We start from the raw sequence: 57,671 nt of genomic DNA, 5'->3' as shown, positions 1-57,671 counted from the left end.
TGCAGCTAATGCTATAGCTGGAGCTGTATTTCTACCTTTTGGTTCAAGAATTAATGCTTGGGGATCGGCTTGTCTTGATTGCTCTTTGGCAATAAAACGATGCTGCTCATTACACACTAAAATTGGCTTATTAAAAATAGTAGAACTAACCCTACCTAGTGTGCTTTGCAATAGTGAGTGCTTATTATCAAGCAAAGGTAGAAATTGCTTAGGCATTGCTTGGCGCGAAAGTGGCCATAACCGCGTACCAATGCCGCCAGCTAAAATAACAGGAGTAATTAAGGGATTCATAAAGCCACCAACAAAAATATCAGCCGCTATTTTAGCAGTAAAATTGCTAGGTGCTAACTTAAGCTAAAATTATCTGCATCTAAGTAAATTGGAAACCCCGTTTTAAATTTTTCTAATAACGTTTTTTCTAAAGTAAAGGTTACTATTTCTTCTTTATTATCAGCCGCTTCAGCTAGTGTTTCACCATTAAAGTCATAAATGGCACTGCCGCCGTTATGTGCGACTTTATTACCATCATGACCGACTCTATTAACACCCACCACATAACATTGGTTTTCTATCGCACGTGCTTGTAATAATGTATCCCAAATATGACGGCGGGCGGCAGGCCAATTAGCTACATTTAGCATAATATCGTAATCATTTTGGTTACGTTGAAACACCGGAAAACGTAGGTCGTAACATACCTGTGGAATTAAATTAAAACCATTTAAGGTAAATATTTTACGCGCTTGTCCTGCGACCACATGATCCCCCTCACAACCCAAACGAAATAAGTGGCGTTTATCATAAAACATCACTTCCCCATTGGGTTTCACCCAGTAAAAGCGATTGGCTTTTTTATTTCCTTGTGCAACCAACACAGAGCCAGCGATAACAGCACAGTGCTTGCTCGCTTGTGCTTTCATCCATTTAAGCACACCGCCCTGTTCGGGTTCCGCACAATCACAATTAATAGCGAACCCCGTGGCAAAAGTTTCTGGTAAGACAATTAAATCAGTGTGACAATTCATCGCCTCTAATTGGCGTTCAAACATGGTTAAGTTCGCTGTTTTATCAAGCCAATGCAGCGAGCTCTGTACTAAGCTAATGGTTAGACTTGCCATAAATAATAGCCCTTATAAAAAATGAATTTTAATCACGTGTGCTAATTACGCATATTACTGATAATTTTCGTACATTTTATCTAATGGCTCCGACAACCCATTTTCTTGCACTATACGTACATGCTTACGACTTAATTCACGTGCACTATTTACACCACAAGAATGAGCGATTAACCCAGCACCATAATGAATATACTTATTATAATTGGCGACCCGCTGTGCTTTATTGGCCACATTCAACCCTTTTTGTAGTCGTTCACTATGGGTTGTAATGCCCGTTGGGCAAGTATCTTTATTACATTGCAGAGCTTGTATGCACCCTAAAGAAAACATATGACCACGAGCAGAGACTACAAAATCAGCCCCTAATGCTAATGCCCAAGCAACCTTAGAGGGAACAATAAGTTTACCTGAAGCAATAATTTTAACCCTATCTCTTAAACCATGCTTTTCTAGTAAATTAACAACCAATGGCAGGCTTTCTCGTAAAGGTAAGCCAACAGAATCAAGTAAAGGTTGCGGCGCAGCCCCTGTGCCCCCATCGGCACTATCAACAGTAATAAAGTCAGGAGCAGACTCTATTCCTCGATGATTTATTTCACTAAATAATGTTTCTAGCCATTCGTATGCACCAATAACAGCTTTAAAACCGGTGGGCTTTCCTGTCGCATTACGTACAGTGGCTATCATATCTAAAATATCAGTTGGCTTTTTAATTTCAGGATGGCCATTTGGACTAATCGAGTCTTTGCCTTCGGGAATACCTCTAATTTTTGCAATTTCGGCATTTACTTTACGCCCAGGTAGCATGCCCCCTTTACCTGGTTTAGCCCCTTGACTCATTTTTAATTCAAACATTTTTACTTGTTCATGTGCAGCAATCTGTTTTAGCTTTTCGGTACTTAACTGCCCTTGTTCATCGCGAACACCATATTTAGCCGTACCTATTTGAAATACTAAATCAGCCCCACCCTCTAAGTGATAAGGACTCAAACCACCTTCACCTGTGTTCATCCAACACCCAGCCAACTTAGCACCTTTTGATAAAGCACGAACAGCTGGTTTTGACAGGGCGCCAAAGCTCATGCCCGACACATTAAATAGTGAATTAGTGATGTAAGGTTTACTACAATATGGACCTAAAGTAACTTGGCTTGGCTCAAGTGCATCTTCATCTAAAGTTGGGAACGCACAGTTCATAAACATAACGGTGCCTGTCGCTTCTAAACTTTGAGTAGAACCAAATGCAGCAGTACGATCAACATCTTTTGCTGCGCGATAAACCCAACTGCGTTCAGCTCGATTAAATGGCATTTCTTCACGGTCTAATGCAAAAAAGTATTGGCGGAAAAATTCACCTTGGCGTTCAAAAAAATAACGAAAACGACCAATAACAGGGTAATTTCGCCTTATTGCATGCTTTGTTTGTGTTATATCTCTAAAGTAAAAGATGACCGTAGCTAAAACAATAATACCCAGTACAACAATAAATAAACTGGCAAATACATCAATACTAAAAATAATAAAGTCACTCATTCAAAACCTCACGCCCCTCTATATTCGTTTATTTATAGCTCAAAGGTGGTGTGAAAAAGTACACAACACCTTTGTTGTATAAATGATAAACAATTAAATTTATTTATTAGCTAATTCATGTTGAATATATAAATCAATTTGCGCTTCAAGTACCGATAAAGGTACAGAGCCATGGCGTAATATTTGATGATGAAATTCACGAATATCAAAGTCTGTCGCTAACGCCTTTTCCGCTTTTTTACGCAACCTTTTAATTGTTAACTCACCAATTTTATAAGAAAGCGCTTGCCCTGGCCACGATATGTATCGGTCAGTTTCGGTTTTAACATTATGTAACGATAAAGCCGTATTTTCGCTCATAAAATTCATTGCACGTTCTCGGCTCCAGCCATACATATGCATACCGGTATCGACGACTAAACGAGCTGCTCGCCACATTTCATAGGTCAAACGCCCAAAGCGACTATAAGGGTCTTGATAAAATCCAGCTTCAATGCCTAAAAACTCTGAGTATAAACCCCACCCCTCACCAAATGCTGATAAATAGGCATCTCGACGATAACTCGGTAAATTATCTAACTCTGCATTTAAAGAAATTTGTAAATGATGCCCTGGCACAGCCTCATGCAGTGTTAATGCTTCTAAAACATATAAAGGACGCTTATCTAGTGCATAGGTATTAACCCAATAATAACCGGCGGTATCATCCCGGTTAGAGCCAACATAACGCCCTGTTGTGTACTTAGGCGCAATGTTTTTAGGTACTGGCGCAACACCATAAGGCATGCGCGGTAAGGTATGAAAAAGCTTAGGTAATTGTGCATCCATTTTTTTGGCAATAAACGCAGCTTCTTTTAACAACTGTTCTGGCGTTGTGGCATAAAACTGCGGGTCTGTACGTAAAAAATGAATAAAGTCAGCGAAAGAGCCATCAAAATTTAACTCTTTTATTATTTCCTCCATTTCGCTACGAATACGCGCGACTTCTTGTAAACCTAATTCGTGGATTTGCTTAGCACTCATAGATGTTGTGGTGTAATACTGCGCTCTATTTTCGTAAAAAGCGCGACCATTCGGTGTTTGCGAAATACCGATAGTTTCACGTGCGCCTTGCTGATATTGCGTGGTAAAAAACGTAAAATAGTCCTGGTATGCAGGAATTACATTATTTTTAATCACCAATTTAGCCTTCGCTTGTAAGGCATTAAACTTTGCTATTGGTAAACCGGCCGTATTTATTAAAAAAGGCTTATAAAACTCAGATTGAGTTACATCATCAACAATATACGCTGCAATACTTGCTTCATAGCCATCTAAAACAACTTTGGGTTGCGTTAAACCTGACTTTAACCCTTCTTTCATCCATTGGATATTTTGCGAAAAAAACCGAGGGACTTGTGATAAACGCGCTAAATAGGTGTCGAAATCGTGCTCATTTTTTAAAGCCCCACGATTTAGCATGTAACCTAAGCTAGAGTGAAACCCATACTCAGAAGTTAAAGGCATATAATGAGCATGAAATTGATATTCATCAACGCTATTTTGTACTTGAGCACGAATAATATTTAAGTTTATACGGTTTTCATCGCTGAGCTTATCAATATCAATGGCATCTAATTGACTAAGAAAAGTGATCTTTTGCTGATTTTGTTGTGCCAAAAATTCCGCACTTAAATTGGGCAACAAATAACCACCAACACCTTTATCATCGTGCAAAGGGTTGGTACGTGCTCTGTAATCTACAATATTTTTCGCAATCGATGTAAATTGCGCATCGCTGTTAACAGAGCTTAATTGGCAGGCACTCAAGGTGCAGGTTAAAGTTACGGTTAATAAAGCCCGCTTAAAAGGCGCTAAGGATAAATAAATCATTACTGTCTTCATCACTAAATGTTCGATATTCATAAGCTAACCTAGGTATAATAAATAGCAAGTAATTGCGACTAAGCTGTTTCATCGCAAATAAAGTATCCTCTTTATTTCTAATGCTTTTGAATTAAATTACGAATGAAAAACACGATTAAATCACATAAAGGCACTTTTTAGTTTCTTATCTCTGGCTTTTACTATTAAATAGACGCAGAAAAATGAATATATTTAATAAAATAATAAAAGCTAGACTAAAAATATTCAGGGAGGATGTTTTATTAGCAGTTATATACTGAATTGGTATTGATAAATGATGTTCCATGACCCCATGGCTATTGCACAAGAAAAAATGACCAACGTATGCCTCTTTTTAGAGCGTCATACCTTGCCGCCAACGCCGCTTAATTATCAAGTGGCTTATACATATATTAGTAAAATAAACCCTAATTTAAACAGCTCCATTGATAGAGCGCTTGCCACCAACAATAAAATAGATTGTGTTTTCATAGAACAACTGTATTTTGAGTTTATTAACATTGGCCATAACACTGAAGTTAACTTAATAAAAAATGTTGATCATGTTATAACCTCTCTGTCTAAAAATGCCCAAGTAACTTCGCATAAAATTACTGAATTTGCCGGTCATGTTAGAGAATGCGTTCATACTCTTGATGAAAATAATATCAAACAAAGCAAGCAAGCATTGTTGGAATTAAATAAGCAAACAGCAGTATTACTGGCACAACATAAGCAATTTAAACAACAATTACAGCGTGCTGTGCAATTACATAGTAAAAGCAAAGAGCAGCTGAGTAAGCTTCGCAAGTTACATACTATTGATCTGCAAACAGGGTTATATAAACGCCATTATTTAACACAGCAAACCCAACTGTGGACCCACCAAGAAAAGAGCGTTTGCGCTATTGCGATTCATATAGATAACCTTGATGATTATAATCATAATTTTGGCGACTCTGTCACCGAAGTGATTTTAAATAAGGTAGCAAAGCAAGTACATAAATACGTACTCCAAAGCGGCCTTCCAGGGCGCACAGCACAAGACCAATTTACGGTAATTTTAGCTGACATAGACTCTGAAACAGCAAATATTATTGCCGAGAAAGTGAAAACAGGGGTTGAAAAACTCTCATTTAAAAGCGCAAAAAACGGCCAGTCTTTACCTCCGATTAGCCTTTCGCTGGGTATTGCTCAACAATCTGAGAGCGAAGCGTTTAATCAATTAGCGCGCAGAGCATCGCTGGCAGCATACAAAGCGAAATCATTAGGAGAAAGTAGCTTTACAGCAGGACATTAAAACACATAATCAAATTGCACCCACAGGGTACATTACAGTACACTATTGAACAGCTTTTAGTGCCTAATTAGAGAAAAGAGATGAAAGAAACACCTGAAAAAACGACGCATTTTGGCTATAAAACGGTGGATGCTAACGATAAGGCCTCAATGGTAGCGGATGTATTTCACTCTGTAGCAGCAAAATACGATGTGATGAACGATTTAATGTCATTTGGTGTACACCGATTATGGAAACGCCAAACCATTGCCAGCTCAGGTGTGCGAAAAGGTCATTATGTTCTTGATTTAGCCGGAGGAACCGGTGATTTAACCGCTAAGTTTAGTCAACTTGTTGGTGATACCGGGCAAGTCGTTTTAGGTGATATAAATTCTTCAATGTTAAAGGTAGGTCGTGAAAAGCTTCATAACCTCGGTCTTGTTGGTAATATTGACTACGTACAAATGAATGCTGAGGCACTGCCTTTTCCTGATAACAGCTTTGATGTGATCACAATTGCCTTTGGTTTACGTAATGTAACCGATAAAAATAAAGCATTGCGCTCTATGTATCGGATTTTAAAACCAGGCGGTCGTTTATTAGTGTTAGAGTTTTCAAAACCAAAGCATGAAGTACTTAGTAAAGCGTATGATTTTTACTCGTTCAATTTACTGCCAACCATGGGTAAGCTCGTTGCAAATGATAGCGAATCATACCAATACTTAGCTGAATCGATCCGTATGCACCCTGATCAAGATACTTTAAAAGGCATGATGGAAGAAGCAGGCTTTGAACAAACGACCTATCAAAACTTAACAGGTGGTATTGTTGCTCTTCATCGTGGTTTTAAATACTAAACTAAAGTAGGCTGTTATGGCATCTGAACACTCAGAAATAGAAAGTACAACTTGTAACGATGCATCACAATTTTTGCTGCTACCTCAAATTGTACTTTCAATAATTGAAAAAGTGCTTAATCAGGTGCTCGTGCTTGATCCATTACTTAGTCAATCGTTAGAAACAATACAGCATAAACGTTTAATCGTAGAGATTAGAGACTGGCAACAGGCCTTACAAATAGTTTTTGATGGCAAACGCTTACACTTATTTACCGCAGCACGTGATTCAGATTATGATTGCCTGATCAGCGCCGATATTAATACCTTACTGACACTGAAAAACCCAGCAATGTTAACTCAGCTTATTCGCCAAGATAAATTGGATTTGCAAGGTGATTTAAACATTGCGCAAACTTATAGCGGTGCTTTTTCAAAATTAAACATTGATTGGCCAGAACAGTTTTCAAAGTATATGCCAGATGCAGCAGCACAACAGCTATACCTAAATTTAAAATCTATTCATCATAATGCCCTCAATGCATCTACAAAAATAAACGCGTTAGTTAGTAGCTTATTTCAAGATGAACTTGCTGTGACAATCCACCCTCTTGAACTTGCTCAGTTTAAACAACGTAATCGCGATGTTAAAAACCATGTTTCAGCGCTTGAACAACGTATTAATGTACTAATACGCACCTTAAATTAAGGATATTTTGTGTCAATTGCACGTTTATATTATATCACCAAAACCTTATTGAATTATGGTATTGATGAGCTCATACCTAAGCATAAAATCCCTTGGTTTGTTAAATTCTCACGTGGCAGTTTATTTTGGCTTAATAATAAACATCGTGATAAATCGGCTGGATTACGACTGCGACTTGCATTGCAGAACCTAGGCCCGGTTTGGATAAAATTTGGGCAAATGCTATCTACACGCCGAGATTTACTTCCCCAAGATATTGCTGTTGAGTTAGCGTTACTACAAGATCAAGTGGCTCCTTTTGAAGGCGCACTAGCACAGAAAATTATTGAGCAAGCATTAGAAATTGATGATATTGGTATTTTATTCAATGACTTTTCGCAAACCCCCCTTGCTTCAGCTTCTATTGCTCAAGTCCATACGGCAACAATAATAGATGACCAAGGGCTTACTCAGGATGTGGTAATAAAAGTAATACGCCCCGATATTAAAGAAAAAATTGATGCCGATTTAGCATTAATGGAGAAGTTAGCCAAAGTCATCAACAAAGCGCAAAAAGAAGCAAAGCGACTACGCCCTGTAGAGGTTGTTCAAGAGTACAAAAAAACCTTACTTGATGAGCTCGACCTGATGCGCGAAGGTGCGAATGGCATTCAGCTAAAGCGTAATTTTGAAGACTCAGATTCACTTTATATTCCTACTGTATATAGTGACTATAGCCGCAACAATGTACTTGTGATGGAACGCATTTATGGCATTGCAGTATCTGATACCGAAGCGCTGTTAGCACAAAATACCAATATGAAACTGTTAGCCGAACGAGGTGTAGAGGTATTTTTTACACAAGTATTTAGAGACAGCTTTTTTCATGCTGACATGCACCCAGGAAATATTTTTGTCTCCACTGAGCACCCTGAAAACCCTAAATATATTGGTATTGATTGTGGTATTGTTGGTACTTTAAATAAAGAAGATAAGCGTTATCTAGCCGAAAACTTTATTGCATTTTTTAATCGAGATTATCGCCAAGTAGCACAACTACATGTTGACTCTGGCTGGGTGCCTGCTGATACCAGTGTAGAAGAGTTTGAATTTGCGATACGAACGGTATGTGAGCCTATTTTTAATAAGCCTTTAGCTGAGATTTCGTTTGGTCATGTGTTGGTTAACTTATTTAATACTGCGCGACGCTTTAACATGCAAGTACAACCTCAATTAGTACTTTTACAAAAAACATTACTGTATGTTGAAGGTTTAGGTCGTCAACTTTACCCACAGCTTGATTTGTGGAAAACAGCCAAACCATTTTTAGAAGATTGGGTAAAAGAACAAGTGGGCCCGTTATCAGTAATGAAACAAATGTATGCTAACTTACCTTTTTGGGCAGAGAAAATGCCCGAATTACCTGATTTAATTTATCAAAACCTAAAAAGAATACCTCAGCAACAAACTCAGGTTCAGCATCAGTCACAAAAACCAATGTTGCTAGGTTTACTTGGTGCAAGTACATTGATCGTTGCTGCAATGTGCTATTTGGCAAATGATTTATTAGCTGCAAGTATTGTTGGTTTGATATCATTAATCAGTTTTTTTAGCGCTTGGCGGCGCATATAAACAAAGTGCTATTTTAGTAAGTGGGCGTATAATTAGTATGGTAATCATTCATTTTTCAATAGGAGAATAACATGGGGTTAGGTGGCATTGGTATTTGGCAGCTATTGGTTATATTAGCAATTATCGTACTTATCTTTGGTACTAAAAAATTGCGCGGCATGGGCGGTGACATTGGTGGTGCAGTAAAAGGCTTTAAAAAAGCAATGGCCGATGACAAACCTGCCGAAGTAGAGCCATCAGAACAAATTCAAAAATCAGAAACTTCGGCGCAAAATAGCGAAAAAGCAAAAGACGATAACAAGGTTTAATAAACATGGGCATGTGGGAACTGGTTGTAATTGGCATCGTCGGCTTAGTTGTATTAGGACCTGAGCGCCTGCCGGTAGCAATTCGCACTGTAAGCCGCTGGATAAAAACATTAAAGTCACTTGCCAATTCGGTTAAAGCTGAAGTGAGTGAAGAGCTGCGTGTGCAAGAACTACACGACAATTTAAAAAAAGCTGAACAACAAAATTTAACCGATCTGGCACCCGAGTTAAAAGAATCGCTGGATGAATTAAAAAAAGCGGCTGAATCTGTAACACACAGCTACAAACGCAACGATGAAGCTGATCTTGTTGAAGATAGTAAGATTGAAAATAAAAATGAAATTAAATAAGCACGCTGTGGTCAATATATATAATGGTATAAAAAATAATGGGTGATAAAGCGCAATCTGGTTTTGTGGGGCACTTAATTGAACTCAGAGGCAGACTAATAAGATCATTATTAAGTATTTTGGTTATATTTTTAGGGCTCATTTACTTTGCAAATGATATTTATAGCTTTGTTGCAGCGCCTTTAGTGGCACACCTGCCTAGCACTGCAACAATGATTGCAACCGATGTAACGGCACCTTTTTTTGCCCCATTTAAATTAACGTTATTTGTTGCCTTATTTGCTGCGTTTCCATGGATATTACATCAAATATGGGGGTTTATTGCTCCTGGTCTATATCAACATGAAAAGCGTATGCTAATACCAATATTGGCATCAAGTATATTGTTATTTTATAGCGGTATTGCTTTTTGCTACTTTGTGGTGCTCCCTATTATTTTAGGTTTTTTTACCAGTGTTGGCCCACAAATGATGACTTTAGCGCCTGATATAAGTAGCTATTTAGGTTTCGTTTTAAAGCTATTTTTTGCATTCGGTGTGGCTTTTGAAATACCCGTTGCCATTATGCTTTTATGTTTTAGTGGAGCAACGACGACGCAAAGCTTAAAAGAAAAGCGTCCTTATATTGTGGTTGGTGTGTTTGTTGTCGCGATGTTTTTAACGCCTCCAGATGTACTATCACAAACACTTCTGGCAGTACCTATGCTAGTTTTATTTGAATTAGGGTTAATTTTAGCAAATATCTACACTGCAAAACCCAAACAAAAACCAGAGGAATAACAATGAAAAAAATACTCTCACTTATCGTCTTATTTAGTACCCCTATTTTTAGCGCTCATGCACAAATAAATACCCAGGCACTAGAAGCATGTAGCTTAATCGAAAACGATTTTAACCGCTTATTATGCTATGACAATATTATCGCGGGCAAAGCAGCATCACAAAATACAAGTAGTGTCCCAAGCATCGCTGCAAAAGAAATGGTGCAAGCAAGCGCACCAATAGTGACAGATAATACAAAAAGCGATGTGAAAAAAGATGACTTTGGTTTAGAGCATAAAGAAATAACCAAAGGAAAAGCAACTGAAATAAAAGCAACCGTTACTTCAATTAAAAAGGCACCTTATGGTGAGCTAATTATCACCTTAGATAATGGGCAACAATGGCGCCAGATTGGCTCAGATAGTATGAAGTTAACAGCCGAAGATAAAATTATTATCAGCCGAGGCGTGTTTAATTCATTTTTATTGAAAAAAGCAAATCAAAACCGCTCAATTCGCGTAAAACGTACAAATTAGCTTAATAATGATAGATGCCGGCGTTAATTTAACTAACCAACAATTTGATAACCAGCACACTGATATAATTGCCCGCGCCCATGCTGCGGGAGTGTCGAATATGCTGGTTATTGGATGTGATATTAGTAGCTCTGAATCAGCGTTAACGCTTGCACAAAATCATAACCTATATGCCACCGTAGGTGTGCATCCCCACGATGCTAAAACAGCAGACAACACTTTAGAAGAACAATTAAGTTTATTTGCTAGTAATAAAAAAGTGATCGCCATTGGTGAATGTGGCTTAGATTATAACCGTGACTTTTCCCCTCGAGACATTCAACGCAACGTATTTCGAAGACAATTAGCATTAGCTGAACAACTTAATTTTCCCGTTTATTTGCATGAACGTGATGCCAGCGAAGATATGCTGAATATTTTAAAAGAGTTTAAAGTACAAGGTGTTTTACATTGCTTTACTGGTAACGCTGAGGCACTAAAAAATTATTTAGACTTAGGCCTTTATATTGGTATTACCGGGTGGGTTTGCGATGAACGCCGAGGAAAAGAATTACAGCAGCTAATTCCTAGTATTCCATTAGATAAGTTATTAATAGAAACTGATGCGCCTTTTTTAATTCCACGAACCATAAAACCGAAACCTAAGTCCCGTAAAAATGAGCCCGCATATTTATCCTATGTTTGCCACACTATAGCTCAACTTTATAAATTGCCTGATGACGTTGTTGCAACGCAAACAACTAAAAACTTTTATACTCTTTTTAATTTAGAGCACAATACATGAAGAGCCTAAAGTATATTTTAGCGATATATTTGTTTGCGCTTAGCTATGCTAGTTTTGCTAGCTCAATTACAGTTAATGAGCACTTTAAACATCAAGAAATCACCTCTTTAATGTATTCACTAAAGCCAGGTAGCGTTGAGCAAGCACTCATGCTGAGCGATAATCAATGGCAAACTCTAAACGACCATTCTCTAAATTTAGGTTTTTTACAACAGCCTGTGTGGATTAAATTTACGATTAACAATACGCAGCCTACTCACTTTAACACTTTACTATCTCTTGATAATCCATTAATAAAATTAGCCAAGGTATTTCAATTTCAAGGCGAAACTTTAATTAGTTCAACGACCCTTGGAGACTCATTACCGATCTCTGCTAGGCAAATTAAAAGCGAGTCATTTGTAATAAAGCTGGCATTAGCTGCACATAGTCAAAATACAATAATCGCTAAAATTGAAAATGAAGCCGGAGTTAGAGTTCCCCTGCACTTATGGCAACAAGATACCTATTTAGTACATAAAAGTAAGGTTAATTCAATTAATGGTCTGTTGATTGGCTTTGTTCTTTCAATGGCGCTGACTCATTTAGTTTTGTATGGGTTTTCTGGTAAATTATATTTTGCATACGCTGGTGTGCTTACTCTAACGTTATGGTGCTTATTATTTTATATTTCGGGCTATGGCTTTAGGTATTTCCATCCAAACTTACCTTCACTACAACAAGTTATCATTCCTATACTACTCATGTTTAACGCATTACTATTTGCACCGTTAGAAAAACGTATTTGCGGTATTAAAAACGCTTGGTGGGATAAACCGAAAAGACTCATTAATAGTGTATTTTTAGTCTGCGTATTATTTATTTGGCTATTTCCTATCGCAGTAATTTCAAAAACAGCGCTGATCATCACTCCCTTTTTAATTATCAGTTACTTAATCACCACAGCTTGCAGTATTAAACAGCACGCAACAGGCCCCGCAAAAGCCTTTCTTATTGCATTACTTTTTTATTTTATTGTCTTTATTTACTTAATATTCGTTGTTTTTGGTATTTATGCACTCCCACGTACATCGATCATATTTGTGTTTATGTGTTACTTATCAAGCGCATCTTGTATCAGTTACGCAGTAATGAAGTTATTTATTTTGCAACGAGATGAACAAGTCGCTAATCAACAAGCCGTCATCGCTGAAAGTGCTGCACAAGATACCTTATTGAAAGAGAGGCTTGAGTTACAAGAGCAAGCACGAGAAGAACTTGAGTCACAAGTTAATGAGCGTACATTTGAATTGCAGGTAACACTTGGTGAGCTTGAAGAAAAAAACCGAGAATTAGAGCAGCTCAACATGGAAGATGCGCTAACAGGTGTTAAAAACCGTCGATTTTTTGATAAAAAGTTAATCATGGAACTGCGTCGTTCAAGACGTGAGCAAACGGAGTTAAGCCTCATTATGCTCGACATTGACCACTTTAAACAGGTAAATGATAGCTACGGTCATTTAGCGGGTGATTTAGTCATTCAAAATGTAGCGAATATTCTGCAAACAATAATTAGGCGCCCGCTGGATGAAGCTGCACGCTACGGCGGTGAAGAATTTGTGCTTTTATTACCGAACACGGCAAAGTTTGGGGCGCTTGAGATTGCTGAGCGTGTTCGAAAAGCAGTAGAACAAAGCCAAATCACTGCCGATGATAATATAATTTCTGTCACTATCAGTGCGGGCGTCTACAGCTGTATCGCAACTGATATAAAGCAACCTGACATTTTTACTAACAATGCAGATAAAGCGCTTTACCATGCAAAGCAAAACGGTCGAAATAAAGTTGTTAGTTTTCCAATAGAAGAATAGGAGTATTTACATGGCTCAATCGGGTCTCGATCTTTTCCCATACACACGTATGCGCAGAATGCGCCGTGATGACTTTTCTCGGCGCTTAATGGCAGAAAACCAATTAACTGTGAGCGATCTTATTTACCCTGTATTTGTACTTGAAGGGCATAACCGCCGTGAAAAAATCGAGTCAATGCCAGGCATTGAACGACTGTCTATTGATTTACTGCTACAAGAAGCAGAAGAGTTGGTCGCCTTAGGGGTTCCGGCTATTGCTATTTTTCCCGTCACACCAAGCGATAAAAAATCTTTATATGCCGAAGAAGCTTACAGCAGTGATGGTTTAGCTCAACGTACCGTGAGGGAGCTTAAATCACATTTTCCTGAACTTGGCGTGATCACCGATGTGGCATTAGACCCTTTTACTACCCATGGACAAGACGGAATTATCGATGAAACTGGGTATGTAATGAATGACATTACAACTGAAATTTTAGTGAAACAAGCACTCTCTCACGCACAAGCGGGTGCTGATATTGTTGCTCCATCAGATATGATGGATGGACGAATCGGCGCAATTCGCGAGGCACTCGAAGCAGACGGGCATATCCATACACGAATTATGGCTTACTCTGCAAAATATGCATCAAGTTATTATGGGCCATTTAGAGATGCTGTCGGCTCTGCGGGCAACTTAAAAGGCGCAGATAAAAAAAATTACCAAATGGATCCAGCCAATTCGGACGAAGCAGTGCGCGAAATTGCATTAGACCTGCAAGAAGGCGCTGATATGGTAATGGTAAAACCCGGTATGCCATATTTAGATATTGTACGCAGAGTAAAAACAGAATTTGGAGTACCGACTTTTGCTTATCAAGTTAGCGGCGAATATGCCATGCACAAAGCAGCTATTGATAATGGTTGGCTTGCTGAAGAGGCTACAATTATGGAGTCATTACTAGCTTTTAAGCGCGCAGGTGCTGATGGTATTTTAACTTACTTTGCAAAACAAGTCGCAGTTTATTTGAGTAAAAAATAGGCATTATAATGCTCACCTTACTTATTAATTAACTTATTTTATTAATATATAGGTAAGTTGAGCATTTAATTAACCTAAAAAACAATTAAAAACACACTCCATTTACAATTATTTACAATTGAGTATTATTTTTGTCATGTTATTTCCATACACTGGTACTCCCCATGTGGGGAATAAAAACACGGGAATAATAAAAAAATGTTAAAAACAAAAATAACACCACTAGCGCTTGTACTTGCAAGCCTTAGTGCACCAGCCTCTGCTAACCTTATCATTTCGGAATATATTGAAGGTAGTGGTAACAATAAAGCAGTTGAACTATATAACACCAGTAGCGCAGCATTAGATCTAACTGGCTACAGTATATCTCTTTATTCTAACGGTAAAGATACAATTGACTCACCAACCAATACACTTGATTTAAGTGACGTTACTTTAGAAGCTAATGGTACTTATGTAATTGCCAATGCAAGTGCAGTAGATGATGTAACCAGCATTGCTGATGTAACATCATCAGTCACAAACTTTAATGGCGATGATGCTTTATTACTAATCAAAGATGGCGCTGTAGTAGACAGCTTTGGTCAATTTGGTGTTGATCCAGGGTCTTTTTGGTCAGATGATGACGCGCAAACTCAAAATAAAACACTGCGCCGTAAGTCATCTGTTATCAGTGGTCGTACTGCATATACCACTGAGTTTTCTCCTGGTGAAGAATGGGAAGAGTTTGATCAAGATACTTTCTCTGGACTGGGTTCTCACAATGCTTCAGGGTCAACTGAGCCAGAACCTGAGCCAGAGCCAGAACCGGTAATCGTTTTAACTTGTGAAGCTGAAAAAACATTAATTAGCGCAATTCAAGGTGCTGATGGAGCAAATCCACTAGAGGGCACTGAAGTTGAAGTAGAAGGTATTGTTACCGCAAGCTTCCAAGGTGATGATGGGCTTGATGGCTTCTTCATTACGTCATTAGAAGCAGACGTTGACGATAACGCAGCAACATCTGAAGGTATATTTGTTTATTATACCGATACCGTTGTCAGTGTGGGTGATTATGTTCGCGTAAAAGGTGAAGCAGCTGAATATTATGATGCAACTCAGTTAAGTAATGTCAGCGCAGTAACAGTATGTGGTACAGCTATGACTGTAACACCGACAGTCGTTTCATTACCTGTAGAAGATGTGGCAGATTTAGAAGCATACGAAGGTATGTTAGTTACTTTTGATCAAACTTTAATGGTTACAAATAACTATGGCCTAGGCCGTTACGGTGAGTTTGAACTAGGTACTGAGCGCCTATACCAAGGGACTCAAGTTGCTGTTGCTGGTGATGCGGCTCTTGCCGTAGAAGCTGAAAACTTAAAAAAAGTAATTTTAGTTGATGATGGCTCTACGACACAAAACCCTGAAGTAATCGCATACCCAAGCCCAGGATTAGATGCATACAATACATTACGTTTAGGTGATAGCGTTAGCTCAATCACAGGTGTTATGGGCTACAGTTTCTCATTATACCGCTTACACCCAACTCAAACACCAAGCATTATAGCGACAAACCCTCGTGAAGATGCACCTGAATTACATGAAGATGCAGACCTACGTGTTGCTAGCTTTAATGTCTTAAACTACTTCAATGGTGACGGTAATGGCGATGGCTTCCCAACAAGCCGTGGTGCGAGCACTGAAGCTGAATTTATTCGTCAAGAAGCAAAAATTGTAAGTGCAATTACAGCACTTGAAGCTGACGTTGTTGGCTTAATGGAAATTGAAAATGATGGTTTTGGCTCTTCAAGTGCAATTGCTAGCTTAGTTGATGCATTAAATGATGAAGACCGTGATAACGAGTATGCTTATGTTGATTTTAATGTCGACCAAATTGGTACTGATGACATCACGACTGCACTTATTTACCGTGCTAATAAAGTAGAAGAAATAGGAACCGCTGCGATAACAACCGAGTCACCTTTTGATTACAGTAACCGTGCACCTATCGCGCAAAGCTTTAAATCAATTGATAGTGCAGAAGTATTTACAGTGGCTGTTGCTCACCTAAAATCAAAAAGCTGTGGTAGCGCTGATGGTGATAACGCTGATTTAGGTAATGGTCAGAGTTGTTGGAATGAAATCAGAACGCAAGGTGCTAATGCATTCGCAGATTGGTTAGATACCTACCCTACTGGCGTAGAAGATGAAGATATCATTCTTGTTGGTGATATGAATGCTTACGCAATGGAAGAACCTATTCTAGCATTCGCTGATAAAGGTTATCACAATGTCGTTGCTGAAATTGATGGCGATACTTTAGGTTATTCTTACAGTTTCTCTGGTCGCCTGGGCAGTTTAGATCACGCAGTTGCAACACAAAGCATGCTTAGTAAAGTTGTTGCTGCAAGTGATTGGCATATAAATGCAGATGAACCTGCTATTTTAGATTATAACGTTGAGTACAAAACCGATGCTCAAGTTGCAAGCTTATACTCTGAAAGTGCATATCGTGCATCAGATCATGATCCAGTGGTTATTGACATTAAATCTACAGACAGAACACCGGTTGTAGATGCCGATCAAACTTTCTCTGTTGATGAAAATTCAGCAGTAGGTACTGTTATTGGTCAATTAGTATTTAGTGACCCTGATGCTGATACAACTCCTGTCACCAAGTTTATTGTTTCTGGTACCGATAGCATTAGTGTTAACGGCCAAGGCCAACTGCTAGTTGCTGGTGAAGTTGACTATGAATTTGAAAATCGCATTACCTTTACTGTTCAAGCACAAGACAGTGCAGGTAATTTATCGCAAGAACAAACCGTTGTTGTAACAGTGAACAACTTACGTTCAAATGATGAAAACGACTCATCAGGTTCATTGCTATGGTTATCTTTATTACTTGCGCCACTTTCAGTAGTGCGTAGACTAAAAAAGAAATAAACAACCATTAAGTATTAGAAAAAAGCCGCAAACGCGGCTTTTTTATTAATAAAAATTCAGATAAGCTTCAGCAAACATCCTTTATAGTTAATAGACTATTTATACCTCTCGCGCGCCATTTAAAGTGGGTAACAGGTATTACAAAAAATACTCTGTGTTTTATATAAAGGAGATAACATGAAACAACTCACCCCTCTGTTAATAAATAAGCTAAATAAAAGTAAACCTTTACTAGGCTTAGTTATTATTTTTGCTGCACTACTAAGCACCAGTGAAGCCATTGCAGATACAGTAGAAGCAAAAATAGAACAAAGTGATTTGTTTGGCGTGATCAGTGCTCGAGCTAAAAAATTAGCGGCTGAAGAGTATAAAGCCCCCACCGAAATAAACTTAGATACCCTTAATGATATAGACTATCAAGATTACCGCTCTATTCGCTTTAAAACTGAAAAATCGGTTTGGCGTGACCAAGGTTTGTACGAATTACAATTATTCCACCCTGGTTTTTTATACAAAACCCCTATCACAATAAATACAATTGATGAGCAAGCAAAACGCACTCGCCTTCCTTTTAGTACTGACTTTTATCAGTACGATGGCACAGCGACGCCACTAAAAGACGAAATAGATAAAAGCCTTGAAGGCACTCAACTTGGTCATGCCGGATTTAGACTACACTATCCATTGAATACCAATGAGTACAAAGACGAAATCATGGTTTTCCAAGGCGCATCTTACTTTCGAGTAGTCGGCCCAAAACAAGTGTATGGCTTATCAGCACGAGGACTGGCAATTGATACTGCAGAAAACTCAGGTGAAGAGTTCCCTGTATTTAAAGAGTTTTGGTTAGTAAAACCTCAACCAGAACAAACCGAAATCACTTTATTTGCGCTACTAGATAGTCCATCTGTAACAGGTGCATACAAATTTAAAATAGATCCAACAACCAGTACTTTAGTCAATGTAGACATGGAAGTATTTGCCCGTAAAGATATTAATAAACTAGGCGTAGCCCCTCTAACGAGTATGTTTTATCACGGTGAAAACAGCACTAAGTTTTTTGACGATTACCGACCAGAAGTACACGACTCCGATGGTTTATTAACGCAATCAGAGGATAACAAATGGGTATGGCGCCCATTAAATAATCCCACACAACTGAGTGTAACCTCATTTTCGTACCACAACCCAAAAGGGTTTGGTTTAGCGCAGCGCGATCGCGATTTCAATAACTACCTTGATACCGAAGCACATTATCATGCACGTCCAAGTTTATGGATTGAACCGCAAGGCGAATGGGGCAATGGCCGAGTAGAACTGGTAGAAATACCAACAGATACCGAAACAAACGATAATATTGTGAGCTACTGGGTACCAGAAAAACAACTTAAAGCAGGTGACTCACTTAAGCTTAGTTATAAAATGAGTACGTTTAATGCATTTTTAGCACAACACCAAAAAGCGCGTGTATTAAGAACACGTATTGGCAGTGCCGCACTGCCGGGTGAAGATAATCCGCCACCAGAGAGTCACCGCCAATTTACTGTTGATTTTTCTGGTGCAGATATTAATTCATTATCAAAAATGCTTGATTTAAATGCAGATATACAACTTTCAACAGGTGAAGTTAGAGATATTACAGTACAAAAACTGCCAAACAATTTAGGCTGGCGTGTGGCATTTAAAATAGCCCCTCAAGATGATCAACCGGTAGATATGCGTTTATCATTAAAGTTACGTAATAAAGAAATTAGCGAGGTATGGAGTTATGTTTGGTACCCAAATGACATCAAGTAATAAAGGAAAAGGAACTCCGATGCCTTTTAAAACATTAAGAGTATGGTTATTCGCCATTACGGCTTTAACCATTTCAGGTTATGGCATATCAATAATGTTCGAAATTTTAAGCTCAAATGGCTTAACGTTACTTGAGTCTGCCTTGCTTGTATTGTTTTCAATCACCTTTGCGTGGATTGTTACGGCATTTTGCAGTGGCGCGATTGGTTTTGTATTACAGCTATTGCGCATTGATCCACTCACGTTAAAGCGTATAAAACCAATTAAAATAGATAACGCAGCATTAAAAAAACAAAAAACAGCTGTGGTTATGCCTATTTATAACGAAGATACTCACCGTGTTATTGCGGGTTTTGAAGTGAGCCTGCAATCATTAAAAGAAACCGGTGAGCTCGAACACTTTGACTTTTACTTACTAAGCGATACACAAGACACAACCATAGCAAAAAATGAGTTAAGCGCTTGGCATGCATTGTGTGAGCGTTTAGGTGATACAGCTAAACATGTTTTTTATCGTCGCCGTGAAGATAACAAGCATAGAAAAGTGGGTAACTTAACTGAATTTTGTGAACGCTGGGGCAGTCAGTACGACCACATGATTGTACTTGATGCAGATAGTGTCATGACCGGTAAATGCATGTTAGAACTCACCAGCAGTATGCAAGCTAACCCTCAAGCAGGTTTAATTCAAACGATCCCGATTCCTGTACGCCAAGAAACATTTTTTGGTCGTTTTTTACAATTTGCCTCTGTACTTTACAGCCCAATGTTAGCGACTGGCTCAGCTTTTTGGCAAACCGATAAAGCAAACTATTGGGGTCACAATGCCATTATTAGAGTTGATGCCTTTATTAACTGCTGTGGGCTTCCAACACTGAAAGGAAAAGCACCTTTTGGTGGTGATATATTAAGTCACGACTTTGTTGAAGCCTCGTTACTACATAGTGCAGGCTGGGATGTACTACTATTAAGCGACATTGAAGGCAGTTACGAAGAAGTCCCGAGCAATATATTAGACTACGCAATTCGTGATAGACGCTGGGTACAAGGTAATATTCAACACTTAGGTCTACTTGGCTCGACTAAATTGAAGTTAATGAGCAAGTTTCATTTTTTATTAGGCGCAACCGCCTACATTTCATCATTAATTTGGCTTTCAATGCTTGCTTTAAGCACTATAGATGCTGTCACTCGAGCCCTAAATAGCGATGTTTACTTTAACCGCGTTTATCAATTATTTCCTACTTGGCAAATAGCTAAAACCGACTTAATCGACTCGCTATTATATTTAACTATTATCATATTACTTGTTCCTAAACTAATGGGTATTATCGTTACGCTAGTACATAGAAATAAACGCTTTGGTGGCACATTAAAGTTAATAGCAGGCTCTATTATCGAAACTGTTTTCGCTATTATAGTAGCGCCACTTATGATGGTTTTTCATGCTTATTTTGTAATATGCGTATTCTTAGGTAAAAAAGTATCGTGGGATGCACAGCCCCGTGAAGGGCGTATGGTCGCATGGCGCGAAGCTTTTAGTTACACACTGTTTTCAACTGTGGTAGCCATATTGTGGGGAGCCGGCACGTATTACTTTACCCCGACATTTTTTTGGTGGTTATCGCCTATTTTATTAGGGTTATTACTAGCCGCTCCTTTAGTACGTTATTCTAGCAGTATAGAGCTTGGCTTATTTTGTAAAAAGGTAGGGTTATTTATTTGTCCAAGCGAAGTTGATAACGACAAAGTACTAACCGATTTAAAACATCACTTGGCAACAATTGAAGTACCTGTAAATAATGCACAGCTAACGATCCCTGTACTTCCTACAGACACGCCTGTGGTTATGAAAATACAATCATTTAATAAACAAAGTACATTAAGATTTAAGGCCAAGATAAAAAAAAGACTAAGTAAAAAATTTGCATAAATAAAAGGGAGTAACTTAGTTACTCCCTTTTTTTTGGCTTTTAACAATACAGCCAAAAGCGTTAAATACTCATAGTATATAAATCATGCTTCACTCTGTATATGATTAAATAAGCGGCTTTAAGATTGCATCACACCGTATAAAAATAAGAAGTTCCCCTCTAATTTACGATGATTTAACTTTTCAATATTCATTCTGAGTAGCCACACACAACGCTTTAAAGCTCTAACCATAACCATAACCTTACAAGCTCAGCTTAAACTAAATTTTAAGCAATAAAAAACCCGCAACAAGTGCGGGTTTTTTTAAAGAGTTTAAGAGCTAATTACTTAGCTGCTTTTTTCTCTTTTTCTGCAGCAATTACAGTGTCAGCTACGTTTTGTGGACATGCTGAGTAGTGAGAGAACTCCATAGAGAACTGACCACGACCTGATGTCATTGTACGTAGAGAACCGATGTAACCAAACATTTCTGATAACGGAACGTCTGCTTTAATACGAACACCTGTTAAACCAGCTTCTTGGTCACTTAACATACCACGACGACGGTTAAGGTCACCGATTACATCACCAACATGATCTTCTGGCGTGAACACGTCAACTTTCATGATTGGCTCAAGAAGTTGTGCGCCTGCTTTAGGGATCGATTGACGGAAAGCGCCTTTAGCAGCGATTTCGAATGCAATTGCAGATGAATCCACGGCGTGGAAGCCACCATCGTAAAGTTCTACTTCTACGTCAAGTACTGGGAAGCCAGCAAGAACACCTTCAGTCATCATTGACTTAAAGCCTTTCTCAACTGCAGGCCAGAATTCTTTAGGTACGTTACCACCAACAACTGATGAAGTGAACGTGAAACCTGAGTTAGGCTCACCAGGCTTGATGCGGTAATCAATTTTACCGAACTGACCAGAACCACCAGATTGTTTCTTATGCGTGTAGCTATCTTCGATTTCACGAGTGATAGTTTCACGGTAAGCAACCTGTGGTTGACCAACAACAAGGTCTACGCCGTAAGTACGCTTAAGGATATCTACTTTGATATCTAAGTGAAGCTCACCCATACCTTTAAGGATAGTTTCGCCTGAATCTTCATCAGTCTCAACTTGGAAAGATGGATCTTCTGCAACCATTTTACCGATAGCAACACCCATTTTCTCATTACCGCCTTTATCTTTAGGCTGTACAGCAATCGAGATTACTGGAGTTGGGAATACCATTGGCTCAAGTGTAACTGGGTCTTTAGGATCACATAGAGTGTGACCAGTTTGTACGTTTTTCATACCTACGATAGCGATGATGTCACCAGCTTGTGCGCTAGTTAACTCTTTACGCTCATCGGCTTGCATCTCAACCATACGGCCAACACGCTCAGTTTTACCAGTAAACGAGTTAAGGATAGTATCACCCTTGTTTAGTTTACCTGAGTAAATACGTACGAATGTTAATGCACCAAAACGGTCATCCATGATCTTAAATGCTAACGCTTTAAATGTTTCGTCAGCAGATACAATCGCATGGCTACCAGTTTCGTTACCTTCTTCATCCATAAGAGGTTGAGGATCAACTTCTGTAGGAGATGGTAAGTAATCAACAACAGCGTCAAGTACTAATTGAACACCTTTGTTTTTGAATGCTGAACCACAGAAAGTAGGGAAGAAAGCAAGGTCACGAGTACCTTTACGGATACAACGTTTGATATCTTCAACAGAAGGTACTTCACCTTCCATGTAAGCTTCCATTAGATCATCGTCTTGCTCTACAGCAGTTTCGATAAGCATTTCATGGTACTCATCAACTTTGTCTACCATGTCTGCAGGAACGTCTGTGATTTCGTAGTTTTCAGGAAGACCAGTGTCATCCCAAACGTATGCTTGTTTAGTTAAAACATCAACAACACCAACAAAATCATCTTCTATACCGATTGGTAAAGTCATGATTAATGGTACTGCACCAAGTACTTTACGTACTTGCTCAGTTACACGGTAAAAATCAGCACCCATACGGTCTAATTTGTTTACGAAGATGATACGTGCAACTTCTGATTCGTTAGCGTAGCGCCAGTTAGTTTCTGATTGTGGCTCAACACCACCAGAACCACAGAATACACCAACACCGCCATCTAATACTTTAAGTGAACGGTAAACTTCAACAGTGAAGTCAACGTGTCCAGGAGTATCGATAACGTTAAAGCGGTGATCTTTCCAGAAACAGCTTACTGCCGCAGACTGGATAGTAATACCGCGCTCAGCTTCTTGATCCATGAAATCGGTAGTAGATTCACCATCATGAACCTCACCTGTTTTGTGGATAGTACCTGTAAGCTTCAGGATACGCTCAGTAGTAGTGGTTTTACCCGCATCAACGTGCGCGAAAATACCAATGTTTCTGTACTTCGATAAATCTGCCATTATTTTACTCTTAATAAAGTCGAAAAATTATTCGGCGGGAGTATAGCATTACTTAAGACAAACATCACCATACAAGTCGCTTAAAATGCAATCAATTCAAAAAAAGTTATATCTCAAGCTTAAACCTGTACTTAATATGAGTGATTACAGTTAGTTGCTCAATATAAGCCACAATTCAGATGTACTTTACTGTGGTTAAATAAATCAATTAAAAAATGACAGCATGAGTAAGGTGGTTGATTTTAATACAGCGGCGGCTTTGTTTATGTTTTCAACAACACAAATCAAGGAATGAAGAAAAAACAAACAAAGTAAAATAAGAATTATTTGCATTTAAGTGTTGACAGACACTTAAATCTAACTGATAATCAATATCAACAAGACGGGAATGCATACCCACTTGTGACGGAATGAATCATTGTTTCTCGACCCTGAAACAACGTGTAGCGCACGTTAACAGCTATGGTAACGTGTTATTAACCGCAATGCCCCTTGATGTTGGTAACGCGTTTCCGCCCTACTATTTTACTTGCTACATTGCTCATATCGGTGACGGTAGATATGACACTAAAAAAGCCCTTTCGGGCTTTTTTTATGTCTGAAAATAAGTAAATTTAAACTATTAACGACGATTTTTTCGCGCACGAGCCCTACGCTGCTTTTTCTCATCTTCTTTAGCCGCTTTTTTAGCTTCAGCAGCAGCACGAAGACCTGCAACCATAACCTCTTCTTCCTCACGCATTTGTGGCGTTTCCATCGTAATGCGCCCAATAATACCGTCACGCAATTCATTAATTAAAATTTCAGACATCTTGTAGGTATCAATTTGATTGCCACCACGGATACATCCGCGTTTTTTACCCGCCATTTCAACAAATTCCCAATCACTTTGTGGTAATTCATCAATTTTATAACGCGCTTTTAAAAGCTCAGGATACGCCTGCAATAAATACTCAGCGGTATAGCTTGCGACCTCTTCATACTCAAGGGCTGTATCACGAATAGCCCCTGTCGCACCTAAACGATAACCCGAGTTTTCATTTTCAACCTTAGGCCATAACATGCCCGGAGTATCGTAAAGCATAATGCCGTCTTCAAGCTTAATACGCTGCTGCGCTTTTGTTACCGCCGGCTCATTACCGGTTTTGGCTACAATGCGCCCTGCTAAGGTATTAATTAAAGTCGACTTACCCACGTTTGGAATACCCATAATCATGGCTTTTATTTGCTTATCAGCCCCCACCTTATGCGGCACTAATTTTTTACATAACTCATTAATACTATGAACCTGACCCGCTTTATCATTACCAAATGCAATCGCCTTCACACCACTTTCTTGTTCAAAGTATGCTTTCCATTGCTGGGTCATTTTAGGGTCAGCTAAGTCTGCCTTATTTAAAATTTTGATGACCGGCTTACCTTCACGCAACGTCGCCACCATCGGGTTCTCGCTGCTGTAAGGAATACGCGCATCAAGCACTTCAATAATCACATCCATTTGCGGCATGATTTCTTTAATTTCATTACGGGCTTTATTCATATGCCCAGGGAACCACTGTATTCCTGCTCTACTCATTTGATTTTTATGACCTTTAATTTCAGGCCGTAGGCCATGGGTACTGATGGGGGTACTCAAAGCAAAGCATGCTTGTCGTACATTTCGTTTATAAAGGGAGTTTACTACAAAATGAATTAAATTTATCGTAAATGCCTATGATTTAGAGCGTTAAGTCTTATCTTCACTTTATCGGCTATAAATACTCCCTTAGCAACAATTACAAGCTCACTACTATCATGGCTATTGCGGTGCCTAAACCTATAAACCACACTAATGAACGTAAAATGTCGAGATTCATGTAATAAAAAGTGCAGTATAAAATACGCGATACGATGTGAGTAACGGCGAGAGTTTCGGTGAGAGCTCCTACAGAATGAGTACCAAAAACGACTCCTAGGGCAATGGCAAATACAGCGAGTGATTCAAAACAATTTTGATGTGCCGCCAGTGCACGTGCGCCCATGCCGGTTAGTTTTGCTTGTTGTGCTCTGGGGTGTTTATTGTCGTAGCCGCCTAGCTTGCTCATGGCAATGGCAACGGGCACTTTGGCGAAATAAGGCATAAGTACGGCCATCAGCGCACATATTACTAATGTTGTCATGGTGTTCTCTATTAATGTGTGAAGTGCTTATCATAAACATAAATAAAAAAGCCGCCAAATTAATTTATGACTATTATTGGCGGCTCACAATAACATCGTCTTTATAATAGCAACCCAGCACCGTTTTAAAATGTGACAAATTGTCGCAGCTTATAACGGTAACCCTCGGTATTAAACACTGGCTATACTGCGCGTTGCTTGCTAGATTTGGTGCATAAATTTATTTTTTAAGATATTGTTATGGCATGGATTTTATTCACATTTTTGGCTGCTTTTATGCAAGCCTGGCGCAATGCTTTACAAAGCAAGCTAAGTGGTGATGTTAGTGTTGCGGGGGTCACTCTTTCACGCTTTATTGTTGCCAGCCCATTAGCGGCTCTTTATCTATATGGACTTTACCAATATCAGCCCACCACTACACCTAGTTTTAACACTGCCTTTTGGGGATATATTGTCGGCGCGAGTGTGATGCAAATTTTGGCAACTGGATTAATGGTTAAGCTCTTTAAAATGAACAATTATGCTATTGGTGCAGGGCTGGCTAAAAGCGAAGCTTTAGTCGCCGCTATTTTAGGCGTGCTGTTTTTTGGTTCGGCGCTGACCTTTTTAGGCTGGCTGGGGGTATTTTTAGGTGGTATCGCGGTGTTATTACTTAGCGGGATCACAAGCGTTAAGCAATTTGATGGTAAAACAGCACTTTTGGGCTTGGCGTGTGGTAGTTGCTTTGCTTTAACGTCATTGTGGGTACGTGAGGCAAGTTTAAATTCGGGCTTAATCTTTCCACATTCTGCGGCGTGGGTACTGTTATTTGTTATTGCTTTTCAGTCTGTTATTTTGCTTACTTATTTACTATTTAAAGAACCACACACAATAAAAAAACTATGGCAATTTAAAGGTATAACGTCTGCGATTAGTTTTTTTAGTTGTGTTGGCTCTATTGGTTGGTTTAGTGCAATGAGCTTACAGCATGTCGCTTATGTTAAAACTCTGGGTCAGATAGAAGTTTTTTTTACTATGTTAATTGCTGTGTTATGGCTTAAACAGCCACTCAAAAAGCAAGACTCACTCGGTTTAGTGCTTATTGCCATTGCCGCTATTTTAGTGATGCTACCTTAACGATTAGTAAAGGTAGGGACTTGGCTTTTATCTACGTCATCTTTTTTAAGTGTTTCGGCTACCTTTGCCGTTCTCTTATCTTTATTAAGATGTGATTGTTGATCGGCTTGCTCATAAACCAGCTCAGTGAGTAACGCAAAATGGTCAGAACCATATTTAGCCAAGCGTTTTATACTTGCAACGCTAAACCCTGAACTATGGAACAAGTGATCAAGCGGCCAACGCATAAAAAAGTAATTGGCATGAAATGTATTATAAAAACCGCGGCCTTTTCGGGGGTCTAAAAAGCCACTTAGCTGCATAAATAGCCGTGTACTACGCGACCAAGCAACATCGTTTAAATCTCCCACTACAACCACCGGTCTAATCGGATTTTTTACTGCTTTTGCAACCATTATTAGCTCACTATCGCGCGGCCTTGAAGTGTCTTTTTCGGTTGGACTAGGTGGCTCGGGGTGTATAAAGTGCCCTTGCATTTCAATTCCATTAGGGCTTTCAAATAACATGTGTATTGAAGGTACGTCCTTCGTTACTAACTCACATATTTTATATTCATTAATTTTAAGTTTACTGTAAATATGCATGCCGTAACGGTTATCCTTCGGGCAGCTAATACGGTATGGGTAATCATTATGCAGTACGCTCATTTGTGTTTGCCACCATGCGTCGCTTTCTAACGTAACCAATAAGTCGGGCTGATGCTTTTTTACCAAATTGATTAGTGCGTCGCTGTTGTGGTTAGACATTAAAACATTGGCACTCATAATACGTAAGCCACTTTTTGCTTTGGTGTTACTGGCTTTTACTTCGTGCGGGGCAAAAAGGGTGTAAGGGTAAATCCATACACTTTGCAGTGCCACTGTAATTAAATTTATAACCAGCGCTGCATATACCCAAGGTGATAATGCTATAAAAAAAGTATAAATAAGTAATGCAGCAAGGCAAAATAGCGCTCCATAAACCACTTGTAAGCGAATAAAGTCGCAACTTCTTACCAAATAGTGCTGGCTATATGACAACGGCAGTAAACTAACAATAAGTAAAACACTACTTACTAATAATATGGCGATAAGCACATGTATTCCTTTTTTATTATTCGAAAAAAAAAATCGTTACTAGGTACATACTTTAACTTGCCACAGTATTTATTAACCTAGATTTAATGAGTTTATGTTATTTACAACAATGTACCTATTTATAGAGTGGCTAAATTTTCGCTTTTTAATAAGTGATTCATAATATTGCGGTATACTAGGAAAAATTTTTTTTAATAAGTACTTATGGCCCTCAAATCAACCATTATTAAAGCGCAATTATCGTTAAGCGATATGGATCGCCATGTCTATCAAGATTTAAACCTTACCTTAGCGCAGCACCCTTCTGAAACAGAACAACGTTTAATGGTAAGGCTGTTAGCATACGCGTTAAATTACTGCGAAGGGCTAGAGTTTACTAAAGGCTTAAGTGCCGATGATGAACCCGAGGTGTGGCATGTTAATTACAGCGAAGAAATTGAGCTTTGGGTTGAACTGGGCCTACCTGATGAAAAGCGCCTTAAAAAAGCCTGTAATAAGGCTAAAAAAGTCATCTTGTATACCTACGGCGAAAATAACCAAGCAATTTGGTGGCAAAAACATCAACCCAAATTATACGACTTTAAAAACTTATCTATTTTTAGTTTAGACTTTGCAGCCACGCAGGCATTGGCAAACTTGGCCGATAGAAATATCAAACTCACCATTACCATTCAAGATGGGGATGTATGGGTAAATACCGAAGCAGCAAATATTGAGGTTAAGCCTCAACAACTCATGTAATTACTCGTTAGGGGGTCAGGTGGCTATTAAAAACATTATTGTTTTACATGGGTTATATATGTCGGGGTTTGTAATGCGCCCATTATGTTCGCGTTTAGAGCAAAGCGGCGTGCGTGTTTCAAACCTAAGTTATAATACCCTTGACCCCAAACGCGATACCATTTTCACTCAAATAGATGAGCTTATTGCTGAAGAACCAACAGCACTGGTGTGTCACTCTATGGGTGGATTAATTGCCCGTGCTTATTTAGAAGCAAATTCGTCCACCAGCGCCCATGTTAAAAAAGTCATTACTTTGGGCACCCCTCATCAAGGCAGCCATATTGCTGCCCAAATGCAACAAAAAGGGTTTGAAGCATTTTTAAAAAATAGTGTCGAATTTTTATTATCTAAAAATTTAGATTGGCCTTTTAATGCCAAACTTTACAGTGTTGCAGGTGATTTACCTATTGGACTAATGCCGTTATTAGTTAAAGGTAGTCAATCAGATGGCACGGTATTACTTGATGAAACTAAGCTAAAAGGCATGGCAGAACACAAAGTATTTCACTTAAGCCACACCAGTATGATTTACTCCCGCCAAGTCGTCGACTACATTATTAAATGCCTTAACGATAACAATTAATCTTCAGCCGCGGCTGCTATTTTATAAGCAATTAAAAAGATAGCCCCTAATATAAATGGGATAGGCGCAGCAATATAACCAAAAGTATCTGAATTCGCAAAACTTGCCCCAGCTAAATGAGCAACCAACCCAAGTACAAAAGCTAACAACGCAATTCCTACTACGATGATTTCGGCTTTACTTTGCTTTACTGTTTTTGCTTGCATTTTCATTCTCCTAAAAGTGAATACATAGCCAGTATGCGCTTATAAACAGCGAGCAATTTGATACAAATCAATAAATAAAATAGCTATTTCGCTCACACAATAAAAACCTGATTTAGATCATAATTCATACAAAATATATTTTACGTTATGGGTAGAAAATATAGACATCACCCCCATCTCTTTAAAATAGACAAGTAAAAACACTAGCGATAGATTTAAACTATCAACCTAATAAAATTAAACAATTTTATTAATTTAGTTATTTAATACATACTTATTAGCAGTTCACTATTACACAGTTATGGAGAAAACGATGTCACAAGTAAATGCAATTGGTTTAAACAGCGAAAAAAGCGAAGGGATCATTAACTCACTCAATACTTTATTAAGTAGCTACCAAATTCAATATATGAATGCTCGTGGTTTTCATTGGAATATTAAAGGCCGTAACTTTTTTGAGCTACACGTTAAATTTGAAGAAATTTATAACTCATTATTGTTAAAGGTAGATGAAGTCGCTGAGCGAATTTTAACCCTTGATGGCGCACCGCTACATGGCTTTTCAGATTACTTAAAAGTAAGTAATATCGCCGAAGCAAAAAACATTAGTGATGGCACGGCTGCTGTAGAAAACCTACTTGCAGGTTACAGCACCTTAATAAAAATGCAGCGTGAGATTTTAAGCCAAGCAAGTGAAGCTGACGATGAAGGTACGGCTTCATTAATGGGCGACTACATTTCTGAGCAAGAAAAACTAATTTGGATGTTAAAAGCTTACTTAGATTAATCTGTAAGCGGTTAATATAATTGCCCTCAACGAGGGCTAATTAATGGGAGAATCACTTAAATAATTAAGTGACTTCTTTATATTAATTAATTTTATTACTAAATAAATGTCTGAGTTATAACTGGCATATTTTTAGGTTTAAAAGGCATTTATACTAAAAAAAGCCCCATTTAGGGGCTTTTGTATTAATAACGAATTTACATTGTGAATTTAGAACTTACTTCTAAAACCAACATAGAAAGTGCGCCCGATTGCATCGTATGTACCAGCATCAGTTTCAACACCCGTACTAGAACCAGTTACACCCGACAGTATACGTGGAGGCTCTTTATCAAAGATATTATTTGCACCAGCGTATAGTTCTACTGAGTCATTAATATGATAACTTGCTTGTGCATCATGGTAAGTTACAGAACCAATACCAACGCCACCTGGAGCAATGCCAAAGCCACTTAAGAATTGATCATCAAAGTCTGCTTCACCGATGTAAGTTAAGCTCCAGTTAAAATCAAAATCATCTAGTTTATAGCCAAAGTTCCAGTTCGCTTTATGTTCTGAAGCACCAATTTCGCCAGCAAACTCATCTTTATCAGCACCCGGTAATGGAATTGAATAACCGTCCATTAAATAGGTATAGGCTAAGCGTGTTCTAAATGCACCTGGACCAATATCGGCTGCATAAGTTAATGTTAAATCAATACCTTCTGTACCTAAACCACCACTGTTTGATACACCACTATCGATAAACTCTAACGAGCCAGCACTATTATTACCTGAAGCACTATCACGGCGCGTAATAAAACTACAGAAACTATCGTCGCCACCGCCATAACACTGATCTAAAATGAACTGACGTGGAGTTGCTACAATGGCATCTGTCACTTCAATATCAAAATAATCTAATGTAATATCAAGACCTGAAATAAGTGATTCAGGTGTAAATACAACACCGACAGTCACAGAGTCACCAACTTCTTCTTTTAAGTCTGGGTTACCACGGTTAAAGCCACTAATACCTTGAATATCAGATTGATTTAATGTGAATTCACCATTACTTGCAATGTTATTACTGACGCCAGAGTCTAAACGACATGCATCACCAGTAGCTCCACCACCACTATTTTCAACACCTAAACATGGATCGGTTAAACCACTTGGGAACGTTTGTGAAGGTGGTGAAAACAACTCATCAATATTAGGAGCACGAGTAGAGCGAGCTCGCGTGGCACGTATACGTAAGCTATCCATTACTTCCCAATCAACACCTACATTCCAACTTTCAGTACTGCCCACAGTTGAATAGTCTGATAAACGTAATGCCGCATTCATGGTTACAGTTTCAAGAATAGGAATATTAGCTTCAACATAAAACTCTGTTACATCAAACGAACCTTCTGTTGCTGGAATTGCGTTACCAGCATTTAAGCCCGCTTGTTGTAATGCATCAAACTCACTACGAGAATACTCTTCGCGGTACTCAAAGCCTGTAGCAATACCTACCATACCTGCTGGTAATTCAAATAAATCGCCAGAAATATTACCACCAATAATTTCTTGCTCTACTGAAGTTGACAGCATACTTGGTGCAGTTACAAAGTCGATAGCATCTTGCGAAAGTGAATTAAACCCGTATATATCTACTGGAGCACAATTAAAGCCTCGTGCTGTTGCATCAATACAAATTGCTTCGTCGGTAATACCATCGCCATCTAAATCTTGTGAATCGATCACTGACTCTAAGCCTTGGCGGAAACTTTGTACATTAACTAAACCGCCTGATACTTGTGACTCTTTTGTTTTACCATACACATAGTAAGTGTCGTAAAACCAACCATTACCTACTTCACCTTGTAAACCTAGCGCAAAACGGAAAGTATCACGCTCTGCTCGTGCACCACGATTACCTATATCACTCAGGCGTTTTGCAAAAAAGATATCACGCAAACCATCACCATCGGTATCGGTGGCTGCGTTGTAGATATCATCTGGTACATATGCACTTCTTAAAATTTCACCGTTAACATCAAACTCAATAGGTACTTGACCATTTGCATAGATATCATCAGAAGCAAAAGGGAAAGGCTCTAACTCAGACACTGTCGTCGTTGCTGCATAAGTTCCCTCGTAAAAGAAACTATGTTTGTCATTTAATTCATAACGACCGTTTGAAGCAAATAAGTAACGCTCAGTTGGAATAGCAATTGTACGTACGCCATTACGGTTAAAGCCATTTGCTTCTACACCATCACCACCATTCGTGCTAAAACTATCTTGTAGGTTATTGTTACCATCGTAGGTAAATGTGGTATCTCCTGCACTAAAGCGACCTTGTGGCGGGAATGAAGATAAGAATGGACTTACTGCATCAAAAATAGAGTCTGGATTTGCAGCAGGATCTTCTTCAAAGTAAATACCTGATAATATATCAACCTCTGAACGCTCACGATCACGTGAATAAACAGCGCCTTGATCTGAATAACCAAGGTGGAACATAGCGTGGCCTTTACCATCAGAGCTAGATAAACCTGATGTGAAAGAGAACTGACGAGACTCATCATCACCTTCGCTTGACTCACCATACTGGCCTTCAAACTCAACGCCTTCAAAATCATCTTTAAGCACAAAGTTTACAACACCTGCAACCGCATCAGAGCCATATACTGATGATGCTCCCCCTGTCATTATCTCTACACGCTCAATAAATTGGCTAGGGATTGTATTTAAATCTACTGCAGAGCTACCAGGTATCCCTGACACATAACGACGACCATTAACCAATACCAAAGTACGATTTGAACCCAAGTTACGTAAATCTACGGTTGCAGCACCCGCACTAGCCGTATTGAAGTTTGAGTTAGTACGACTAATAGCTGGCGAACCAAATGCTGGATTCTCAAGTAATAAATCTTGGATATTTAATGAACCAGAAGCATCAATTGCTGCACTACTTACTACCTGAATCGGTGCAGATGACATCGCTTCAGCAGAGCGAATACGTGAACCAGTAACCTGTACTCGTTCTATTTTCTCAATTTCGTCCTCTTCGGCCGCAACACTGTGAAACGATGTACCAGCCAGTAATGCGCTACCAAGAGCAAGAGTCAATGTTGACTTTCTAAACAGTTTTGCCTGTTTTATATTTGTTGTTTTCATGAAATTCCCCTGAATTGTTATTTTTTGTAACTAAACAGTTACAACAAAACGACATTAATAGGGTTTTTGTTAATACTCTATACACATTGGTTCACAGGCAGGCTCGTAGGTGTAAGGAGGCTGTTTGGTGGGACAAAACTACATGTCACAACTATTTTTTTAAAAACTTAAAAATTTTTAACATTTTTTTTCACATATTCCGGTCTGCTGCATTACTACAAACTAAAAATGTAAATATTATGCTTGGTTCATTTAACGCTTTAACTTGGTTAAAAAACACTAAATTTTCGACTAACTTATCGGGTAAAATAAGTACACACCGTCATTTTTCTCAACTCAAAAAGTTAGAAAACAAACGGTTAGATAAAGTAGACTCTCTTCAATTTAATGTACTTTTTTATCAACTAAGTGATTTGGCCGATCCGACACAAATTGTGCACCTAGCTGAGCTTGCTAAAAAACTAAAACTGATTATCGTTGCCGATACAGAACAGTTTGCAAACTTTGCCTTTGAAGTTGGCGCTGTTGATTTTTTAACGACAGATGTCAGTCAGCAAAGATTAGAAAAGTGTTTTGATAAGCTCATTCATTTATGCCCACTAGCCTCTGCTGCTGAGCAACAATACCAAGAGCAAAAGCAACATCAAAAATCTCATTCATCTCATATTGTGGTAAAAGATGTAGGAAAAGTAAGGCTTATTGATCCCAATGATATTGTATGGGTAAATGGCGCGGGTAATTATGTAGAGTTGCACTTTAAAGAAGACACTAAGCCAATATTACACCGCGAGACCATGAAAAATATCGAACAACAGTTAACGCCTGAAGGCTTTATACGCATTCATCGCTCAACACTTGTTAGAAGAGATGCAATCACTGAGCTTATGCCAACAGATAGCGGTGATTACAAAATAAAACTTAAAAATGATACCTGTTTAAATTTATCAAGACGCTATAAAAACTGTTTAGAAAGTATTATAAGTCCATTTTAAGTACGCTATTAAGCGCACTTAAAAGTAGGTTCTAGGTATTTAGTAAGCCAATAAAGAAGGCTATTTCTAACGCTTTTTCTTCTAAGCTTTTAAAGCGGCCCGATGCGCCACCATGCCCTGCATCCATATCAGTTTTAAACACTAAAATATTATTATCTGTTTTATATTCACGCATTTTTGCTACCCACTTCATCGGCTCCCAATATTGCACCTGCGAGTCATGTAGACCTGTGGTCACTAAAATATGAGGGTATGCTTGTGCACTTATATTGTCATACGGTGAGTAAGCTTCTATAACTTTGTAATACTGCTCGTCATTAGGATTGCCCCACTCATCATATTCATTTGTGGTCAGTGGAATACTTTCATCAAGCATGGTGGTTAATACATCTAAAAAGGGCACATGACTCCCGACTCCTAGATACAATTCAGGTGCTTGGTTTAACACCGCCCCCATTAATAAGCCACCCGCACTCCCGCCGGATGCAAATACTTTATTAGCACTGCAATAACCTTGCGCTATTAATGCTTTGGTAACGTCGATAAAGTCGTTAAAGCTATTTTGTTTATGCTGCATTTTCCCTTGCTCATACCAATGACGACCTAACATTTCGCCACCACGTACGTGTGCAATTACATAAACAAAACCACGATCTAATAAGCTTAAAGATGAGCTAGAAAAATTAGGGTCAATAGTATAACCATATGCACCGTACCCATATTGAAACAATGGATTGGTACCATCTTTATTAAAGGTATCTTGGCGGTACACTATCGATACGGGTACGCTAACACCATCTCGAGCCTTGATAAACAACCGCTCTGAAGTGTAGTTATCGGCATTAAAATCACCCAACACTTGTTGTTGTTTTAATACTGCTTTATCGCCTGTTTCAAGGTTAACATTATATAAAGTACCTGGCGTTGTTAAGCTTGAGTAATAAATGCGAGCATGGCTTGTATTGGGTTCTGGGTTCATTGCCACTGCAGCGTAATAGCATGGATCATCAAATTCTAATTTACGACGCTGGCCTTGCTTATTAATAATAACAAAACGGGTTTGCCCTTGTTCGCGCTCTGTAAGCACTAAAAAATCATTAAAGGTTTCAACATCTTCAAGTAATACATCATCACGATGAGCCGTATGCTCAACCCACTGTGATTTATTTGCTACCGTATCGCTTGTTGCTGTCATTAATCTAAAGTTTTTAGCTTGCCAGTTGGTTACGATATAAAATGTGTCGTTAAGCTTATCAACATCAAATTCATGTCCCTCTTCACGCGGTATTAACTGAGTAAATTCGCCTAGAGGTTTATTCGCATCAAGTACATATGTATCATTCGTTTCTGTACTGGCTAAATCAATTAAAATTAAGCTTTCATCTCGACTTTTCCCCAGCCCCATATAAAAACTACGATCGCTTTCTTCGTAAACTAAAACATCTTCGCTTTGTGCACTACCAAGCGTATGCCTAAATACCTGAAACCCCAATAAGGTTTGTTCATCTTTTCGAACATAAAATAAGGTTTTATTATCGTTTGCCCAAACAACTTGGCCTTCGGTATTTTCTAATACGTCATCAAGTAGTTCGCCCGATAATATATCTTTAAAATGCACGGTATAAATACGTCGTCCTTCAACGTCTTGCGAATATGCTAATACTTGTTCACTTGGGCTAATGGCCACTTCGCCTAATTCATAAAAATCAAAACCGGCGGCAAGTATATTTACATCTAATAATAAATGTTTGTCACTGGCATTAATATTCGTGCTACGAAAATGACGCGAATATTCATCATCCCCTCTAACTTCACTGTGGTACCAGTATTTTCCATCTTTTACTGGCACTGTATTATCGTCTTTAACAATACGGCCTTTGAGCTCTTCAAATAGCGTGTTTTGCAAAGGTTTAATAGCCGCTAGTTGATTATCGCAATAAGTATTTTCAGCTTGCAAATGCGCTAATACTTGTTGGTTTTTACGCTCATCATCACGCATCCAGTAATAGTTATCGACACGATTTTTACCATGGGTCGTTAATGTATGAGGGTGTTTGTCAGCGACAGGAAAATCAGGAAGTATTCTAAGCGAATGTTCTAAATGCGACACAAAAAAGCCAATATTAAATAAATAGTAATGGCAGTTTAGCATTAAAAAAGCCAACCTATAAGTAGGTTGGCTTGTTCGTTTTGCTAAATTTTTAGGCTGGTTTTTGTCTTAATAATTTATATTTAACGGTATTTATGATTAAGTTAAATACTTTTTTAAACGCGGCACCAATATCCCCTAATACTAAATATAAGCACGGTACTAATACCAATGTTATTAAAGTAGCAAACATCACTGAAAATCCTAATGCAACAGCCATAGGAATTACAAACTTAGCCTGTAAACTGGTTTCAAACATAATGGGTAATACACCAGCAAACGTTGTGATTGAGGTGAGTAATATTGCTCTAAAGCGTGCACAACCAGCTTCTACAACGGCATCTTTTATAGAATGCCCTTGTTTTCGCATTTGATTCACAAAATCAGTCATAACCAATGAGTCGTTTATCACCACCCCTGCCGCGGCAATAATGCCAAAGAACGACATTAAGCTTAAATCTAAATCAAACCAAAAGTGGCCCCAAATTGCACCGGTTAAACTAAATGGAATAACCGACATAACAATTAATGGCTGCGCGTAACTTTTTAACGGAACGGCTAACAAAATGTAAACTAAAATCATCCCGCCGACAAAAAACATGACTTGCTCATTCGCTTGCGCTTGTTGCTCTTCTATCGCACCACCAAGTTCAGATTTTACGCTTGGAAACTCTTCTTTAAGCTGCGGTAATAATGTTTCTTCTACTTGATTAACCACTTCATTAGGCTCTATGCGTTCCTCATCAATGTTGCCATAGACATACACAGTTCGATATCCACCTTCACGGCGAATATAGCTAATACCTGGTTTTTCAGTTAGTTCAACAACGTCACCGAGTAAAACTTCTTTGCCTTGTGGCGTGGTAATAATAGTATGCTTAAGCGATGAAAAAGCCTCACGAGTTAATTTAGGGTAACGCACCATTACACGTACCTCTTCCCCGTTTCTTATGACTCTTTGAGCTTCGCCACCATAAAAGCTAGCGCCAACCTGATTAGCAATATTCGCTAAATTCAAGTCTAAGTCGTACGCAACAGGTTTTAAGCTCATTTGTACTTCTTTACTTGCAGGGTCAATGGTTGAGCTAATATCAAACAAACCTTCTTGTTGCTGCAATAGCTGAATAAATCGACGACCAGCTGCATTAAGCGTATCGATATCTGAGCCAAATAATAAGTATCCAAACTCACCACTGCTACCGCCACCACCGGCGCCAACATCATCAAAGATAGTTAACGATTTAACACCCGCAATTACGGGCATTGCTTCGCGCCAGCGACGTGATAACTCAAATGCATTATAAGGACGTAAATCTTCATTCACTAAAGGCGCTAATAACTGTGCCTCAGTTCGCCCTTGGTTAAATACTAATATATCGCGTACAATTTTTTGTCCAAATTCACGTTCGGTTTGCTCATCAACTTGCAATACCATGGCTTCAATTTGTTTAATTGCATCAATTGTCTGCATATCAGAAACATTTTCGTTCATTTCTAAGTTTATTTGTGGAAAGTCATGCGGTACTTTAGGTGAAGGGATCGTACGTACAAGGTTTGAAGAAATTAATCCCACACTCACAATAAGTAGCGCTATAAAGCTAAACAGCACCGTCCAGCGCCATTGCACACAACGAATGACAAAACGCTTATAAGGGCCATTTACAAAACCAAAAAATCGCGTGTTAAATCGCTCTCTCCAGCCTCCCTTTTTAATAGGTGAGAAATGAGTATGTGCAATATGGGCCGGTAATATAAGCTTTGATTCGATTAAACTAAATACCAAACACAGCATAACAACCACGGCAATCCCATAGAAAAAGGCGCTTTCTGGTCCGCTTGATAATGTAAATGGTGCAAATACAGCGATCGTCGTTAACACCCCAAATGTAGCGGGAGTAGCAACACGTTTTGCGCCTCGTACGACGCTATTAATACCCCCACCAGATTTTTCAATTTCACTATAAGCGGCCTCTCCAATCACAATGGCATCGTCCACCACAATCCCTAGCACCATAATGAAAGCAAATAGTGAAATAATATTAATACTTACACCAAATATAGGCATCACCATCATGGCACCTAAAAAACACACAGGCAGACCAATCATTACCCATAAAGCGAGTTTAAATCGCAAAAATATAGACAACATAATTGCCACCAAGATAGCCCCTTGGAACAAGTTTGTTTTCATCATATCTAATCGAGCATTAAGGTAATACGTCATATCAACTAGCGGTTCAATACGTACACCACTTGGTAATTCTTTATTTTTTTGTTCAATAAATGCTTTTACTGAATCGGCGACGGGAATAATATTTTGCTCTTCGGTTGCTTTCACTGACAAGTAAATAGCATTTTCACCATTGAGTTTAAAGTAGCGCTCACCTTCAACAAATTGATCTTTAATGATAGCAACATCTTGCAGTAAAACTTTGCCACCATTACTCCCAATTTTTACCGGAATTTGCCTAAATTCTTCACCACTGTAATACTGGTTTTCGACGCGTACCGAAATCACACCCGAATCTGTTTTTAATTGGCCTGCCGAGTAATTCGCAGAAAAATTACGAACCGCAGCAGCCACATCAGATAACGTAAGATTGTATTGACGTAAAGTGTCAGGCTCGATTTCAATCGCAATTTCATCAAGAGGAACATCGTTTTCAACTAACGATACATTTGATAATTGGAGTAATTCATTTTCAAGACGATTGGCTATAGGCTTTAATTCATTTAACGATAAATCGCCCACTAAAGTCATGCCGATCACATCTTGTCTAATTTCTATTTGACTGATTGTTGCAGGTTCCATTCCTGCAGGGAAAGTGGCTATTCCATCTACTCGTAATTTTACTTTATCAAGTACATTGGTTAGCTCAGCATCGGTGTTAATTTCAAGCTGGGCACTGCCACCATTTCTAAAAGCCCGATACACCCCTTTTTTAATTTCGGTAATATCTTTAAGCGACTCTTCTATCTTAATTAAAATACTTTCTTCGATTTCTTGCGGTGAAGCACCCGGATAGTTTGCCTCTACCGTAATATAATTAACCTCAATGTTAGGAAACATTTGGCGCTGAATAGTCAGATAGCTAATAATGCCCATGACAATGATAAACATCATCATTAAATTAGCGGCCACTGAGTTACGGGCAAAATATGCGATTAACCCCGAGTCCTTTTGTGTTGTATCACTCATTAGTTAATACCTTAAAGCTGTTGCGGTTCGGGTGTATCGACACTTTGCGAATCAGTTTTTAAGCCAGCAATTTTTACTTGCATGCCCTTTTGTGGATACTCTGGCAATGTAAGTACTAATCTATCATCACTATTTAAGCCATCGCTAACATAAAAGAACTCGCCTTCTTCGCGTATCACAGTCACTTTGCGTGCTTCAAGTTCTTGTTTATCGTTAACAACCCACACCATTTTATTATTAACTAAAGCTTGTGGCAGTTTGTAAATACTGCTTAATACAGCGCCTTTAAAGTTTACTTGTACGTAGCTTCCAAACTTAATAGGCGGTAAGTCACTCTTTAAGCCATAAGGGTCGTTTATACGTACAACTAAGCTGCTCATACGTGTTGCGCTATCTACTACACCTAAATCTCGGTCTATAGCCCCTTGACGAGTAAAGCTGTTTAGCCCTTTTGTTACAATTGTTGCAGTTATACCTTTTACACGTTTTGGTAAAAATACACTATCGAACCCGGCAATAGGTAAAGTGATTTCGGCAGTTTCTATATTATTTAGCTCTGCAACTTGCGAGCCCATGGTAACAAACTGACCGACCCCAATATTACGACTCACGATCAGTGCATCATACGGTGCTTTGACTTCGCAGTTATCTAAATCTCTATTTGCTCGCTTTAAAGCAGCTTGGGCAGATTTAACCGAGGCTTGTGCGCTAAGCACTTGAGGTTTACGTAAAAATAAATCGGTGTGTTTTTTATTAGGGAAACGCTTAGCTTCATCAGCCGCCACTTGTGCATAGGCTTTTTCTTCAATTAATGCAGCTTTAGCACGTGTTAAATCAGCTTCGGCTTGTAAAACAGCCGCTTCGTAATTGTCTTTTTCAATAGTAAATAGGGTTTCATTTTTAGCAACCACACCACCAGCAATAAAGTTAGGATGCCAACTGGTGACTTCACCTGATACCTGTGCAGCAAGTAACGTACTTTCTAGCGGTTGTACCTCACCATAACTATTAATAATAACTTGATGACTATTTACCGCCACACTTTCAACGGTGACGACGGGGCGAGTATCCACCTCGTTTTTTTCCTGTGCTTCTTGCGCGATTGCATTAATACCCATAAAGCCAAAAACACCTAGCGCTAAAGCAACAAAAGGGAAAGCCCACTTTAATATTTTTATTTGCATTTTATTATCCATAAAGTTCCATTAGTACAATCATAACAGAGCTGAATAAAACATTAACATGACAATTGTAAATATCTGTTACAAAGATGTTGAACAAACTTTAAAAGTGAGCGTTGATGCGGCAAACGGACTTATACTTTTACTCTATGTTTTTAACTAAATAAATAACTTAAAGGCTCTCTACCCCATGTGCTTTGTATTAATACCAGTAAAATAATAAAGATAATCCACGCAAGCCATGGTGCTTTTGTTACTTGTTTACCCGGTTGTAGGCTATGCGTTGTGCTACCAGTGACCATCGCTTTCACTAACGGTTTGCCTTTTATTTTATAAATTACAATTGCAAGCACATGAAAAACAATAGCATAGGTTAAAATATCAAAGTTTAAATGGTGTATCCAATTTGCAAAATCAATAGTATCACTCGATACATACTGCGCTAGAGGGCCGTCAGACAAAATACCATCGCTACTCATTAACCCAGATATTAACTGTGTAATAATCAACCCAAAAAAAGCCAAAATCATATAACTACCTGGTGCAGAATGCCCTATCGGTTGTGCGTTCGTTTTAAATGATTTAAACACCGCAATTGGAGAGTGAATTAAAGAGGAAAGCTTGGCTGTTTGACTACCAATAACCCCCCAAATTAATCGGGTTGCAATCAATGCAAGGGTAAAAAAACCAAGCACAAAATGTAGCTCTATCATCCCTTCATCTGCGCTAAAATAAAGTCCAGCAATAGAAAGCACTAACAACCAATGAAAACTTCGTATAAATCCATCCCACACTTTTATAGTGGTATTTTTTTGCGTATGCATTTGTCGCCCTTTAATTGTTTTAAAATACTCAACACATGGCTAAGTATGTGCTTTGCCTTAATTACAATTTCACTATATTGCGCAATTTTTTACAAGCTTTGTATACTCATTTAGATATACTGAATACACTCAACACAACCTAATTTTATTGCACTGATGAAAAATGAACTCGCTACATTTTATTGCCATAAACCCTTAGGTGACCTAGAAGTACTCAAAGCTAGTTACACACATCAAAACTTTGCTCGCCATAGTCATGAAGGATATACCATTGGGCTAATTGACACCGGTGCACAAAAATTTTTACGTAATGGCTGTACACATATCGCCCCTGAAAATAGTATTATTTTGGTCAATGCCGATGAAATACATAATGGTCAAACAGCCACGAAGGGGGGGTGGGCATACAAAGCAATGTACCCAAAGCCACAGCAGTTTGAATCGTTATCACAAGAAATATCAGGGATCCGATGTGGTGCCCCTTACTTTGACCAAGCCGTGAGTAATAACCCCTTGTTAATTCAGCAACTAAAGTTGTTGCTAACAAATTTGACTGAAACTCAAACCGTAACAAGCCAATTATATCAAGAAAGCTTATTTTATAATGTAATGACATTATTAATGCTTGCGTTCCAGCAAAAGTCCCGCCAGTTAAAGCCACTTGCTAATAATGTCAACTTGTCGCAAGCCCAACAATATCTTGATGCTTATTGTTGCCATGAAATTAGTCTTGAATGTTTAGCGAAGTTAGCCTGTATGAGTCCGTATCATTTCATTCGACAATTTAAAAAACAATTTGGATTAACACCTCATGCTTATCAAATCCATAGGCGTGTATTACAGGCAAAGGTTTTACTCAAACATGGTTTAAATATAAGCCAAACAGCTACCGAATGTGGTTTTCACGATCAATCACATTTACATCATCAATTTAAATCACGTTTAGGTGTTACACCAGGCCAATATCGCAACTTGTTTAAACCTAAATTACTGAACGAATAAGGAGTAAATGTGAGAAAGGCATTACTAAAAGGGTTTTTAGATATGTTACCGCTGTGTTTAGCGGTGATCCCTTGGGGAATTTTATGCGGCTCTTTAGCTATTCAAAATGGCTTTAGTGCCTTTGAAACACAAGCAATGTCATTACTTGTTTTTGCCGGATCAGCTCAGCTTGTTGCTATTGAACTTATGGCTGGTAACACTCCATTATTAACGATTTTATTTACGACATTAATTATCAGCTCTCGGCATTTTTTATATGGTTTAGCTATACGCCATAAAGTAATAAACCAACCATTACGATGGCGCTTACCGATCAGCTTTGTATTAACCGACGAATTATTTGCGTTTTCTCATCACCCAAAAGCTTATCGTACTAAAATCCGCTTAACCTATGCACTAAGTGCTGGGTTTAGTTTTTATATCGCATGGAATTTATGGACGCTGATTGGCATTATAGCTGGAACAATGCTCCCCGATCTTACACACCTTGGATTAGACTTTGCCATAGCAGCTACTTTTATTGCTTTAGTGATCCCCGGTATTAAAAATTTAGCATCATTAATTACCGTTATTGTTGCTGGGGTAAGCGCCACATTATTAAAAAGTAGTGGTTTTGAATTATGGCTGGTTTGTGCCGCTTTACTTGCAATGAGTGCGGGGTATTTTACTTTTCGGCTAACCGCTAAAGAAGAGCATTAATTATGATGACCACTATTTTATTAATGGCCTGTATAACATTTTTTACTCGCTATTTATTTCTTCACAAAGCCTTACCTTTTAAAGTCGGCCCTAAAATGCAGCAGTTTTTAAGCTTTAGTGCCCCCGCGGTCCTAACTGCTATTTGGGTTCCTATCGTCTTTATTAATGAAGAAGGCGTAAATCTTAATTTAAGCAATCCGTACCTAAGTGCTGCTGTTTTAGCGATAATCGTTGCATATAAAACACATAATATTTATTACACGACATTGTTTGGGATGGGATTATTTTTACTTCTAAATTAATGCTTACACGTACCTAAAATGATACTGTTTGCATAAATATGCTTACTATTAACTAAAAAGTACCTAATGATGTCTGATTTTTATAACCTCACTACCCACAGTTTACACAATCAACCTATTAACTTTAGTGAATTCGTAGGTAAAGTAGTGCTTATTGTTAATACAGCCAGTAAATGTGGTTTCACTAAGCAGTATGAGTCATTACAGCAATTACATGAGAAGTACGCAGAGCAAGGGTTAGTCATTATTGGGTTTCCGTGTAACCAATTTGGCCAGCAAGAGCCCGGTACAGCCGAAGAAATTAAAAAAGGCTGTTTAATAAATTACGGTGTTAGCTTTTTAATGGCTGAGAAAGTCGATGTAAATGGTGATCACGCCTCCCCTGTTTTTCGCTTTTTAAAATCGGCTTTACCTGGATTTTTAACACGAAAGATAAAGTGGAATTTTACTAAGTTTTTAATAGCAGCAGATGGCACACCTATAAAGCGCTATGCACCAATTACAAAGCCTGAAAAGTTAGAATCAAGTATTGTGAAAGCACTACAAGCCGCTCAGCGATAGTAAATAATAAAGAGGCGATGCAGCCTCTTTATTTGTATACTTTGTAGAATTTTAGTCAATTAAATCACTAAAATCATCACTCCCAATGCTTTTACGTAACCGTTTTTGCTCTAGGTAGTCTTCAAGTTTACGTTTTACCTTTTGCTTTTTTTTATCATGTTGATTGCGCCCGACTATCTCGTATTCATCCTCAACAAAATCTTCATCTAGCGCATCATAACTAAATGTCTTACCCACAACTCACTCCAAAAAGTGTTAATGCTAGCTCTACTCACAAAGCCAGAACGTTTACAGATTAAGCAGATATTGCATAACTGCCATACCAAGCCATGCTGTTAATATAATCATGCAACATGTCATTAATGTGATAAATAGCGCTAAATATGAGATCTGAACAGCAAGAGTTTTTTATCGTTACAATAAACAATACTAATATAAAATTATTTTTTGGTTAATTTCACTAAAAAATGGTTTTTTATAACTTTAAACACATCATTAAAAATCATAAGCACCTGTTTTTAATCACTTTTAAATAATGGCATTGAACTTGTAATTAACTTTGTATTATCAATACATTTTACGAGAATCAACATGAAAAAATTTTTATTAGTTAGTGCACTGATCTGTTCACCTGCGGTATTAGCCCATACTGATCAAAACTCATCAATATCATTTAATAATGAGCAATGCGGTATTGAGTTTAAAAATGATATTCGTATAAAGCCTAACGAATTAGAAATTTTCACAGCAGAGCATAAAACAATGCGCTTTAGTGATCAGGGACAGCTTAGTATAGATGGTGAAGTGATTGAATTAACTCCCACGCAATTATCGACCTTAAATCAATACACTGACAACTTGCGCGGACAGCTGCCTGAGGTTGCTAATGTTGCTTTAGAAGGAGTTAAAATTGCCGAAGTTGCAATAGGGGAAGTTGCAGAGGCATTTAACCTTTCAGGCTTAGAGCATATATCAACATTAATGGATGGCATTCATACTGAAGTTGAAAATACCTTTTACCAAAAGGGTGCATTTGTAATGGGCCAACAAAGTTTCGAGCAATTCGGCAATCACTTTGAACAGCATTTTGAGAGTCAAATCGAAGAAGCCGTTGAATCGGCATTAATGCAATCGATGGGAAGTATTTTAATCGCTTTAGGTTCTGAAGTTATGGGCTCTGGTGGTGACATGCAGGCATTTGAACAACGAATGGAAAATATGGGTTTGCAAATAGAAGCTAAAGTTGAACAACAAGCTGAGCGATTAAAAACCCGTGCCGAGTCTCTGTGTGAAGACTTTACTATCATTGCCCAACAAGAGCAGCTTGTATCTATGCAAGTACCCGCTTTACAGGGCTATGAATTATTTGAGATCAAGAACAACATTAACTAAAAAGAATAAATATAATCAATTTCAACGTGAAATTGCGTGATTTTATCTAATAAGTTTGCTTAAGATACGTTGTTTATGGCTTTATTTAGGTATATAGAAAATTCATACTGTATAAATTAAAGTATATTATTCATTTTATTTTCTACAACCTTATCCCCAGTTAGATACGAAAAGTAACTAACGCCAAGCGCTTATACTTCATAAGCGCTTTTTTATATCTTAAATATATATTCTAAACAGCATAACCGTATCGAAAAAACTCGCATCTAAGCTATTTATATCTCCTCGTCGATACGTTCTAAAAATACAAATAAGCAGTGAGTATTTTTTAATCGTAGCGTCGTTTTCGTACTGAGTATTCAATATTTTTATGATTATATAAGTAAATTATAATCCCCATTCAGCACACACTTACTTTATTTAATAGAATATCAATATATAAAAATATAAATAATCTGAATATATAGTCTAAAAATAATACTTTTCATTCAATTTAAAAAACAAAATCACAAAAAAACCAATATAAATCAATGTAATTATATTTTTAATATATAAAAACCTTTGCATAAACATAAGTTAAATAAAAATATTAAATAAAAAATACATTAGTAAAACTAATGTCTAAGACCTAATTTATATTGCTTTATTTTTAATCAAATCCATTGCAAAATGCACACGTTTTCACCAACCATTAAATAAAAGGCACAAACTATGAATCCAATTAATACATTAAACCAAAGCGCGACAACACAAGTTGCATTAAAGCCTGCAAACCGTAAAGCAAAAATGCTGGCTAAGCTTAATCGCTTTGGTAAACGATTGGCGTTAAGTAGTGCTGCTCAATATAAATAACTTTATTATGAAGTTAATTACGACACGGTAAGCCCTAACCAATCCGAAATAGCTTTTTATTTCTATGCTTACTGTGTCTCAATTCAAAAAATTAACTTAATTTCATTATTTTTATAAAAAAAACCCCTTTTTAGCTTAAAAAAACAGCAAACGAATTATTTCCTATTTACACAGCCCCATCACCTAAGTATTATTCTGCGTCACGGAGAGATGGCAGAGTGGTCGAATGCACCGGTCTTGAAAACCGGCATAGGTTTGTAGCCTATCTAGGGTTCAAATCCCTATCTCTCCACCATTATTTTAATTGATGTTAAAAACGTCAATACAAACGTTTATGCGTTGGAGAGGTGTCCGAGTGGCCGAAGGAGCTCCCCTGCTAAGGGAGTATAGAGTTTGTAGCTCTATCGAGGGTTCGAATCCCTCCTTCTCCACCATTTACTTATTTAAGCCGCTTAATTGCGGTTTTTTTATGAGTAAAATTTATTCATTCCATCAGCGATAAAAAATCAGCCTCCCTTTTATTCAATTGCTCCATAATCTAATTATAAAAAATCCCGCACGGTATAATATTTGTTTCATCGGCTCTTCACCCTAAGATTGAATAATCCTGATATTTCGGGCACACTTTAACTTTATTAAGGGGTATAAATTGCATGGTCTACTATCGTTTTTTACTCGGAGTATTACTTGCTATTACAGCATTTAGCTCTACAGCTAACACGGCTATTTATAAATGCGTAATAAAGGGCGTGCCTACTTTTACGCAATTCCCATGTGCCAAAAATGCGACAAAAGTAAATATCACGCTTCCCCCAACTAACTCTCCAGTAAAAGACACTCCCACAGCAAAAAATGATACGAGCGTAGAGAATTACATTGCAATAAAAAAAATTGATCGACAAATTGCGCAACACCAATTAGAGATTAAAGCAATCAAAGAGAAGCTAGCTAAGCGCTTAGAGGTGATAAACTACATGACCCAAGACAAAGCTAACCGCTTAGGCGCGAACTCAATTCAAGATGCAATAAATATCCAAAGTGCAAGTATCAAAGCAAGTTCACAAAGTGCTATTGATGCTGAGCAATTACAAATAAATGCCCTTGAACAAAAAAAACAATCATTAAAATAAAATTAAAGCGGTAAATTTTTACCAAATTATAGCTTGTTGTCTATACTGATCATTCATCATGTATGGCATTTGGGAACAAGTGAATATAAAAATATGCATAGTCACTCATTACTGTTAAATATTGCTTTTGCTATCGCATATTTTGTTAGCGGCTTTGTATTAACTGCATTAACGTACAATGCACAGGTGATCCCTATTTGGTTACCCGCTGGCATTGCGTTAGTTGGTTGTTATTTATGGTGGTGGCGTTTTGTCCCCACACTCTTTATTTCAGCATTAGCGTTTAATTTAAATGTTTTTGATAGTGCAGCCCATGAACTTGTTTTAGTTGGAAATTCATTTAATCAGGCCGTTTTAATAGCGTTGGGGATCGTACTTCAAGCAATGCTCGGAGCGGGTGTATTAAAGTATTGGTTGGGCCATCCGCTTTATCTAAAAAAACGCCATCAGATAGTCTTGTTTATTATTGTAGTTGCCATACTTAGCAGTTTGATTTCCGCTAACATTGGTATGTGGGCGCTCGGTAATAATGGCTTTACACATAGCCATTGGAATAACGTAATATATTGGTGGCTTGCAGATGCGTTAGGTATTTTAATTGCTTCACCTTTTTTACTCGTATTGTTCCAACCTAAAGGCCAATACACTGTAACCCCCTTTTCAACCATGTTGGTCAGTACCGTGTTGTTCTTTTCGGTTGTGATCACAACACAATTATACGTAGAAGAAAATCGCTCAAACAGCATCAAAATAGCTGAGCGTGAAGTTCAAGTAATAGAAAATAGCCTGTATCGGTACGTAAACCAAAGCTTAATTGCAGTGCAAAATTTAGCGGCGAAAATACAAGCTACACCACAACTTAATCAAGCAGATTTTGATGAGTATGCCAATAAATTATTATCTCAACATACCTTTATAAAAGCCCTTTCGTGGAACCCCCGTATTAATCAGAGTGAACTTCCTGCCTTTATTAATCAATTAAACGCAGCTTATCATTTAAATTTTGCAGTAAAAGGAAAACCCTTAGAAGAGAATGACCCCTTGGTCATTGTTAAGTATATTGTGCCATTTAATGAAAATAAAAAAGCGATTGGTTTTAATGTTTACTCTAACCCAGATAGAAAAGAAACACTCTCAAGCCCCAATTTAAGCTATCAACCTTTAGCCACCAAAATTATTGATCTTATCCAAACTCAAGACCCTGAACCCGCATACTTATTATTTGCTCCTGTTTACACTAACAAAGGGAATGAGAGCAATGTGAGCGGGTATGCTACTGGGGTATTTTTAGTTAAAAATATTATATCGCAAGCCATTGCACCACAACAAAGGGAGATGTTTTCTTTTGCTATCTATCAAGATTTAGCTGATCCGGCCTTTTATAGTCATCCTGATTTTCCAGAAGAAAGTAAAACGAACCAATTAATGTCGTTCAATTTGCATTTTGCCGGACAAAAATGGGTAGTAAAATTAGCATTAAAAGAACAATTTTTAACCCAACAAAATAATCAGGTCACACTGCTGCTTTTAGTATTACAAATAACGGTTTGTTCACTCATAACGTTGGTTTTCCTGTTATTTAATCAGCAACAAATAGAACTGACACAAAAGGTAGCACAGCGCACTCAGTCACTCGCCGAAGCTAAAAAACAATCCGATTTAGCAAACCAGGCTAAAAGCCGTTTCTTAGCCAATATGAGTCACGAAATACGCACGCCTTTAAATGCCATAATTGGCTTTTCATCTTTAGCTAAAAAAGGAGACGATAACCATGCCTTAGTCGGGTATTTAGATAAGGTTAACTCCTCATCAAAAATATTATTAAATTTAATTAATGATATTCTCGATATTTCTAAAATAGAATCTCAAAAATTAATACTTGAACACAAACCGTTTGATTTAAATGTGCTTATTGAAAAAATTAATATAATGTTTGAACAAACGGCTAAAAACAAGGGGATTGAGTGGCAGGTTATTACAGATATTCCTAGCAATATCTGGTTGGTTGGCGACTCTATGCGCCTTGAGCAAATAATATTAAATTTATGCAGTAATGCTATAAAATTTACCAATGAAGGCGGTGTTATAGCTCAGTTTAGTGGTGACTTTGTTTCCCCTAAAGCGATCAATTTAACAATAGATATTAAAGATACCGGTATTGGTATTAAACCCTCTCAACAAACCAAACTTTTTAATGCATTTACACAGGCTGACAGCTCAACATCTCGTAAATTTGGTGGTACGGGGCTTGGCCTAACCATTGCAAAAGAATTAACCCAGTTAATGCAAGGTAATATCTCACTAAAAAGCAAAGAACATCATGGCTCTACGTTTACGTTAACACTTGAATTTGAGAGCTGTGAACCGCAAAAAGTTATCACGCCTGAGACATCACCAATTTCACTCTGCTCGTTGAATATTTTGGTGGCTGAAGATAACCCAGTAAATCAAATGGTAATAAAGGCAATGTTAGGTTCGCTGGGGATTACGCCTGCCATTGTAGAAAATGGTGAGCAAGCAATTGAATACATAACAAAACACAATATCGATATCGTCTTAATGGATTGCCAAATGCCGATTATGGATGGCTACCGAGCGACTGCAATTATTAGGCAAACAAAAACTCCCCAACAACTCCCGATTATCGCCCTTACTGCTGATGTTATGCCAGAAGATAAAGCTCATGCCAAAGCCGTCGGATTTAATCAGCATTTAGCAAAACCCTTAGAGGTAAATAAATTAACCGAATGTTTATTGCTCTATTGCTCAAATACGAGTAAATGATCGATTGCGCATCAGTCTTAAATAGATAAGATAACAGTTACTAGGCTCATTAATTATATTAAAATACATGACAAATCACTTCTCACATCAATGGTTTAATAGCATCGAACACATTGATGCCACTCACTGGCAAGCACTTTATGGCAATGAGCCTTTTACCAGCCATGCTTTTTTATATGCTTTAGAACAAAGCCAATGTGCCTCTACTGAAACAGGCTGGCAGCCTTATCATTTAGCTATTTATGAAAATAATAACCTAGTGGCTCTGGCTCCTGGCTATATTAAGACCCACTCATATGGTGAATATGTATTTGATTGGTCATGGGCAGAAGCCTATCAACAGCATGGCTTAGATTATTATCCAAAGTGGTTGTGTGGTATTCCATTTAGTCCAATTGCTGGCCAGCGTATAGCGATTGAGCATAGTAACCCCGATAGTGTCTATCAATATATTACCACTGTGCTTAAAGAGCAGAGTAAAGAGCAAGGTTGGTCTGGATGGCATATTAACTTTTGCTCTCTCGCACAAGCTAAGTGCTTACAAAACAATAATGCCATGCTGCGAACCGGTGTGCAGTTTCAATGGTTTAATAAAAACTATAATGATTTTAACCATTTTTTGGCTTCTTTTAGCTCGCGTAAGCGTAAAACAGTAAACAAAGAGCGAAGCAAAATCAGTAATCAAAACATTACAATAGAATGGTTACAAAACGAAAAAATAACCCCCGAAATCATTCAAATTTTTTGTCAGTTTTATCAACGTACCTATTTAAAACGCTCTGGTCATTTGGGTTATTTAAATATGGAGTTTTTTCAATTTTTACATGCACTACTAGCTGACAAACTACTGATAATGTTTGCAAAAAAGCAGGATAAAATTGTTGCGGCTACCTTAAGTCTAATCGGTGAAAATACATTATATGGTCGTTACTGGGGGGCAAACGAAGACATAGACTCTTTGCATTTTGAGCTATGTTATTACCAAGGTATAGAATACTGCATACAACATAAGCTCGCGTGCTTTCACTCTGGTGCACAAGGCGAGCATAAAATTGCCCGCGGTTTTGAGCCAGTTTACACGCATTCAGTACATCACATAAATAACCCTGATTTTGCTCATGCTATAGATGACTATTTAAAACGCGAGCAACAACATATGAGTAGTTATAAACAGCAATGCTCTGATCTACTGCCGTTTAAACACTAATAGTTGGTTATTTGCAGGCATTGCGATATCACTTAAAAGGGTTAACCCTGCTTGTTCGCCAAGTGCTATAACGGCTTCGCTATCTCTTATCCCCGATAGCGGATCTCGCTCAGTTAAAAATTGATTAAACTCATTATTACTCTCGCTGGTAAACTCACCTTGGTATTTAAAGGGGCCATAAATACATACCAGTCCTTGCGTATTTAAATGCAGCTTAACCCCTGCAAAGAATTGCTCAACCAAATGCCAACTCACTATATGAAATGTATTAGCTGTAAAAATGGCATCAACACTATCTACCGGCCATTCATTGTTTAAATCTAAATCAAGCGGCGCATGTAGATTAGGTAAATTCACTTCACTATGCCATTGTAAAATTCCCTCGTGATTCACCGCTCTATCGCTAGTGAGCCAATTCACATGCGTTAAATGCTGCGCAAAGTAGACACTGTGTTGACCGGTTCCAGAACCCACTTCAAGTAAAGTTAGCGGCTGAGCTAATATGTTTTGGAGCTGCTCTAAAATAGGCTCTTTATTGTTTTCGCAAGCCTGTGAGAAAGGTTTAGTCATTGATGGGATACCTAGTTTATGAATAACACACACTATTAAAACAGGTTATAGAAAAAAAGTCTGCATCATAAAATATAGCTAGCCGTATCAAAGCTTTGAGAAACGCCTTCTTTTGAGCCGTCGTTGCAGCAATTTATACAAGTGAAAATCAACATGTAGTATAGAACCACCTACTATAGGGCATAATTTATCCCACAAAAAAAACCATAGAAAAGAACAAATGTTAAAACAGATCAAGTGTTTACTCCTGACTATAATTAAAGTTATAAATAATTTTCAGTTAACTGTTTACAGTCAAACCCAATAAATGTAATGATAACTATTATCATTTGTTTAAGGTGGTTTTTATGTCTACTCAATCAGCTATTCATCACTATCAGCGTTCAATAAACACGACTTGCTTAAGGCCAGGCTTACACGCGCCAATGATTGTTGCTGATTACATAGATTCTGCACTTAATGTAGCTAAATATTACGAAAAACAGTTTAATCCATTATTACAAGAGCTGTACTTGCGCAGAGCATATAACGAAGTAATCAATAGCATGTGCGACTCATTGGTTCATAACGCCATAAGAAAGCAGTGTTTTGAACAGTTATACAAACCTTTACTTGCATTAAAACGCTTTTATAAAACGCATCATGTTTCAAACAAGTTTGTATTACTAGAGCATGAAGTACGCACCCTTAGTCACGAATTTAATCAGGAGCAATTATGAGTCAATTTAGAACTGAATCTGACAGTATGGGCGAATTAAAAGTCCCGTCTAACGCCCTTTATCAAGCGCAAACTCAGCGTGCTGTAAATAATTTTTCAATTAGCCAACTAACTATGCCACAACAGTTCATTAGCGCCTTAGCCTACATAAAACAAGCCGCGGCGCAAAGTAATAAAGAGCTTGGTCATTTAACGGCAAGTAAAGCCGATGCAATAGAACAAGCTTGCCAAGAAGTGATTGATGGTAAACATAGTTCGCATTTTCCTGTAGATGTATTTCAAACAGGCTCAGGCACCAGTTCTAATATGAATATGAACGAAGTTATTGCAACACTTGCAAGCAAGCATGGTATTGAGCAAATTCACCCTAACGACGATGTTAATATGGGCCAAAGCTCAAACGATGTCATTCCTTCGACAATTGCCGTAAGTAGTGCAATCAATGTGGTCTATGAGCTACTTCCGTCATTAGATTCACTTTCACAAGCACTTGAAAATAAAAAAGCCGAAGTGGGTCATATAGTAAAAACTGGGCGCACGCATTTAATGGATGCAATGCCGGTTACATTTGAACAAACACTCAGCGCATGGCAATCACAAATAAATAATGCCAGTGCAGGTATTCGCCACAGCCTTGAGCGAGTATGTGAGCTGGCCCAAGGTGGAACCGCTGTTGGCACGGGTGTAAATGCAGACCCTTTATTCGCAAAAACATTTACCAAAAACCTAAGTGCTAGCGTAGGTATACGCTTTAGTCCAAGCAATAACTTTTTTTATAATATTGGCTCTCAAGACGCTATTGTCGCGTTATCAGGGCAATTAAAAGTGCTCGCGGTAGCGCAAATGAAAATAGCAAATGACTTACGCTGGATGAATTCGGGACCTCTTGCAGGTCTAGGTGAAATAGAACTTGAAAGCTTACAACCTGGCTCTTCTATTATGCCTGGTAAAGTAAACCCCGTGATCCCTGAAGCGGCTGCCATGGTAAGCGCACAAGTTATTGGTAACGATGCGACAATTACGGTAGCAGGGCAAGCGGGTAATTTTGAGCTTAATGTTATGCTTCCGGTTATTGCCTACAATATCTTGCAAAGCATTGAGTTATTAGCCAATAGCGCCCAAGCATTGGCTAATAAAGCTATAACTAGCTTTACTGTAAAGCAAGAAAATATAAATAAAGCACTCGCTAAAAATCCCATTTTAGTGACAGCACTTAATCCTGTTATTGGTTATGAAAAAGCGGCCGCAATTGCAAAGTTAGCGTATAAAAACGCAGAACCTATTATTGATGTTGCACAAAGAGAAACGAGTATTTCTCGTAGTGAATTAGAAGAATTACTCAACCCAGAAAAGCTAACCAAAGGTGGCCTAGAATAGTTTAGCCTATTGATTATAGAGTTTTTTATTGCCGTAGAAAAAACTCCGTGTATGATAGTGATGAATAAATCATCACTATCAAGGTGCGTTATGCATAAGCCATTATTAGCTCTTTTTTTACCCTTTTTGTTAACTGCTTGCTTAGGAGATAACGAAACCACAAGCAAACGTGAAGACACACAAGTCGCACCACAGTTAGCAGCTGATAAAAAAGAGCTACCATCAACAACCCCGCTAGACAAAAGCGATAAAACCTTAATGCAAGCCGAAGAAAGTCCGCTAGCAACTATAAAAGGTACAAAAGAGAAGCTGTCTGAAATCACCGCAAATTTACAATGTGATACAACTTCACAATGTAAAGTACAAGCCGTGGGAAGCAGAGCGTGTGGTGGCCCTAGTCGATATATTGTTTATTCAACAAAGCATACAAATAGTGACGATGTCACTAAACACGCTGATACAATTACTCAATATGAAAAAACGCTAAATGCAAAAGAAGATATGGCCAGTATTTGCCAACATATACCGGCACCGGGTACGCAATGTATAAGCAATAGTTGTGTTAAAATAGAAGGCTCTTCGGCAAGTCCATATTAAGGATAAATTTATGCAAAGTGTAATAAAGGCAAGTAAATATTTTACAGCCTTTTTAACCGTTATGTTTTTTGTTAGTGGTTGTGCTAGCACAGGCAATTCAAACTCGCGTTTAAACAGCCTTAATACACAATTAAACGAGATTGTTAGTGATAACGAGTGTACCGCTAGCTTTCAATGTAAAGTGTTAGAAGTTGGTGCCCGAGCGTGTGGTGGGCCAAGTAAATATATTGTTTATTCTACTTTAAAAACAAAGCAAGAAGATGCAGAAGCGATAGCAAATAACATATCAGCAATAGAGAAAGAACAAAATAGTTCACTCGCTGAATGTCTTCCGGTTATACCTGTGCAATCACTATGCCTTGCTAAGCAATGCCAAATTATAGATATACAGTAAATTGCATTATCTAGTTTGCAGCGCTATGCCAAAGTGGCATCAGCGCTGAGATAACTAATACCAACACAACGCAAATCCCCGCTTTAATTATATAATTCATCGGCATTTGCTTTTTAACCCAATACGCATAAATAAAACGCACAAAGTAACTAGCTGCAGTACCAAATAAAGCAAATATCACTAAATAAGCCATTAAAATTATATTCACAATCGCACTTCTTAATCCTAAGTAATTTCAGTGTAAAACAAAAAATGTACACGGCAAAAAGTAATTTGCATTGTACATTTAAGCAAAGTGTAGTGTTTTAAAGTGCTTTATTTTGCACGCCCTTTCCAGCCACTCCAAATATCATCTGTATCTACTTTATTTTTTTTCTTTTTCTTACCGCTGCCTTCAGGTTTTGCCATCGGCTTTTCATTTTTAAGCGCTTGTGCAGCATCAATATTTGCTTGATTAACAGCAAACCCTTTGACTTCTTCTCGCTCTAAGCGAAACTTATTTTTTTTCTCAATGATTTTAAAATGATGTAAATCTTCGTAATCAATTAGCGATAAAGCCAAGCCCACTTCACCAGCACGACCACTGCGGCCAATACGATGCATATAATCAGCAGGGCTGCGTGGTAAGTTAAAATTAATAACCACAGGCAACTTAGCAATATCTAAACCACGCGCTGCAATATCGGTAGCAATCAGCACTTCAATTTCACCCGTTTTAAACTTTTCTATTACGCGAGTACGCTCACTTTGGCCTTTATCACCATGAAACACTTGTGCGTTAATACCACGTTTTTCAAGCTTACTGGCCAGGTGCTCACAGTCTTTTTTAGCGTTGACAAAAATAAGCGCCTGACGCCAAGCATGCTGTTTAATTAAGTGTGCTAAAACCGTGGTTTTTTCACCTTTATTAACACTAAACACACGTTGCACTAAGGTACTTTCGTCTTTGCTTTGAACTTGTATTTCAACAGGGTTAGTTAAAAGCTTTTGTGTTAATTGGGTTACTTGCTCTGGGAAAGTCGCTGAAAACAACATGGTTTGTTTTTTAGCAGGCATAAGCGCTAAGAGCTCAGTTAGCTCTTCGGTAAAGCCAAGACCAAGCATACGGTCAGCTTCGTCAAGAACAAGCGTATTGATCTTATCAAGCTTAACTGCATTACTTGATATTAAATCGAGTAAACGACCCGGTGTGGCGACAATAATATCAGCGCCACCACGCAGCGCCTGCATTTGTGCATTAACCGATACACCACCAAATACAGCAACTGTTTTAATTGCACCATTAAAGTGTGCAGAATACGACTTAACGCTATCGGCTACTTGTGTAGCAAGCTCACGAGTAGGTACCAAAATAAGCCCGCTTACATAGTTACCTTTACCCGGTGTTTTTTTAACGCCTTGCGCTAAAAATATTTTTTGTAGCATAGGTAATGCAAATGTAGCCGTTTTTCCCGAGCCTGTATTTGCGCCAGCAATTAAGTCGCTATCAGTCAGAATACTAGGAATTGCCTTAGCCTGAATAGGTGTCGGTGTGATGTATTCCAAATCAGATAAGCGAGCTAATAGCTCTGGGATAAGGCCAAGTTCATTGAAATTGCTAGGGTTTACGGCAGAGGTCATAAAAGGTGTAGGCTCATTACTAAAAATAGCCTGTAATTTTAGCGCATTTATTGCCCGTTAAGTAGGATTTAGTGATTTTAAATATTAGCTCTTCGTTTTTAGCTTCAATATACAAGCATACGCTATCGGCAATTGTTCAGACAATAATCTAATAGAGCAACTTTCACTCAATGAGTCACAGAAGTGATTGAGTGACTAAACCATTACTTTTATATGTTTTCACTTCTCATTTACCCTCATTTTCTTCTCTTTGTGAGCATGGGGTTTTGTCTTTTTTAAGTGATTAAGTGACTATTTGCACAAAGAGGCGCTGCGCTTTGGAGACGCTGCACTTTAGAGAAGTGATTTAGTGACTAAGCCATTACTTTTAATGTCTTTTAACTTCTCATTTACTCTCATTTGCTTCTCTTTGTGAGCATGGGCTTTTGTCTTTGGTTTTAGTAATTAAGACAAATTTGCACAAAGAGGCGCTTCGCTTTGGAGACGCTGCGCTTTAGAGTAGTGATTTAGTGACTAGAACGTGTGTTGGGCTTCTCATTTACTCTCATTTTCTTCTCTTTGTGAGCATGGGCTTTTGTCTTTGGTTTTAGTAATTAAGACAAGTTTG

Annotated in this window: 50 protein-coding genes and 2 tRNA genes (1 of these 52 running past the window's edge); 34 read left to right on the top strand and 18 right to left on the bottom strand. The window is 38.1% G+C overall.

Features of this window, described 5'->3' with window-relative positions:
* The 4 genes from J8L70_RS14705 to J8L70_RS14690 form a co-directional block, all read right to left on the bottom strand.
* Positions 1-291, bottom strand: partial view of a mannose-1-phosphate guanylyltransferase/mannose-6-phosphate isomerase gene (locus J8L70_RS14705; protein ID WP_211056342.1) — the 5' end (the start) only. It extends 1,125 nt beyond the left edge of the window; the window shows 291 of its 1,416 coding nt (coding positions 1-291); the start codon lies at positions 289-291; its stop codon lies beyond the left edge, outside the window.
* Positions 292-344: 53 nt separating this feature from the next.
* Positions 345-1,118: an amidohydrolase gene (locus J8L70_RS14700; RefSeq protein WP_211056341.1), complete on the bottom strand. Its 774-nt coding sequence runs from the start codon at positions 1,116-1,118 to the stop codon at positions 345-347.
* A 54-nt stretch (positions 1,119-1,172) separates the two neighbouring features.
* Complete coding sequence (locus J8L70_RS14695; protein ID WP_211056340.1) at positions 1,173-2,654, bottom strand: FMN-binding glutamate synthase family protein; 1,482 nt, start codon at positions 2,652-2,654, stop codon at positions 1,173-1,175.
* Between the two features lie 99 nt (positions 2,655-2,753).
* Positions 2,754-4,526 carry a DUF885 domain-containing protein gene (locus J8L70_RS14690; protein ID WP_211056358.1) on the bottom strand — a complete coding sequence of 591 codons (1,773 nt, stop codon included), beginning with the start codon at positions 4,524-4,526 and terminating at the stop codon, positions 2,754-2,756.
* Positions 4,527-4,851: 325 nt separating this feature from the next.
* Between J8L70_RS14690 and J8L70_RS14685 the strand changes: the two genes are divergently transcribed.
* From J8L70_RS14685 to mdoH, 14 genes are all read left to right on the top strand, one after another.
* Positions 4,852-5,838, top strand: a complete 987-nt coding sequence (locus J8L70_RS14685; RefSeq protein WP_211056357.1) for a GGDEF domain-containing protein — start codon at positions 4,852-4,854, stop codon at positions 5,836-5,838.
* Between the two features lie 80 nt (positions 5,839-5,918).
* A complete protein-coding gene (gene ubiE / locus J8L70_RS14680; protein WP_211056339.1) occupies positions 5,919-6,674 on the top strand; it encodes a bifunctional demethylmenaquinone methyltransferase/2-methoxy-6-polyprenyl-1,4-benzoquinol methylase UbiE in 756 nt (251 codons plus the stop codon).
* A 16-nt stretch (positions 6,675-6,690) separates the two neighbouring features.
* A complete protein-coding gene (locus tag J8L70_RS14675; RefSeq protein WP_211056338.1) occupies positions 6,691-7,362 on the top strand; it encodes an SCP2 sterol-binding domain-containing protein in 672 nt (223 codons plus the stop codon).
* A gap of 9 nt (positions 7,363-7,371) precedes the next feature.
* Positions 7,372-8,973: a ubiquinone biosynthesis regulatory protein kinase UbiB gene (ubiB, locus tag J8L70_RS14670; RefSeq protein ID WP_211056337.1), complete on the top strand. Its 1,602-nt coding sequence runs from the start codon at positions 7,372-7,374 to the stop codon at positions 8,971-8,973.
* A 71-nt stretch (positions 8,974-9,044) separates the two neighbouring features.
* On the top strand, positions 9,045-9,281 hold the full coding sequence (gene tatA, locus J8L70_RS14665; RefSeq protein ID WP_211056336.1) for a twin-arginine translocase TatA/TatE family subunit: 237 nt from the start codon (positions 9,045-9,047) through the stop codon (positions 9,279-9,281).
* Between the two features lie 5 nt (positions 9,282-9,286).
* Positions 9,287-9,631, top strand: coding sequence for a Sec-independent protein translocase protein TatB (tatB, locus tag J8L70_RS14660; RefSeq protein WP_211056335.1), 345 nt, complete (start codon positions 9,287-9,289; stop codon positions 9,629-9,631).
* A gap of 38 nt (positions 9,632-9,669) precedes the next feature.
* Complete coding sequence (tatC, locus tag J8L70_RS14655) at positions 9,670-10,410, top strand: twin-arginine translocase subunit TatC (protein ID WP_211056334.1); 741 nt, start codon at positions 9,670-9,672, stop codon at positions 10,408-10,410.
* A gap of 2 nt (positions 10,411-10,412) precedes the next feature.
* Complete coding sequence (locus J8L70_RS14650; RefSeq protein WP_211056333.1) at positions 10,413-10,928, top strand: hypothetical protein; 516 nt, start codon at positions 10,413-10,415, stop codon at positions 10,926-10,928.
* The gene (locus tag J8L70_RS14645; protein ID WP_211056356.1) at positions 10,924-11,712 is read left to right on the top strand and encodes a TatD family hydrolase; all 789 of its coding nucleotides are present in this window, start codon (positions 10,924-10,926) and stop codon (positions 11,710-11,712) included. Before J8L70_RS14650 ends, J8L70_RS14645 begins: the two co-directional genes overlap by 5 nt.
* A complete protein-coding gene (locus tag J8L70_RS14640) occupies positions 11,709-13,562 on the top strand; it encodes a diguanylate cyclase (RefSeq protein WP_211056332.1) in 1,854 nt (617 codons plus the stop codon). Before J8L70_RS14645 ends, J8L70_RS14640 begins: the two co-directional genes overlap by 4 nt.
* Before the next feature lie 10 nt (positions 13,563-13,572).
* Positions 13,573-14,583: a porphobilinogen synthase gene (gene hemB / locus J8L70_RS14635; protein WP_211056331.1), complete on the top strand. Its 1,011-nt coding sequence runs from the start codon at positions 13,573-13,575 to the stop codon at positions 14,581-14,583.
* A 198-nt stretch (positions 14,584-14,781) separates the two neighbouring features.
* Positions 14,782-17,511, top strand: a complete 2,730-nt coding sequence (locus tag J8L70_RS14630) for an ExeM/NucH family extracellular endonuclease (RefSeq protein ID WP_211056330.1) — start codon at positions 14,782-14,784, stop codon at positions 17,509-17,511.
* A gap of 177 nt (positions 17,512-17,688) precedes the next feature.
* Positions 17,689-19,308, top strand: coding sequence for a glucan biosynthesis protein G (locus J8L70_RS14625; RefSeq protein ID WP_211056329.1), 1,620 nt, complete (start codon positions 17,689-17,691; stop codon positions 19,306-19,308).
* On the top strand, positions 19,280-21,241 hold the full coding sequence (mdoH, locus tag J8L70_RS14620; RefSeq protein WP_211056328.1) for a glucans biosynthesis glucosyltransferase MdoH: 1,962 nt from the start codon (positions 19,280-19,282) through the stop codon (positions 21,239-21,241). Before J8L70_RS14625 ends, mdoH begins: the two co-directional genes overlap by 29 nt.
* Before the next feature lie 325 nt (positions 21,242-21,566).
* On the opposite strand, the gene fusA is transcribed toward mdoH, so the two are convergent.
* From fusA to J8L70_RS14605, 3 genes are all read right to left on the bottom strand, one after another.
* Complete coding sequence (fusA, locus tag J8L70_RS14615; RefSeq protein WP_211056327.1) at positions 21,567-23,651, bottom strand: elongation factor G; 2,085 nt, start codon at positions 23,649-23,651, stop codon at positions 21,567-21,569.
* A 622-nt stretch (positions 23,652-24,273) separates the two neighbouring features.
* On the bottom strand, positions 24,274-25,227 hold the full coding sequence (gene ylqF, locus J8L70_RS14610) for a ribosome biogenesis GTPase YlqF (RefSeq protein WP_211056326.1): 954 nt from the start codon (positions 25,225-25,227) through the stop codon (positions 24,274-24,276).
* Between the two features lie 199 nt (positions 25,228-25,426).
* Positions 25,427-25,810: an MAPEG family protein gene (locus J8L70_RS14605; RefSeq protein WP_211056325.1), complete on the bottom strand. Its 384-nt coding sequence runs from the start codon at positions 25,808-25,810 to the stop codon at positions 25,427-25,429.
* A 240-nt stretch (positions 25,811-26,050) separates the two neighbouring features.
* Here J8L70_RS14605 and J8L70_RS14600 point away from each other — a divergent pair, with 240 nt between their 5' ends.
* Positions 26,051-26,926 carry a DMT family transporter gene (locus J8L70_RS14600; RefSeq protein ID WP_211056324.1) on the top strand — a complete coding sequence of 292 codons (876 nt, stop codon included), beginning with the start codon at positions 26,051-26,053 and terminating at the stop codon, positions 26,924-26,926.
* Here J8L70_RS14600 and J8L70_RS14595 read toward each other — a convergent pair.
* Complete coding sequence (locus J8L70_RS14595) at positions 26,923-28,002, bottom strand: endonuclease/exonuclease/phosphatase family protein (protein WP_211056323.1); 1,080 nt, start codon at positions 28,000-28,002, stop codon at positions 26,923-26,925. The two genes, J8L70_RS14600 and J8L70_RS14595, sit on opposite strands and share 4 nt — an antisense overlap.
* A gap of 204 nt (positions 28,003-28,206) precedes the next feature.
* Between J8L70_RS14595 and J8L70_RS14590 the strand changes: the two genes are divergently transcribed.
* Together J8L70_RS14590 and J8L70_RS14585 are read left to right on the top strand one after the other, a co-directional pair.
* The gene (locus tag J8L70_RS14590) at positions 28,207-28,743 is read left to right on the top strand and encodes a YaeQ family protein (protein WP_211056322.1); all 537 of its coding nucleotides are present in this window, start codon (positions 28,207-28,209) and stop codon (positions 28,741-28,743) included.
* Between the two features lie 19 nt (positions 28,744-28,762).
* Complete coding sequence (locus tag J8L70_RS14585; RefSeq protein ID WP_211056321.1) at positions 28,763-29,368, top strand: alpha/beta fold hydrolase; 606 nt, start codon at positions 28,763-28,765, stop codon at positions 29,366-29,368.
* Here J8L70_RS14585 and J8L70_RS14580 read toward each other — a convergent pair.
* Positions 29,365-29,574, bottom strand: a complete 210-nt coding sequence (locus J8L70_RS14580; protein WP_211056320.1) for a hypothetical protein — start codon at positions 29,572-29,574, stop codon at positions 29,365-29,367. The two genes, J8L70_RS14585 and J8L70_RS14580, sit on opposite strands and share 4 nt — an antisense overlap.
* A 313-nt stretch (positions 29,575-29,887) precedes the next feature.
* Between J8L70_RS14580 and J8L70_RS14575 the strand changes: the two genes are divergently transcribed.
* A complete protein-coding gene (locus J8L70_RS14575) occupies positions 29,888-30,361 on the top strand; it encodes a Dps family protein (protein ID WP_211056319.1) in 474 nt (157 codons plus the stop codon).
* A 210-nt stretch (positions 30,362-30,571) separates the two neighbouring features.
* Here the strand turns inward: J8L70_RS14575 and J8L70_RS14570 are convergent, their stop codons facing one another.
* Entirely contained in the window at positions 30,572-33,514 is a 2,943-nt protein-coding gene (locus tag J8L70_RS14570) for a TonB-dependent receptor (protein ID WP_211056318.1), read from the bottom strand.
* A gap of 239 nt (positions 33,515-33,753) precedes the next feature.
* On the opposite strand from J8L70_RS14570, the gene J8L70_RS14565 reads away from it, so the two are divergent.
* Positions 33,754-34,506, top strand: a complete 753-nt coding sequence (locus J8L70_RS14565; RefSeq protein WP_211056317.1) for a LytTR family DNA-binding domain-containing protein — start codon at positions 33,754-33,756, stop codon at positions 34,504-34,506.
* 31 nt (positions 34,507-34,537) lie between these two features.
* Here the strand turns inward: J8L70_RS14565 and J8L70_RS14560 are convergent, their stop codons facing one another.
* The 4 genes from J8L70_RS14560 to J8L70_RS14545 form a co-directional block, all read right to left on the bottom strand.
* Complete coding sequence (locus J8L70_RS14560) at positions 34,538-36,616, bottom strand: S9 family peptidase (RefSeq protein WP_211056316.1); 2,079 nt, start codon at positions 36,614-36,616, stop codon at positions 34,538-34,540.
* A gap of 91 nt (positions 36,617-36,707) precedes the next feature.
* Positions 36,708-39,854: an efflux RND transporter permease subunit gene (locus tag J8L70_RS14555; protein ID WP_211056315.1), complete on the bottom strand. Its 3,147-nt coding sequence runs from the start codon at positions 39,852-39,854 to the stop codon at positions 36,708-36,710.
* A gap of 11 nt (positions 39,855-39,865) precedes the next feature.
* A complete protein-coding gene (locus tag J8L70_RS14550; RefSeq protein WP_211056355.1) occupies positions 39,866-41,038 on the bottom strand; it encodes an efflux RND transporter periplasmic adaptor subunit in 1,173 nt (390 codons plus the stop codon).
* A 152-nt stretch (positions 41,039-41,190) separates the two neighbouring features.
* Positions 41,191-41,859 (bottom strand): cytochrome b/b6 domain-containing protein, encoded by a 669-nt coding sequence (locus J8L70_RS14545; protein WP_211056314.1) that lies wholly within the window; start codon positions 41,857-41,859, stop codon positions 41,191-41,193.
* Between the two features lie 156 nt (positions 41,860-42,015).
* Between J8L70_RS14545 and J8L70_RS14540 the strand changes: the two genes are divergently transcribed.
* From J8L70_RS14540 to J8L70_RS14525, 4 genes are all read left to right on the top strand, one after another.
* A complete protein-coding gene (locus tag J8L70_RS14540; protein WP_211056313.1) occupies positions 42,016-42,861 on the top strand; it encodes an AraC family transcriptional regulator in 846 nt (281 codons plus the stop codon).
* A 42-nt stretch (positions 42,862-42,903) separates the two neighbouring features.
* A complete protein-coding gene (locus tag J8L70_RS14535) occupies positions 42,904-43,560 on the top strand; it encodes an AzlC family ABC transporter permease (RefSeq protein WP_211056354.1) in 657 nt (218 codons plus the stop codon).
* Positions 43,561-43,562: 2 nt separating this feature from the next.
* Positions 43,563-43,862, top strand: coding sequence for an AzlD domain-containing protein (locus J8L70_RS14530; protein ID WP_211056312.1), 300 nt, complete (start codon positions 43,563-43,565; stop codon positions 43,860-43,862).
* Positions 43,863-43,931: 69 nt separating this feature from the next.
* Positions 43,932-44,423: a glutathione peroxidase gene (locus tag J8L70_RS14525; protein ID WP_211056353.1), complete on the top strand. Its 492-nt coding sequence runs from the start codon at positions 43,932-43,934 to the stop codon at positions 44,421-44,423.
* 51 nt (positions 44,424-44,474) lie between these two features.
* Here J8L70_RS14525 and J8L70_RS14520 read toward each other — a convergent pair whose 3' ends face one another.
* On the bottom strand, positions 44,475-44,660 hold the full coding sequence (locus tag J8L70_RS14520) for a hypothetical protein (protein ID WP_211056311.1): 186 nt from the start codon (positions 44,658-44,660) through the stop codon (positions 44,475-44,477).
* A 354-nt stretch (positions 44,661-45,014) separates the two neighbouring features.
* On the opposite strand from J8L70_RS14520, the gene J8L70_RS14515 reads away from it, so the two are divergent.
* The 7 genes from J8L70_RS14515 (at position 45,015) to J8L70_RS14485 (ending at position 51,788) form a co-directional block, all read left to right on the top strand.
* On the top strand, positions 45,015-45,815 hold the full coding sequence (locus tag J8L70_RS14515; RefSeq protein ID WP_211056310.1) for a DUF2884 family protein: 801 nt from the start codon (positions 45,015-45,017) through the stop codon (positions 45,813-45,815).
* A gap of 711 nt (positions 45,816-46,526) precedes the next feature.
* Complete coding sequence (locus J8L70_RS14510) at positions 46,527-46,667, top strand: hypothetical protein (RefSeq protein ID WP_211056309.1); 141 nt, start codon at positions 46,527-46,529, stop codon at positions 46,665-46,667.
* A gap of 204 nt (positions 46,668-46,871) precedes the next feature.
* Positions 46,872-46,962 (top strand) — tRNA-Ser (locus J8L70_RS14505).
* A 46-nt stretch (positions 46,963-47,008) separates the two neighbouring features.
* Positions 47,009-47,101 (top strand) — tRNA-Ser (locus J8L70_RS14500).
* A gap of 219 nt (positions 47,102-47,320) precedes the next feature.
* Entirely contained in the window at positions 47,321-47,797 is a 477-nt protein-coding gene (locus J8L70_RS14495) for a DUF4124 domain-containing protein (RefSeq protein ID WP_211056308.1), read from the top strand.
* Between the two features lie 93 nt (positions 47,798-47,890).
* Positions 47,891-50,581 (top strand): CHASE domain-containing protein, encoded by a 2,691-nt coding sequence (locus J8L70_RS14490; protein ID WP_211056307.1) that lies wholly within the window; start codon positions 47,891-47,893, stop codon positions 50,579-50,581.
* A gap of 67 nt (positions 50,582-50,648) precedes the next feature.
* Entirely contained in the window at positions 50,649-51,788 is a 1,140-nt protein-coding gene (locus J8L70_RS14485; protein WP_211056306.1) for a GNAT family N-acetyltransferase, read from the top strand.
* Here the strand turns inward: J8L70_RS14485 and J8L70_RS14480 are convergent.
* Positions 51,768-52,358 carry a DUF938 domain-containing protein gene (locus J8L70_RS14480; RefSeq protein WP_211056305.1) on the bottom strand — a complete coding sequence of 197 codons (591 nt, stop codon included), beginning with the start codon at positions 52,356-52,358 and terminating at the stop codon, positions 51,768-51,770. The two genes, J8L70_RS14485 and J8L70_RS14480, sit on opposite strands and share 21 nt — an antisense overlap.
* Before the next feature lie 347 nt (positions 52,359-52,705).
* Between J8L70_RS14480 and J8L70_RS14475 the strand changes: the two genes are divergently transcribed.
* From J8L70_RS14475 to J8L70_RS14460, 4 genes are all read left to right on the top strand, one after another.
* On the top strand, positions 52,706-53,077 hold the full coding sequence (locus J8L70_RS14475) for a hypothetical protein (RefSeq protein ID WP_247664844.1): 372 nt from the start codon (positions 52,706-52,708) through the stop codon (positions 53,075-53,077).
* Positions 53,074-54,453, top strand: a complete 1,380-nt coding sequence (locus tag J8L70_RS14470) for a class II fumarate hydratase (protein ID WP_211056304.1) — start codon at positions 53,074-53,076, stop codon at positions 54,451-54,453. The genes J8L70_RS14475 and J8L70_RS14470 overlap by 4 nt, the downstream gene beginning before the upstream one ends.
* A gap of 90 nt (positions 54,454-54,543) precedes the next feature.
* Positions 54,544-55,050, top strand: coding sequence for a hypothetical protein (locus J8L70_RS14465; RefSeq protein WP_247664843.1), 507 nt, complete (start codon positions 54,544-54,546; stop codon positions 55,048-55,050).
* Positions 55,051-55,060: 10 nt separating this feature from the next.
* Complete coding sequence (locus tag J8L70_RS14460) at positions 55,061-55,444, top strand: hypothetical protein (protein WP_211056303.1); 384 nt, start codon at positions 55,061-55,063, stop codon at positions 55,442-55,444.
* A gap of 10 nt (positions 55,445-55,454) precedes the next feature.
* Here J8L70_RS14460 and J8L70_RS14455 read toward each other — a convergent pair whose 3' ends face one another.
* Both J8L70_RS14455 and J8L70_RS14450 read right to left on the bottom strand, forming a co-directional pair.
* A complete protein-coding gene (locus J8L70_RS14455; protein WP_211056302.1) occupies positions 55,455-55,652 on the bottom strand; it encodes a hypothetical protein in 198 nt (65 codons plus the stop codon).
* A 107-nt stretch (positions 55,653-55,759) separates the two neighbouring features.
* Positions 55,760-57,064, bottom strand: coding sequence for a DEAD/DEAH box helicase (locus tag J8L70_RS14450; RefSeq protein ID WP_211056301.1), 1,305 nt, complete (start codon positions 57,062-57,064; stop codon positions 55,760-55,762).
* Positions 57,065-57,671 lie beyond the last annotated feature (607 nt).

Origin of the sequence: Pseudoalteromonas sp. MMG010, from assembly GCF_018100905.1 — a bacterium.
GTDB lineage: Bacteria > Pseudomonadota > Gammaproteobacteria > Enterobacterales > Alteromonadaceae > Pseudoalteromonas.
This window is presented reverse-complemented; position numbering and strand designations above follow the sequence as displayed.

Excerpts from the sequence above, each read along its gene's own strand:
- J8L70_RS14675 (WP_211056338.1), top strand. The coding sequence starts at position 6,691 with ATGGCATCTGAACACTCAGAAATAGAAAGTACAACTTGTAACGATGCA.
- J8L70_RS14570 (WP_211056318.1), bottom strand. The coding sequence starts at position 33,514 with ATGAAAACAACAAATATAAAACAGGCAAAACTGTTTAGAAAGTCAACA.
- J8L70_RS14590 (WP_211056322.1), top strand. The coding sequence starts at position 28,207 with ATGGCCCTCAAATCAACCATTATTAAAGCGCAATTATCGTTAAGCGAT.
- mdoH (WP_211056328.1), top strand. The coding sequence starts at position 19,280 with ATGTTTGGTACCCAAATGACATCAAGTAATAAAGGAAAAGGAACTCCG.
- ubiE (WP_211056339.1), top strand. The coding sequence starts at position 5,919 with ATGAAAGAAACACCTGAAAAAACGACGCATTTTGGCTATAAAACGGTG.
- tatA (WP_211056336.1), top strand. The coding sequence starts at position 9,045 with ATGGGGTTAGGTGGCATTGGTATTTGGCAGCTATTGGTTATATTAGCA.
- J8L70_RS14630 (WP_211056330.1), top strand. The coding sequence starts at position 14,782 with ATGTTAAAAACAAAAATAACACCACTAGCGCTTGTACTTGCAAGCCTT.
- hemB (WP_211056331.1), top strand. The coding sequence starts at position 13,573 with ATGGCTCAATCGGGTCTCGATCTTTTCCCATACACACGTATGCGCAGA.
- J8L70_RS14540 (WP_211056313.1), top strand. The coding sequence starts at position 42,016 with ATGAAAAATGAACTCGCTACATTTTATTGCCATAAACCCTTAGGTGAC.
- J8L70_RS14475 (WP_247664844.1), top strand. The coding sequence starts at position 52,706 with ATGTCTACTCAATCAGCTATTCATCACTATCAGCGTTCAATAAACACG.
- J8L70_RS14515 (WP_211056310.1), top strand. The coding sequence starts at position 45,015 with ATGAAAAAATTTTTATTAGTTAGTGCACTGATCTGTTCACCTGCGGTA.
- J8L70_RS14575 (WP_211056319.1), top strand. The coding sequence starts at position 29,888 with ATGTCACAAGTAAATGCAATTGGTTTAAACAGCGAAAAAAGCGAAGGG.
- J8L70_RS14690 (WP_211056358.1), bottom strand. The coding sequence starts at position 4,526 with ATGATTTATTTATCCTTAGCGCCTTTTAAGCGGGCTTTATTAACCGTA.
- J8L70_RS14580 (WP_211056320.1), bottom strand. The coding sequence starts at position 29,574 with ATGCAAGCAAAAACAGTAAAGCAAAGTAAAGCCGAAATCATCGTAGTA.
- tatB (WP_211056335.1), top strand. The coding sequence starts at position 9,287 with ATGGGCATGTGGGAACTGGTTGTAATTGGCATCGTCGGCTTAGTTGTA.
- J8L70_RS14450 (WP_211056301.1), bottom strand. The coding sequence starts at position 57,064 with ATGACCTCTGCCGTAAACCCTAGCAATTTCAATGAACTTGGCCTTATC.
- J8L70_RS14460 (WP_211056303.1), top strand. The coding sequence starts at position 55,061 with ATGCAAAGTGTAATAAAGGCAAGTAAATATTTTACAGCCTTTTTAACC.
- J8L70_RS14545 (WP_211056314.1), bottom strand. The coding sequence starts at position 41,859 with ATGCATACGCAAAAAAATACCACTATAAAAGTGTGGGATGGATTTATA.
- J8L70_RS14600 (WP_211056324.1), top strand. The coding sequence starts at position 26,051 with ATGGCATGGATTTTATTCACATTTTTGGCTGCTTTTATGCAAGCCTGG.
- J8L70_RS14640 (WP_211056332.1), top strand. The coding sequence starts at position 11,709 with ATGAAGAGCCTAAAGTATATTTTAGCGATATATTTGTTTGCGCTTAGC.
- J8L70_RS14485 (WP_211056306.1), top strand. The coding sequence starts at position 50,649 with ATGACAAATCACTTCTCACATCAATGGTTTAATAGCATCGAACACATT.
- ylqF (WP_211056326.1), bottom strand. The coding sequence starts at position 25,227 with ATGAGTAGAGCAGGAATACAGTGGTTCCCTGGGCATATGAATAAAGCC.
- J8L70_RS14625 (WP_211056329.1), top strand. The coding sequence starts at position 17,689 with ATGAAACAACTCACCCCTCTGTTAATAAATAAGCTAAATAAAAGTAAA.
- J8L70_RS14550 (WP_211056355.1), bottom strand. The coding sequence starts at position 41,038 with ATGCAAATAAAAATATTAAAGTGGGCTTTCCCTTTTGTTGCTTTAGCG.
- J8L70_RS14650 (WP_211056333.1), top strand. The coding sequence starts at position 10,413 with ATGAAAAAAATACTCTCACTTATCGTCTTATTTAGTACCCCTATTTTT.
- J8L70_RS14465 (WP_247664843.1), top strand. The coding sequence starts at position 54,544 with ATGCATAAGCCATTATTAGCTCTTTTTTTACCCTTTTTGTTAACTGCT.
- J8L70_RS14685 (WP_211056357.1), top strand. The coding sequence starts at position 4,852 with ATGGCTATTGCACAAGAAAAAATGACCAACGTATGCCTCTTTTTAGAG.
- J8L70_RS14535 (WP_211056354.1), top strand. The coding sequence starts at position 42,904 with ATGTTACCGCTGTGTTTAGCGGTGATCCCTTGGGGAATTTTATGCGGC.
- J8L70_RS14700 (WP_211056341.1), bottom strand. The coding sequence starts at position 1,118 with ATGGCAAGTCTAACCATTAGCTTAGTACAGAGCTCGCTGCATTGGCTT.
- fusA (WP_211056327.1), bottom strand. The coding sequence starts at position 23,651 with ATGGCAGATTTATCGAAGTACAGAAACATTGGTATTTTCGCGCACGTT.
- J8L70_RS14695 (WP_211056340.1), bottom strand. The coding sequence starts at position 2,654 with ATGAGTGACTTTATTATTTTTAGTATTGATGTATTTGCCAGTTTATTT.
- J8L70_RS14470 (WP_211056304.1), top strand. The coding sequence starts at position 53,074 with ATGAGTCAATTTAGAACTGAATCTGACAGTATGGGCGAATTAAAAGTC.
- J8L70_RS14490 (WP_211056307.1), top strand. The coding sequence starts at position 47,891 with ATGCATAGTCACTCATTACTGTTAAATATTGCTTTTGCTATCGCATAT.
- J8L70_RS14495 (WP_211056308.1), top strand. The coding sequence starts at position 47,321 with ATGGTCTACTATCGTTTTTTACTCGGAGTATTACTTGCTATTACAGCA.
- J8L70_RS14605 (WP_211056325.1), bottom strand. The coding sequence starts at position 25,810 with ATGACAACATTAGTAATATGTGCGCTGATGGCCGTACTTATGCCTTAT.
- J8L70_RS14565 (WP_211056317.1), top strand. The coding sequence starts at position 33,754 with ATGCTTGGTTCATTTAACGCTTTAACTTGGTTAAAAAACACTAAATTT.
- J8L70_RS14555 (WP_211056315.1), bottom strand. The coding sequence starts at position 39,854 with ATGAGTGATACAACACAAAAGGACTCGGGGTTAATCGCATATTTTGCC.
- J8L70_RS14530 (WP_211056312.1), top strand. The coding sequence starts at position 43,563 with ATGATGACCACTATTTTATTAATGGCCTGTATAACATTTTTTACTCGC.
- J8L70_RS14510 (WP_211056309.1), top strand. The coding sequence starts at position 46,527 with ATGAATCCAATTAATACATTAAACCAAAGCGCGACAACACAAGTTGCA.
- J8L70_RS14525 (WP_211056353.1), top strand. The coding sequence starts at position 43,932 with ATGTCTGATTTTTATAACCTCACTACCCACAGTTTACACAATCAACCT.
- J8L70_RS14480 (WP_211056305.1), bottom strand. The coding sequence starts at position 52,358 with ATGACTAAACCTTTCTCACAGGCTTGCGAAAACAATAAAGAGCCTATT.
- tatC (WP_211056334.1), top strand. The coding sequence starts at position 9,670 with ATGGGTGATAAAGCGCAATCTGGTTTTGTGGGGCACTTAATTGAACTC.